Annotated in this window: 48 protein-coding genes, 1 pseudogene and 2 riboswitches (1 of these 51 running past the window's edge); of the genes and pseudogenes, 28 read left to right on the forward strand and 21 right to left on the reverse strand. The window is 62.3% G+C overall.

The genetic code is table 11. From position 1 onward, the window contains the following. Positions 1–171: 171 nt before the first annotated feature. Complete coding sequence (locus CKO36_RS07370) at positions 172–711, reverse strand: zinc ribbon-containing protein (protein ID WP_200282734.1); 540 nt, start codon at positions 709–711, stop codon at positions 172–174. A gap of 162 nt (positions 712–873) precedes the next feature. On the opposite strand from CKO36_RS07370, the gene leuS reads away from it, so the two are divergent. From leuS to CKO36_RS07405, 7 genes are read left to right on the forward strand one after another with little or no spacing between them, the layout of a single operon-like run. Continuing rightward, positions 874–3,462, forward strand: a complete 2,589-nt coding sequence (gene leuS / locus CKO36_RS07375) for a leucine--tRNA ligase (protein WP_200282749.1) — start codon at positions 874–876, stop codon at positions 3,460–3,462. 5 nt (positions 3,463–3,467) lie between these two features. After that, positions 3,468–3,992, forward strand: coding sequence for an LPS-assembly lipoprotein LptE (locus CKO36_RS07380; protein ID WP_200282752.1), 525 nt, complete (start codon positions 3,468–3,470; stop codon positions 3,990–3,992). Further along, entirely contained in the window at positions 3,989–5,005 is a 1,017-nt protein-coding gene (gene holA, locus CKO36_RS07385) for a DNA polymerase III subunit delta (protein ID WP_200282755.1), read from the forward strand. The genes CKO36_RS07380 and holA overlap by 4 nt, the downstream gene beginning before the upstream one ends. Before the next feature lie 50 nt (positions 5,006–5,055). Beyond that, positions 5,056–6,330: a glutamate-5-semialdehyde dehydrogenase gene (locus CKO36_RS07390; protein ID WP_200282758.1), complete on the forward strand. Its 1,275-nt coding sequence runs from the start codon at positions 5,056–5,058 to the stop codon at positions 6,328–6,330. 34 nt (positions 6,331–6,364) lie between these two features. Next, positions 6,365–6,994 (forward strand): nicotinate-nucleotide adenylyltransferase, encoded by a 630-nt coding sequence (gene nadD / locus CKO36_RS07395; RefSeq protein ID WP_200282761.1) that lies wholly within the window; start codon positions 6,365–6,367, stop codon positions 6,992–6,994. Further along, on the forward strand, positions 6,991–8,145 hold the full coding sequence (locus CKO36_RS07400) for an efflux RND transporter periplasmic adaptor subunit (protein ID WP_200282764.1): 1,155 nt from the start codon (positions 6,991–6,993) through the stop codon (positions 8,143–8,145). The genes nadD and CKO36_RS07400 overlap by 4 nt, the downstream gene beginning before the upstream one ends. Next, positions 8,145–11,264, forward strand: a complete 3,120-nt coding sequence (locus CKO36_RS07405; RefSeq protein WP_200282767.1) for an efflux RND transporter permease subunit — start codon at positions 8,145–8,147, stop codon at positions 11,262–11,264. The genes CKO36_RS07400 and CKO36_RS07405 overlap by 1 nt, the downstream gene beginning before the upstream one ends. A gap of 41 nt (positions 11,265–11,305) precedes the next feature. On the opposite strand, the gene CKO36_RS20265 is transcribed toward CKO36_RS07405, so the two are convergent. After that, on the reverse strand, positions 11,306–11,677 hold the full coding sequence (locus tag CKO36_RS20265) for an SMR family transporter (RefSeq protein ID WP_200282770.1): 372 nt from the start codon (positions 11,675–11,677) through the stop codon (positions 11,306–11,308). Between the two features lie 501 nt (positions 11,678–12,178). Between CKO36_RS20265 and mgtE the strand changes: the two genes are divergently transcribed. Further along, positions 12,179–13,534, forward strand: a complete 1,356-nt coding sequence (gene mgtE / locus CKO36_RS07415) for a magnesium transporter (RefSeq protein ID WP_200282773.1) — start codon at positions 12,179–12,181, stop codon at positions 13,532–13,534. Positions 13,535–13,547: 13 nt separating this feature from the next. Here the strand turns inward: mgtE and CKO36_RS07420 are convergent, their stop codons facing one another. Beyond that, positions 13,548–14,402 carry a hypothetical protein gene (locus CKO36_RS07420; RefSeq protein ID WP_200282776.1) on the reverse strand — a complete coding sequence of 285 codons (855 nt, stop codon included), beginning with the start codon at positions 14,400–14,402 and terminating at the stop codon, positions 13,548–13,550. 121 nt (positions 14,403–14,523) lie between these two features. Here CKO36_RS07420 and CKO36_RS07425 point away from each other — a divergent pair, with 121 nt between their 5' ends. From CKO36_RS07425 to CKO36_RS19645, 4 genes are read left to right on the forward strand one after another with little or no spacing between them, the layout of a single operon-like run. Beyond that, entirely contained in the window at positions 14,524–15,573 is a 1,050-nt protein-coding gene (locus CKO36_RS07425; RefSeq protein WP_200282779.1) for a bifunctional UDP-4-keto-pentose/UDP-xylose synthase, read from the forward strand. Between the two features lie 10 nt (positions 15,574–15,583). Next, positions 15,584–16,492 (forward strand): polysaccharide deacetylase family protein, encoded by a 909-nt coding sequence (locus CKO36_RS07430; protein ID WP_200282782.1) that lies wholly within the window; start codon positions 15,584–15,586, stop codon positions 16,490–16,492. A gap of 25 nt (positions 16,493–16,517) precedes the next feature. After that, positions 16,518–17,195, forward strand: coding sequence for a type 1 glutamine amidotransferase (locus CKO36_RS07435; RefSeq protein WP_338053438.1), 678 nt, complete (start codon positions 16,518–16,520; stop codon positions 17,193–17,195). Further along, the gene (locus CKO36_RS19645; RefSeq protein ID WP_242469449.1) at positions 17,182–17,784 is read left to right on the forward strand and encodes a DNA-3-methyladenine glycosylase I; all 603 of its coding nucleotides are present in this window, start codon (positions 17,182–17,184) and stop codon (positions 17,782–17,784) included. The genes CKO36_RS07435 and CKO36_RS19645 overlap by 14 nt, the downstream gene beginning before the upstream one ends. A 421-nt stretch (positions 17,785–18,205) precedes the next feature. On the opposite strand, the pseudogene CKO36_RS07440 reads toward CKO36_RS19645, so the two are convergent. Then, positions 18,206–19,948, reverse strand: a pseudogene (locus tag CKO36_RS07440) (GNAT family N-acetyltransferase); the annotation flags it as partial. Between the two features lie 258 nt (positions 19,949–20,206). Here CKO36_RS07440 and CKO36_RS07445 point away from each other — a divergent pair. From CKO36_RS07445 to CKO36_RS07455, 3 genes are read left to right on the forward strand one after another with little or no spacing between them, the layout of a single operon-like run. Beyond that, positions 20,207–21,982, forward strand: a complete 1,776-nt coding sequence (locus tag CKO36_RS07445) for an N-acetylglutaminylglutamine amidotransferase (protein ID WP_200282791.1) — start codon at positions 20,207–20,209, stop codon at positions 21,980–21,982. A 12-nt stretch (positions 21,983–21,994) separates the two neighbouring features. Then, a complete protein-coding gene (gene ngg, locus CKO36_RS07450) occupies positions 21,995–23,743 on the forward strand; it encodes an N-acetylglutaminylglutamine synthetase (RefSeq protein WP_200282793.1) in 1,749 nt (582 codons plus the stop codon). Continuing rightward, positions 23,740–24,849, forward strand: a complete 1,110-nt coding sequence (locus tag CKO36_RS07455; protein ID WP_200282796.1) for an osmoprotectant NAGGN system M42 family peptidase — start codon at positions 23,740–23,742, stop codon at positions 24,847–24,849. Before ngg ends, CKO36_RS07455 begins: the two co-directional genes overlap by 4 nt. Before the next feature lie 57 nt (positions 24,850–24,906). On the opposite strand, the gene CKO36_RS07460 is transcribed toward CKO36_RS07455, so the two are convergent. Beyond that, positions 24,907–25,905, reverse strand: coding sequence for a hypothetical protein (locus tag CKO36_RS07460; protein ID WP_242469450.1), 999 nt, complete (start codon positions 25,903–25,905; stop codon positions 24,907–24,909). A gap of 211 nt (positions 25,906–26,116) precedes the next feature. On the opposite strand from CKO36_RS07460, the gene CKO36_RS07465 reads away from it, so the two are divergent. Beyond that, the gene (locus CKO36_RS07465; protein ID WP_200282799.1) at positions 26,117–26,962 is read left to right on the forward strand and encodes a lytic transglycosylase domain-containing protein; all 846 of its coding nucleotides are present in this window, start codon (positions 26,117–26,119) and stop codon (positions 26,960–26,962) included. A gap of 191 nt (positions 26,963–27,153) precedes the next feature. Then, a complete protein-coding gene (locus CKO36_RS07470) occupies positions 27,154–28,158 on the forward strand; it encodes a GGDEF domain-containing protein (RefSeq protein ID WP_242469451.1) in 1,005 nt (334 codons plus the stop codon). Here the strand turns inward: CKO36_RS07470 and CKO36_RS07475 are convergent. Then, positions 28,136–28,873 carry a 4'-phosphopantetheinyl transferase family protein gene (locus CKO36_RS07475; RefSeq protein WP_200282801.1) on the reverse strand — a complete coding sequence of 246 codons (738 nt, stop codon included), beginning with the start codon at positions 28,871–28,873 and terminating at the stop codon, positions 28,136–28,138. The genes CKO36_RS07470 and CKO36_RS07475 overlap by 23 nt on opposite strands. Positions 28,874–29,062: 189 nt before the next feature. Here CKO36_RS07475 and CKO36_RS07480 point away from each other — a divergent pair, with 189 nt between their 5' ends. Both CKO36_RS07480 and grxD read left to right on the forward strand, forming a co-directional pair. Further along, entirely contained in the window at positions 29,063–31,462 is a 2,400-nt protein-coding gene (locus CKO36_RS07480) for a Tex family protein (RefSeq protein ID WP_200282870.1), read from the forward strand. Between the two features lie 101 nt (positions 31,463–31,563). Next, a complete protein-coding gene (grxD, locus tag CKO36_RS07485) occupies positions 31,564–31,896 on the forward strand; it encodes a Grx4 family monothiol glutaredoxin (RefSeq protein ID WP_200282804.1) in 333 nt (110 codons plus the stop codon). Between the two features lie 53 nt (positions 31,897–31,949). Here grxD and rnt read toward each other — a convergent pair whose 3' ends face one another. After that, on the reverse strand, positions 31,950–32,576 hold the full coding sequence (rnt, locus tag CKO36_RS07490; protein ID WP_338053439.1) for a ribonuclease T: 627 nt from the start codon (positions 32,574–32,576) through the stop codon (positions 31,950–31,952). A 1-nt stretch (position 32,577) separates the two neighbouring features. Next, positions 32,578–33,123, reverse strand: a complete 546-nt coding sequence (locus CKO36_RS07495; protein WP_200282808.1) for a hypothetical protein — start codon at positions 33,121–33,123, stop codon at positions 32,578–32,580. 278 nt (positions 33,124–33,401) lie between these two features. On the opposite strand from CKO36_RS07495, the gene aroA reads away from it, so the two are divergent. The 5 genes from aroA to CKO36_RS07520 all read left to right on the forward strand — a co-directional run bounded on the left by aroA (position 33,402) and on the right by CKO36_RS07520 (position 38,924). After that, on the forward strand, positions 33,402–34,727 hold the full coding sequence (gene aroA / locus CKO36_RS07500; protein WP_338053440.1) for a 3-phosphoshikimate 1-carboxyvinyltransferase: 1,326 nt from the start codon (positions 33,402–33,404) through the stop codon (positions 34,725–34,727). Between the two features lie 31 nt (positions 34,728–34,758). Beyond that, a complete protein-coding gene (gene cmk, locus CKO36_RS07505; protein WP_200282873.1) occupies positions 34,759–35,460 on the forward strand; it encodes a (d)CMP kinase in 702 nt (233 codons plus the stop codon). Between the two features lie 156 nt (positions 35,461–35,616). Further along, positions 35,617–37,296 (forward strand): 30S ribosomal protein S1, encoded by a 1,680-nt coding sequence (gene rpsA, locus CKO36_RS07510; protein ID WP_200282812.1) that lies wholly within the window; start codon positions 35,617–35,619, stop codon positions 37,294–37,296. A 76-nt stretch (positions 37,297–37,372) separates the two neighbouring features. Next, a complete protein-coding gene (ihfB, locus tag CKO36_RS07515; protein ID WP_200282814.1) occupies positions 37,373–37,729 on the forward strand; it encodes an integration host factor subunit beta in 357 nt (118 codons plus the stop codon). A 58-nt stretch (positions 37,730–37,787) separates the two neighbouring features. Continuing rightward, positions 37,788–38,924: an NAD(P)/FAD-dependent oxidoreductase gene (locus CKO36_RS07520; protein ID WP_200282815.1), complete on the forward strand. Its 1,137-nt coding sequence runs from the start codon at positions 37,788–37,790 to the stop codon at positions 38,922–38,924. On the opposite strand, the gene CKO36_RS07525 is transcribed toward CKO36_RS07520, so the two are convergent. Next, a complete protein-coding gene (locus CKO36_RS07525) occupies positions 38,921–39,460 on the reverse strand; it encodes a hypothetical protein (protein WP_200282816.1) in 540 nt (179 codons plus the stop codon). The two genes, CKO36_RS07520 and CKO36_RS07525, sit on opposite strands and share 4 nt — an antisense overlap. Positions 39,461–39,699: 239 nt before the next feature. Here CKO36_RS07525 and rpsF point away from each other — a divergent pair, with 239 nt between their 5' ends. The 4 genes from rpsF (at position 39,700) to CKO36_RS07545 (ending at position 41,663) form a co-directional block, all read left to right on the forward strand. Further along, positions 39,700–40,101: a 30S ribosomal protein S6 gene (gene rpsF / locus CKO36_RS07530; protein ID WP_200282818.1), complete on the forward strand. Its 402-nt coding sequence runs from the start codon at positions 39,700–39,702 to the stop codon at positions 40,099–40,101. A gap of 82 nt (positions 40,102–40,183) precedes the next feature. Next, a complete protein-coding gene (rpsR, locus tag CKO36_RS07535) occupies positions 40,184–40,408 on the forward strand; it encodes a 30S ribosomal protein S18 (RefSeq protein ID WP_200282820.1) in 225 nt (74 codons plus the stop codon). Positions 40,409–40,457: 49 nt separating this feature from the next. Next, positions 40,458–40,910, forward strand: coding sequence for a 50S ribosomal protein L9 (gene rplI / locus CKO36_RS07540; protein WP_200282822.1), 453 nt, complete (start codon positions 40,458–40,460; stop codon positions 40,908–40,910). 54 nt (positions 40,911–40,964) lie between these two features. Beyond that, complete coding sequence (locus CKO36_RS07545) at positions 40,965–41,663, forward strand: metal-dependent hydrolase (protein WP_200282823.1); 699 nt, start codon at positions 40,965–40,967, stop codon at positions 41,661–41,663. Between the two features lie 17 nt (positions 41,664–41,680). Here the strand turns inward: CKO36_RS07545 and CKO36_RS07550 are convergent, their stop codons facing one another. From CKO36_RS07550 to CKO36_RS07605, 12 genes are all read right to left on the reverse strand, one after another. Further along, on the reverse strand, positions 41,681–41,932 hold the full coding sequence (locus CKO36_RS07550) for a MoaD/ThiS family protein (protein WP_200282825.1): 252 nt from the start codon (positions 41,930–41,932) through the stop codon (positions 41,681–41,683). Beyond that, entirely contained in the window at positions 41,929–43,212 is a 1,284-nt protein-coding gene (locus CKO36_RS07555) for a molybdopterin molybdotransferase MoeA (RefSeq protein WP_200282828.1), read from the reverse strand. Before CKO36_RS07555 ends, CKO36_RS07550 begins: the two co-directional genes overlap by 4 nt. A gap of 4 nt (positions 43,213–43,216) precedes the next feature. Beyond that, complete coding sequence (gene moaB, locus CKO36_RS07560; RefSeq protein WP_200282831.1) at positions 43,217–43,747, reverse strand: molybdenum cofactor biosynthesis protein B; 531 nt, start codon at positions 43,745–43,747, stop codon at positions 43,217–43,219. Between the two features lie 62 nt (positions 43,748–43,809). Further along, positions 43,810–44,268 carry a response regulator gene (locus tag CKO36_RS07565; RefSeq protein WP_200282834.1) on the reverse strand — a complete coding sequence of 153 codons (459 nt, stop codon included), beginning with the start codon at positions 44,266–44,268 and terminating at the stop codon, positions 43,810–43,812. Beyond that, positions 44,261–47,524, reverse strand: coding sequence for a response regulator (locus CKO36_RS07570; RefSeq protein ID WP_200282837.1), 3,264 nt, complete (start codon positions 47,522–47,524; stop codon positions 44,261–44,263). The genes CKO36_RS07565 and CKO36_RS07570 overlap by 8 nt, the downstream gene beginning before the upstream one ends. Before the next feature lie 3 nt (positions 47,525–47,527). Continuing rightward, on the reverse strand, positions 47,528–48,658 hold the full coding sequence (locus tag CKO36_RS07575) for a fused response regulator/phosphatase (RefSeq protein ID WP_200282840.1): 1,131 nt from the start codon (positions 48,656–48,658) through the stop codon (positions 47,528–47,530). A gap of 173 nt (positions 48,659–48,831) precedes the next feature. Then, a complete protein-coding gene (gene gcvPB, locus CKO36_RS07580; protein WP_200282843.1) occupies positions 48,832–50,292 on the reverse strand; it encodes an aminomethyl-transferring glycine dehydrogenase subunit GcvPB in 1,461 nt (486 codons plus the stop codon). Between the two features lie 39 nt (positions 50,293–50,331). Next, entirely contained in the window at positions 50,332–51,702 is a 1,371-nt protein-coding gene (gcvPA, locus tag CKO36_RS07585) for an aminomethyl-transferring glycine dehydrogenase subunit GcvPA (protein WP_200282846.1), read from the reverse strand. A 39-nt stretch (positions 51,703–51,741) separates the two neighbouring features. After that, on the reverse strand, positions 51,742–52,131 hold the full coding sequence (gcvH, locus tag CKO36_RS07590) for a glycine cleavage system protein GcvH (RefSeq protein WP_200282848.1): 390 nt from the start codon (positions 52,129–52,131) through the stop codon (positions 51,742–51,744). 29 nt (positions 52,132–52,160) lie between these two features. Further along, complete coding sequence (gene gcvT / locus CKO36_RS07595) at positions 52,161–53,255, reverse strand: glycine cleavage system aminomethyltransferase GcvT (RefSeq protein WP_200282850.1); 1,095 nt, start codon at positions 53,253–53,255, stop codon at positions 52,161–52,163. An 85-nt stretch (positions 53,256–53,340) separates the two neighbouring features. Then, positions 53,341–53,507: riboswitch (glycine riboswitch) on the reverse strand. Then, a riboswitch (glycine riboswitch) is annotated at positions 53,508–53,614 on the reverse strand. Between the two features lie 62 nt (positions 53,615–53,676). Then, positions 53,677–54,048, reverse strand: coding sequence for a hypothetical protein (locus tag CKO36_RS07600; protein WP_200282852.1), 372 nt, complete (start codon positions 54,046–54,048; stop codon positions 53,677–53,679). 46 nt (positions 54,049–54,094) lie between these two features. Beyond that, on the reverse strand, positions 54,095–57,671 hold the 3' portion of the coding sequence (locus CKO36_RS07605; RefSeq protein ID WP_200282854.1) for a CHAT domain-containing protein. 47 nt of this gene lie beyond the right edge of the window; the window shows 3,577 of its 3,624 coding nt (coding positions 48–3,624); its start codon lies off the right edge, out of view; it ends in the stop codon at positions 54,095–54,097.

The following is a 57,671-nucleotide window of genomic DNA, read 5'->3' on the forward strand; positions in this document are numbered from 1 at the left end:
GGATTGGGGAATGCGTTGGGGGCGGGTACGGTGGTGAAAGTCGGGTGACCGCTGTCTATTTCAACCGAGTTTCGCCCTTCCTGCCAAGGGATTTACCGGATGCCAGGGGCTTTCGGGGCGGTTGCGGCGGGGCAGGGCATCGGAAAGTTGTTCAATTGGATGGAGAAATCATCATCCATCGCGGCGAAAGTGCTGACCACCGCATTCGGGGCAATCGGCGATGCGGGTGGCACGCTGAAAGTGCATTGTGGCCCCGCAATTGACACAGACCAGGGTGCCGGGACCGGTGATTTCACCGCTTTGATAGCGGCGTTCGGCGCGGGCGCGCTCGGCCCACTCGCGCAGTTGCATGCTGGTTTGGTCGGCCACGCTGGTGAAGGCATCCAGCAGGCGGTCCTCGATCAACTTCAGATCAAAGCGCCACCAGGTTTTCAGGTCTTCGCCGGTGTCGGCCAGATAATGCGCGGCATCCTCAATGTCGCGCTCGATGTATTCGGCAATGCGGTTGGCTTCCTCGCGGGTCAGCTCGCCCAGCTCGACCATGTGGTCGCGGGCGGTATTGATCCAGTCGCGCAGCTTGGGCGTGGATTCCTCGGCGGCATCGAGTCGCTCGCGGGTGCGCTTGAGCATGCGCTCATAAGCCTCGACGAGGCGATCAGCGCTGTCGGCTGCCTGTGGCTCGGCTTGGGGGTCGGAACGGTCATCAGACATGAGGATCTCCTGTTGTCTCAGGTGGTTAAGCGCAACGGCTGTGGCTGTGGGGGCGTTTAGCCACGTCGGGCGCGCGGTCGAGGCCGGTTTTGCGTTATCCTGTGCGCCCCAGCTCAATCTTAGGCGAGTTTCGCTCGCCATGCTCCATCATTCGGCCAGTTTATGCACAGCGATTATGACCCTCGGACCATCGAGACCGAGGCCCAGGCGTTTTGGGAAACCCAGCAGTCCTTCCGTGCGGTGGAAGACCCGACGCGTGAGAAATTCTATTGTTTGTCGATGTTTCCCTATCCCAGTGGGCGTTTGCACATGGGACATGTGCGCAATTACACCATCGGCGATGTGATTTCGCGCTATCAGCGCATGCTCGGTAAAAATGTCTTGCAGCCTATGGGCTGGGATGCCTTTGGTCTGCCTGCAGAAAATGCCGCCATTAAACACGGCATTCCGCCCTCGCAATGGACTCGCTCCAATGTCGAGTATATGAAAGCCCAGCTCAAGCAGCTTGGCTTCGGCTACGACTGGACGCGTGAACTGGCCACCTGCGACCCGGACTACTACCGCTGGGAGCAGTGGCTCTTTACCCGATTGGTTGACAAGGGGCTGGCCTATCGCGCCACCGCCATGGTCAACTGGGATCCAATCGATCAGACCGTGCTGGCTAATGAGCAGGTGATCGACGGGCGCGGCTGGCGCTCCGGCGCGCCGATCGAGAAGCGCGAGATCGAGCAATGGTCGGTGCGCATTACTGACTATGCGCAGGAACTGCTCGATTCGCTCGATACGCTCGATGACTGGCCAGAGCAGGTGCGCACGATGCAGCGCAACTGGATCGGGCGCTCCGAGGGCGTGGCCATGACCTTCGGCATTGAGGGGTCTGAGGAGACCCTGGGCATCTATACCACCCGCGCCGATACCCTGATGGGCGTGACCTATGTCGCGGTGGCCGCCGAGCATCCGCTGGCGCGGCGCATGGCCGAGCAGGACAGCGCGCTGGCGGCCTTTATTGAGGAGTGTCGTCAGGGCGGGATCTCCGAGGCCGAGATCGAGACCATGGAGAAGAAGGGTCATCCGCTCGGACTCAATGCGCTGCACCCGGTCAGTGGCGAGTCGGTGCCCATCTATGCGGCGAACTTCGTGCTCATGGGCTATGGCACTGGCGCGGTGATGGCGGTGCCAGGGCATGATCAGCGCGATTGGGAGTTCGCCGAGCGCTATGGCATTCCCAAGCAGCAGGTCATCGTCTCCACCGATGGCACGCCCTGCGGCATTGATCAAGCCGCTTATGTCGAGAAGGGCATTCTGACCAATTCCGGTTCCTTCGATGGTCTGGCCTCGGACGATGCGATTGAGGCCATCGCCGCTTGGCTCGCTGAGCGCGGGCGCGGCGAGAAACGGGTGAATTTTCGCCTGCGCGACTGGGGCGTATCGCGCCAGCGCTACTGGGGCTGTCCGCTGCCGGTTGTGCGCGACGCCGATGGCGCGGTGCGAATCGAAACCGAGTTGCCGGTGCGCCTGCCGGAAGATGTCGTGGTCGATGGCTCGGGCTCGCCGCTGAAAAAAATGCCGGCCTTCTATGAGTTGCCAAACGGCGCGACGCGCGAGACCGATACCTTCGACACCTTCGTTGAGTCGAGCTGGTACTACGCTCGCTACTGCTCGGCCGATTGCGACACTGCCATGCTTGATGAACGCGCCAATTACTGGCTGCCGGTCGATCAGTATGTCGGCGGCATTGAGCATGCGGTGCTGCATCTGCTCTATGCGCGCTTCTTCCATAAGCTGATGCGCGACGAGGGGCTGGTTGCGAGTGATGAGCCGTTCAAGCGGCTGCTTACCCAAGGCATGGTGGTGGCCGAGACCTGGTATCGCGAGGAAGCCGACGGGCGCAAGCACTGGTTTAATCCGGCCGAGGTTCAGGTCACGCGCGATGAGAAGGGCCAGGTCACCAGCGCGGTGCTGGAGGCCGATGGTGAGCCGGTGCATTTCGGCGGCATCGAGAAGATGTCCAAATCCAAGAACAACGGCATCGATCCCGAGCAGCTGATTCAGCGCTACGGGGCCGATACCGTGCGCCTCTATACCATGTTCACCGCCCCGCCCGATCAGTCGCTGGAGTGGAACGATGAGGGCGTGGAGGGCGCAGCGCGCTTTCTCAAACGGCTGTGGACCTTGGCCATGTCCAACGCCGCCGTGCTGCAAGCGATGTCAGCAGAGGCTGGGCCACCTACGGAGCGGCTGGCGGAACCGCTGACGGAGCCGCTGGCTAGCACGCGGCGCGAGCTGCATCGGACGCTGAAAAAGGCGCTGTTCGACTATGAACGCCAGCAGTTCAATACCGTGGTGTCAGGCGGCATGACCATGGTGAATTTGCTGCACAAGCTGGCACTGGACAGCGATGCGGCACGCGCGCTTTTCCGCGAGGGCTTGACCCTGGTGCTGCGTCTGCTGGCGCCCATCGCGCCGCATCTCAGCCATTATCTGTGGCGGGAGTTGGGCTTTGGCGAAGATATTCTCGCCGCCGGCTGGCCCGAGGTGGATGAATCCGCGCTGGAGCAAGACAGCATCGACTATGTGGTGCAGGTCAACGGCAAGGTGCGGGGCAAAATTCAGGTGCCGGCGCAGGCAGAGCGCGACGCGATTCAGGCCGCCGCTCTGGCCAATGAGAACGTCAGCCGCTTTGTGCAGGACAAGACGCTGCGCAAGGTGGTGTTGGTGCCGGGCAAGCTGCTGAATCTGGTGGTTGGCTAGCTGCGATGTTAAGCACTAAGCGCCAATGGCTATGGTCGAGCTTGATCCTGGTGCTCTGGCTCAGTTTCAGTGGCGGCTGCGGCTTTCAGCTGCGCGGCGCTGTGGATATTCCCCAGGAATACACCCCGGTGTTCATTCAGTCCGCTGGTGCGGTCGGCGAGGTGATTGCACAACGCTTGCAGGACAGCGGACTGGCGGTGACCACCTCGCCCCGGCAGGCCGGGCTGGTGCTACGGTTGCTGTCGCAACGGCGTGATTCGCGCATCGTGGCGGTGGATCGTGATGGCAAGGCGCTGGCTTATGAGTTGACCTATACGGTGCGCTTCGATGCGCAGGGGCCAGGCGGGGCCGGGCTGTTGCCAGCGCAATCCCTGCGCGCGGTGCGCACCTTCGACGATAACCCGGATGTGGCGGTGTTGGGCAAGCAGCTCGAATCGGAAATCATCTATCAGGACATGGTCGCCGATGTTGCGGATCGCATTCTGTTGCGTCTGCGTGCCCGACTGGCGCCTTCATCTGCTTCGCAATGAGACTGCGCGCCGATCAGCTTGAGGCTCAGTTGCGCAAAGGGCTGGCGCCGGTCTATCTGGTCTGTGGCGAGGAGCCGCTGCAATTCAAGGAAGCGGTGGATGCGATTCGCGCCCAGGCGCGTGAGCAAGGCTTCAGCGAGCGTCAGGTGCTGGAACATTCCCGCGACTTCGACTGGTCTTCATTGGCCGCCGAGGCTGGCAATCTGTCCCTGTTTGCCGATCGCCGCCTGATCGAATTGCGCCTCGGGGACAAACTTGGCCGCGAGGGGGCCGATGCGATCCGCGCCTATTGCGAGCAGCCGGGCCCGGATGTGCTGTTGCTGATCCAGGCCCCGGGGATGGGCCGCAAGGAACTGAAAACCAAGTGGGCGCAAGTGCTCGATCGCGTCGGAGTCATTCTGGAGCTGCGCCGGCTGCAAGGGCGGGCCTTGGTGACCTGGCTGGATCAGCGTCTGCGCGCTAAGGGCTTTGTGCCTACACCGGAGGTGGCCGTGCTGCTGGCCGAGCGCGTCGAGGGCAATCTGCTGGCGGCTGATCAGGAAGTCAGCAAGCTGGCGCTGTTGCTTGAACCCGGTCCCATCGACCCGGATGCCATGCGCGCGGCGGTGGCCAACAGCGCGCGCTACGATCTGTTCGATCTGACTGGCGCCGCGCTGGCTGGGGATCGTGCCCGTACCCAGCGGATTATTCGTGGTTTGGCCGGGGAGGGCATGGCCGAGCCCCTGGTGCTCTGGGTGCTGACCCGCGAGCTGCGCATGCTCTCTGCGGTCGCCTTTGCGCGCCGGCAACGCCAGGATCTCGGGCCGGTGTTTCAGGCGCATCAGGTCTGGGAGGCGCGCCGCGCGGTGGTCATGCAGGCACTGGAGCGCTATTCGCTGCACTATCTGTGGCGGATGCTGCTGGAATGCGCTGCGGTGGATCTGGCCATTAAGGGGCGCGGTGACGGCGATCCCTGGACCATGCTCGGGCGCATTGCAGATGGCTTGGCGCGCGGGGTGCCACGTCGGAACTGATTTGGCTTCGCTTTACGCAATAGTTTATGGAATTGTATCGGGATAGGCGCATGCAGGAATCCACCATTACTGACATTCAGGCGTACATAAATGAGATCGGCGCAGCGGCGCGTCAGGCGGCGCGGGCGTTGGCGCGGGCGAGTACGGCCGAGAAAAACCAAGCGTTGCTGGCGATGGCCGAGGCGCTGGATGCGGCGCGGGAGCGACTGGCGCAGGCGAATCGGGTTGATCTTGAGGCCGGTGCTGAGAAGGGGTTGGATGCGGCGCTGCTGGACCGTCTGGAGCTGACGCCGGCGCGCATCGACAGCATGATCGAGGGCTTGCGTCAGGTGGCGGCGTTGCCGGATCCCGTGGGGGCTATCACTGATTTGAATTACCGTCCCTCGGGGATTCAGGTTGGGCGCATGCGGGTGCCGCTGGGAGTGGTGGGCATTATTTACGAATCCCGCCCCAATGTGACGGCTGACGCCGCTGCGCTGTGCCTGAAGTCCGGGAATGCCAGTCTGCTGCGCGGTGGCTCCGAGGCGTTTCACTCCAATCAGGCCATTGCCGCCTGCATTCGCGCCGGGTTGGAATCCGCCGGCTTGCCGATGGATGCCGTGCAGGTGATCGCCACCACCGACCGCGCAGCTGTTGGCGCCATGCTCAGCCGGCCGGAATACGTGGATGTCATCATCCCGCGCGGCGGCAAGGGCCTGATCGAGCGCATCAGCCGCGAGGCACGCATGCCGGTGATCAAGCATCTGGACGGCATTTGCCATGTGTATATTGATGAGCAGGCTGATCTTGACAAGGCTGTGGCCATTGCTGTGAATGCCAAGACCCAGCGCTATGGCACCTGCAACACCATGGAGACCTTGCTGGTCGCTGCCAAGGTGGCCGAGTCCATCCTGCCGCGTCTGGCCACCGCCTTGGCCGATCAGGGCGTCGAACTGCGCGGCTGCGCGGACACCTGCCGACTGATCCCCACTGCCAAACCGGCCACCGAAGAAGACTGGGATACCGAATACTTGGCGCCCATCCTGGCGATTCGCATGGTTCCGGACCTGGAGGCTGCCATCGACCACATTGAGCGTCACAGCTCGCGGCATACCGATAGCATTGTCACCGAGGACTACAGCCGCGCGCGGCGGTTCCTGCGCGAGGTAGATTCCAGCTCGGTGATGGTCAATGCCTCGACGCGCTTTGCTGATGGATTCGAGTACGGTCTGGGGGCCGAGATTGGCATCAGCACCGACAAGTTCCACGCGCGCGGCCCGGTGGGGCTCGAAGGGCTGACCAGTCAGAAGTTCATTGTGCTCGGTGATGGCCAGATTCGCCGCTAAATCGCGACTAAATTGCTGCTAACGCCTTGCTTTCATGATCGGCATCTTTGGCGGCACCTTTGATCCCATTCACTTCGGCCATTTACGCCCGGCTTTTGAGGTCTATCAGGCGCTGGGCTTGGATGAGTTGCGGCTGATTCCGCTCAATCAAGCCGTGCATCGTGCGCAGCCGCAAGCCTCCGGTGAGGTGCGGCTGCGGATGCTGGCTGCGGCCCTGGCCGGGCAAGCGGGGTTGGTGGTGGATCGGCGCGAACTGGACCGAGCCGGTCCCTCGCGTACGCTCGACACCCTGCTGTCGCTGCGGGCCGAGTTGGGCGAACAGCGGCCGCTGTGTCTGCTGGTGGGGGGTGATGCTTTCGAGCACTTTGCCGACTGGCATCAGCCGGAGCAGATTCTGAGGCTGGCGCATCTGGTGGTGATGCGCCGTCCTGAGGCCGCCGCGCCCAGCGATCCGCGCGTGCTGGCCATGCTGGCCGAGCGCCAGACCACCGAATCCGCTGCGTTGCACCAAGCGCCCGCCGGTGCGATCTGCTACCAGGATGTGACCCAGCTGGCGATCTCTGCCACCGCGATTCGCGCATCCCTCGCCAGGGGCCAGAGTCCACGCTATTTGTTGCCTGATGCGGTGCTGGAGATTATCCATCTAACCGGGTTGTATACATGAGTAACAGCCCTGCAGAGCCGGGCCTGTTGAAGCGCCCAATGGTGCTGTCGCTGGCCTTGTTGGTGCTGGCGAGCCTGTGGATGCTGTCCGGCATCCTGTCCGCTCCCGTGCCGGATACCCAGGATACCCAGGATACCCAGGATACTCAGGACGCGCAGACAACCGGCGATGCACGGGATTCGCAAGATCCTGCTGCAACACCTCCGGATCTGATGCGCGTACTGGTTCTCGACAGTCAGGCCCAGTCGATTGAGCGTGAACTGGTGGTGCAGGGCCAGCTCGAACCCTGGCGGCAGGTCAGCCTGAGCGCCGAAACCGAGGGGCGGGTGGTTGCATTGCCGGTGGACAAGGGCGCCTGGGTTGAGGCCGGGACACCGCTAGTGCAGCTGGCCGAGGATGACCGGCCGGCGCAACTGGCTCGTGCTCAGGCGGAGGTGGCGGCGCGCGCGCTAGAGCTCTCGGCCGCTGAAACCCTGGGGCTGAAAGGCATGCAGGCGCGCACCCAGATTAAGACCGCCCAAGCAGCATTGGCCAGTGCCCGTGCCGAGCTGGCGCGGCTGGAGCTGGACATTGAGCGACTGGTGCTGCGTGCGCCCTTTGCTGGCGTGGTCGAAAGTCGTGCGGTCGAGCTGGGCAGCCTGGTGCAGCGCGGTGATCGCGTGCTGGAGTTGATCGACAATGCCCGGCTCAAAGCCGTGGCGCAGGTTCCCCAGCAACGCATCGGCGCGCTGGCACTAGATCAACCGGTACGCATCGAATTGCTCGACGGCACTCAGGCCGAGGGGCGACTCAGCTATCTATCCCGGGTCGCCGATCCTCAGACGCGCAGCTTTCGGGTTGAGGCTGAGATCCCCAATCCGGAGCAACAGCTTGTCGGCGGCGTCAGTGCCGAAGTGCGTATTCGCCTCGGTACAGCACACGGCCATTTTCTCTCTCCAGCGGCGTTGACACTCAACGATCAGGGTGACATGGGCGTGCAGAGCGTCGATGCGCAGGATCGCGTGGCCTTTTATCCCATCCAGCTGCTGCGCAGCGAGTTGGATGGGGTTTGGGTGTCCGGTCTGCCCGCCCAGGTGCGCATTATTACCCGTGGTCAGGGCTTTGTCAGCGAGGGCGAGCGGGTCAGCCCGGTGCGCGCCGCGGCCCCCTGATGGATTCGCTGATTGAACTGGCCTTTGCCCGCAGCCGCACGGTGCTGTTGACGCTGGCCTTTATTCTGGCGGCCGGCATGGTCGCCTACCAGGCCATCCCCAAGGAGGCTGAGCCAGACGTCACGGTGCCGATCATTTTTGTCTCCATGACGCACGAAGGGATCGCGCCCGAGGATGCCGAGCGCCTGCTGGCGCGGCCCATGGAAAAGGAATTGCAGCGTATCGAGGGCGTCAAGGAGATGACCAGCACGGCGGCTGAAGGACATGCTTCGGTGATGCTTGAATTTCTGGCGGGCTTCGACAGTCGCAAGGCGCTGGCCGATGTGCGCGAGCGGGTGGACATTGCCAGGACGGAGCTGCCGGCATCCAGTGATGAGCCCCGCGTGCAGGAGGTCAATGTCGCCCTGTTCCCGGTGTTGACGGTGGCGCTGTCAGGCCCCTTGCCGGAACGCGGGCTGCTGCGCATTGCGCGCGATCTGAAAGACCGCATCGAAGCCCTGACCGGGGTGCTGGAGGTCGAGATCGGCGGCGACCGCGAAGAACTGCTGGAGTTGATTGTCGATCCCGGCGTGATGCAGACCTATCACGTCAGCTATGCCGAGCTGTTTGATCTGATCAGCAGCAATAATCGCCTGGTCGCCGCTGGCGCGGTGGAGACGGGCGCCGGGCGTCTGGTGCTCAAGGTGCCGGGGGTGGTGGAGGATTTCACCGATATGCTGGCGATGCCAGTCAAGGTGACGGATGGCCGGGTGGTGACCTTCGGCGATGTGGCTGAGGTGCGACGCGGTTTCAAAGACCCGCAGGGCTTTGCGCGGGTGGGTGGTCAGCCGGCGGTGACCCTGGAGGTCAAGAAGCGGGTGGGCGCCAATATTATCGACACCATCGCGGCGGTGCGCGCCATCGTGGCCGAAGAAGGCACCAACTGGCCGCCGAGTCTTCAAGTCGCCTTTATGCAGGATAAGTCGGATCGCATCCGCGACATGTTGGGCGATCTGCAAAATAATGTGCTCTCGGCCATCCTGCTGGTGATGATTGTCATCATTGCCGCTCTGGGGCCGCGCTCGGCGCTGTTGGTGGGGCTGGCCATTCCGGCTTCCTTTCTGGCGACCCTGTTGGTGCTGCATGCCATGGGCTACACGCTCAATATTGTGGTGCTGTTCAGCCTGATCCTGGTAGTCGGCATGCTGGTCGATGGTGCCATTGTGATCACCGAGCTGGCCGACCGGCGCCTGGCCGAGGGGCAGGCGCCACGCGACGCCTATGCGGGGGCCGCCAAGCGCATGGCCTGGCCGGTCACCGCCTCGACGCTGACCACGCTGGCGGTCTTTTTCCCGCTGCTGTTCTGGCCCGGTCTGGTGGGCGAGTTCATGAAGTACCTGCCGATCACGGTGCTGATTGCACTCTCGGCCTCCCTGGCCATGGCGCTGCTGTTTTTGCCCGTGCTCGGCTGGGTGCTCAGTGGTCAAGGCGCGCGCGGCGTGGTGCACACTTCCGCCACCACGCCTGGCGTGCGCATCTATCTGCACCTGCTTGAGCGCCTGCTGCATCATCCTGGCAAGACCTTGTTGCTGGCGGTTGTGGGGCTGGTGGCTTCCTATGTCGCCTATGCTAGCTTGGGTCAGGGGGTTGAGTTCTTCCCCGAGGTTGAGCCGGAATTCGCTCTGGTGCAGGTGCATGCCCGGGGCGATCTGTCCATTCAGGAGAAAGATCACATCCTGCGTCAGGTCGAAACCCGCATTCTCGACCGCCCGGAGTTTGCGGCCGTCTATGCGCGCTCCTATCACCGCAGCGGTGGCGGCATGACTTCGGCGGCTGAGGATGTAATCGGCACCATACAGCTTGAGTTCATCGACTGGTTTCGACGCCGCCCGGCAGATGAGATTCTGGCTGACATCCGCACGCGTACTGCGAGCCTGCCCGGCGTTCGGATCGAAACCCGCAAGGCTGAAGGTGGCCCGTCCGAGGGTAAGCCCATACAGATCGAACTGAGTGCGCGCGACAATGCCCTGATCGCCCCGGCGGTGGTGCGGGTGCGCGCGCTCATGGAGCAGCTGGGTGGCTTTGCCGATGTCGAGGATGATCGCCCGCTGCCGGGCATTGAATGGCGGCTGATGGTCAATCGCGAACGCGCCGCCCGCTATGGTGCCAATATCGCAGTGCTCGGTAACGCGGTGCAACTGCTGACTCAGGGGATTCTGCTCTCCGAATACCGCCCGGATGATACGGATGAGGAAATCGACATCCGGGTGCGCTTTCCGGATCAGGATCGCACACTTGATCAACTCGACACCCTGACGGTGCCGAGCGTTGCTGGTCCGGTGCCCATTAGCCATTTCGTGACCCTGACCCCGGCGCCCAAGGTCGGCACTCTGCATCGGGTCGATGCCCGTCGGGCGCTGACCATTCAGGCCGATGTCGCGCCCGGATTTCTGGTGGACAGTCAGTTGCAACGCCTGCGCGAAGCTCTGAGCGACATCGATCCGCCAGCCGGCCTGGAGATTCGCTTCAAAGGGGAGGATGCCGATCAGCGCGAGGCAGCGACCTTCCTGACCCGGGCCTTTATCAGCGCCATTTTTCTGATGGCATTGATTCTGGTCACGCAGTTCAACAGTCTGTATCAGGCGCTGTTGGTGCTCTCGGCGATTGTGTTCTCAACCGCCGGAGTGCTGCTGGGATTGCTGATCACAGCCCGCCCCTTCGGCATTGTCATGGTGGGGTTGGGGTTGATTGCCCTGGCCGGCATTGTGGTTAACAACAATATCGTGCTGATCGATACCTACAACCGCCTGCGTCGCGAGTATTCTGACCCGATCAGCGCCGCGCTCGAAACCGGCCGCCGCCGGTTGCGCCCGGTGTTTCTCACCGCCTTCACCACCTTGCTCGGCCTGATGCCCATGGTGCTGGCGATGAACATCGACCTGATCGGTCGCAGTATTCGATTTGGCGCACCATCAACGCAATGGTGGACACAACTGGCCAGCGCCATCGTCGGTGGCCTGAGTGTTGCAACCCTGCTGACCTTGATTCTGACTCCCTGCCTGCTGGTGTTGGGTGATAATATTACACAGCATATTCGGCAGCGCTGGCCGAAGGGCTTGCTTCATCATGCGTCATCATAACGATCGGTGGCGGGCGACTCTGGAAACCGCACTATGCGACTTCAGGCGCGGGCCAGTACATACACACCAACAATAATAATCCCGACCCCGGCGACTTTCCCAACATTCATTGATTCTCCCAGCCAGGCCCAGGCGGCCAGGGCGTTGACCACATAGCCAAGGGATAACATCGGATAGGCGATGCTGACGTCCACTCTTGAGAGCGCCAGCAGCCAGACCACTACACTGATGCCGTAGCAGATCAGTCCAAACCACAACCAGGGCTGCGCGGCCAGTTGCAGCGCGGCCGGCAGGGCATTGGAGAGTTCCAGCGCGATCTCGCCGCCATTGCGCACGCTGGCTTTGAGCGCCAGTTGTGCGATGGCATTGAGCAGAACGCCGGTTAAAACAAGGATAAAGGCTGTTAGGTTCACGCGGATCGCTGAGGATGAGAAACCGGAAAGTCATCCATCATAGCAGCCCGCCCGCAGTCCAGCCTATTTGTCTAACCTATCTTGAGCACCTATTCAAAGCGCGGCAAAAACCCGGATAATCATAGCCTGATAGACTGACGACTGTTCCTAAAAATCTGAACAAAATTGCTTATGCAGCTTTTAGGCACTTCGCTCTCCGTTGATAACACCCTTGCGGGCGAGCAACTGGAGTCCTGGTTAAGCAGTCCCAACCGAACGGCCGGTCCACACCGGCAACATAGGCGGTTTCAGCCGTCGAAACCCAGCTTAAGCCGTAAAAATTGCCTCGGCGTTCATCCTGAACAGAGAACAACTTTGCGATTCGACTTCGATCTCGACCATGGAACGCGAAACCTTCGCGCTTGTAGATAACCTATCTACTGTAGGAAACTTTGATGAAAAACGAAGAAAAAATCAAGAACTGTTTTTTGCTCCTGCCCAGCAAGAAGGAAACCTATCTGCATGGAACCCGACAGCCGCCCAGAAATCAATCGTATCGAAGCTCTGCATGCCGTGCTCGAATCCGGCTCGGTCAAAAAAGCCCAGCGCATGCTCAATGCCCTGCATCCGGCCGAGATCGCGCATGTGATCGAATCTCTGCCGCCGCCGCAACGGCAGATTATTTGGGAACTGGTGGATCCGAACATCGAGGGCGAGGCGCTGCTCTATCTGCACGACGATGTGCGCGACGACATTCTGAGTCGCATGAGTTCGGATCGCATTTTGGCCGCCGCCGAGGGACTCGACTCCGATGACCTGGCGGCGCTGATTCGTGATCTGCCCAGCACCATCACCTGGGAAGTGCTCAACAGCCTGGATCAGCAGCGCCGGGACCGCCTGGAAAGCACCCTGGCCTATCCGGAAGACAGTGCCGGCGCCCTGGTCAACAGTGACACTGTCAGCGTGCGCCCCGAGGTGACCCTGGATGTGGTGATGCGCTTTTTGCGCCGCTACAAGGACGGACTGCCGAATCTGACCGACAATCTCATCGTGGTCAACCGGGCCGGCAACTATCTCGGGGTGATCTATTTAAGCGACCTGCTCACCAATGATCTCGATGATTCGGTGGCCGAGGTGATGACCCTGGATGTGCAGCCGATTCTGGCCACGCTCAGCGCGCGTGAAGTGGCCAAACGCTTCGAGGCGCATGATCTGGTCTCGGCGCCGGTTATTGACGAAAACGGTCAGGTACTCGGGCGCATCACCGTGGACGATGTGATGGACCTGATCCGCGAGGAGGCCGAGCATCAGTTCATGGGGCAGGCGGGTTTGAGTGAAACCGCCGATATGTTTGCGCCGGTACTGCTCAGCGCGCGGCGCCGGGCGCTGTGGCTGGGGGTGAACCTGCTCACCGCTTTTCTGGCCGCCTGGGTCATCGGGCGCTTCGAGGCCACCATTCAGCAGGTGGTGGCTCTGGCGGTGCTGATGCCAGTGGTAGCCAGTATGGGCGGGATTGCCGGCACCCAGACCTTGACCTTGGCCATTCGTGGCATCGCATTGGGTCAGCTGTCGGTGAAAAACATCCGCTGGCTGCTGGGGAAGGAAATGGCGGTGGCGGTGCTCAACAGCCTGGTGTGGTCGCTGGTGGTGGGTGTGATTGCCCTGCTGTGGTTCGGCAATCGCGACATTGCCTATATTATCGCCACAGCCATCGCCATCAATCTGCTCGCCGCCACCTTCACCGGCGCGCTGCTGCCACTGCTGTTAAACCGCTTGGGGATCGATCCGGCGCTGGCTGGCGGGGTTATTCTGACTACGGTCACCGATGTGGTGGGCTTTATGGCCTTTCTTGGTCTGGCGACTGTCTTTCTGCTGTGATGCTGCGGCTCGATCAACCGCTGCTCAGCTCAATGTGCTCGGTGCCAAGATAGTGGCGCAGGGTTTCGATGACGCGCGATAACAGGGGGGCGATCGGGTCTGCGCGCAAGGCTTGGTGGGACAGACCTTCACAGCGGCCGAAAATGGAGTGACGCAGATGGTCTTCATCCACCACCCGCAGTTGCAAATCATCCAGAATCCGCGCCAGCTCACTGCGGGTGGGCGCGGCATTGAGGGCGCTGAACAGATCGATCAGAGCGCCCAGCAGCGGCGCGGCATCGGAGCCCAAGCCGAAGTCGCCGGGGCGAAAGTCGATGCGCCGCTCCGAGACTCGGCTGATCCAGACGCGAAAGCAATAGCGCTTTAGCGAGTGGTACAGAGGCTCGTCGCTGATCAAAAACAGCAGCAGATTGGATGGTTTGGCGTAGAAGGGGGCATCGTTAATGGTCCAGCGCCGTTCCTTGACCAGCCGGTGGATGCGAATATGCTCGCGAAAGTCCGCCGCTTGGAGCTGATCGAGAATCAGCACGGTTTTTTCCGCCTCGCTCAGCGCGCAGGCCTTGCTGGCAATATCATCAAGCGGGGCAATCGGCGGCTCCTCGCGACCGAGTTCATCCTTGCTGGGCGGCAGAATGATCTCGGGCGGTGGCGGATCCTGCTCGGTGAAGTCATAGTAGAGCAGATGCGGGAATTCCAGTGCCTGGGCGAGTGCATGGGCAAAGGCCGTTTTGCGTCGGTCGCTGTCGCCCTCAATGCTCAGGGTGCGAATGTGGCGGGTCGGCTCCTCCAGCAGGCAGCGCACCTGAAACTCATAGTCATCATTGGACTCGAAGCCATGCTCCGTCATGGCGCGACGCAGGTTGGTCATCCAACGGTCTCCCCAGGGTTACGAAGCAGAATACGCGCCTGCCGCTTGCCGCCTGCGGTCGCGATGCCTAGACTGCATCCTTCTGACTCACTCACTTCAGCTCCGGCCCCCTGACGATGCGATGAATGTTCTGATCCTTGGTGTCAATGGCTTTATCGGCCACCATCTCTCACGACGTATTCTTGAGACCACCGACTGGTGTGTCTTTGGCATGGATATGCATTCGGATCGGGTGAGCGAGTGGCTGCATCATCCCAGGTTTCATTTCTTTGAGGGCGACATTACCATCAATCGCGAGTGGGTGGAATATCACGTCAAAAAGTGCGATCTGGTGTTGCCGCTGGTTGCGATCGCCACGCCGGCGACCTATGTAACCGATCCGCTGTCGGTGTTTGAACTCGATTTCGAGGCCAATCTACCGATTGTCCGCTCATGTGTTCGCTACCGCAAACGGGTGCTCTTCCCCTCCACCTCGGAGGTCTATGGTATGAGCGCCGACGCGGAGTTTCACCCCTTCGCCTCCAATCTGGTGCTCGGCCCGGTGGCCAAACCACGCTGGATTTATTCCTGCGCCAAGCAGTTGCTCGATCGGGTCATTGCCGCCTATGGGCAGCAGCAGGGACTGGACTACACCCTGTTTCGCCCCTTCAACTGGATCGGCTCCGGACTTGACAGCCTGCACACCCCCAAGGAGGGTAGCTCGCGGGTGGTCACCCAGTTTCTTGGCCATATCGCGCGTGGCGAGCCGATTAAACTGGTCGATGGTGGCGCGCAGCGGCGCAGCTTTACCGATATTAGCGACGGCATCAGCGCCCTGATGCGCATTATGGAAAATCCCGGCGGGCGCGCCTCGGGGCAGATCTATAACATCGGCAATCCTGGCAATGATCTCTCGGTGCGCGAGTTGGCCAGCCTGATGCTCGAGCTGGCTGGCGAGTTTCCGGAATATCAGGCCGGAGCCGCCCGGGTGCGGCTGGAAGAGGTGCGATCAGCCGATTACTACGGTCCGGGCTATCAGGATATCCAAACCCGAGTACCCTGGATTGGCAATACGCGCGAAGATCTCGACTGGGCGCCGCAGGTGGATATTCGCGCGGCGCTGCGCAATATCTTCGCTGCCTATCGCACCGAGGTGGCGCAAGCCTGCGCGCTGATTGACGAGCATAGTTGAGCGGACGCTGATGCGTATTGGGCTTAAGGTTGATGTTGATACATTGCGTGGCACCCTGGAAGGGGTGCCGAATTTAGTGCGTCTGTTTGATCGCCGCGATGTGCAGGCCACCTTCCTGTTCAGCCTGGGACCGGACAATACCGGGCGCGCCCTGAGGCGGGTGTTTCGTCCCGGCTTCTTTGCTAAGGTGCGCCGTACCTCAGTGCTCAGTCACTACGGGCTGCGCACCCTGCTCAATGGTACTCTGTTGCCAGCCCCAGACATTGGCCGGCGCGGGGCCGAGATTATGCGCGAGGTGCGCGCCGCCGGTCATGAGGTGGGCATTCACTGCTATGACCATGTGCGCTGGCAGGATTTTGTCGCCCCAGCGGATCGGGCCTGGACCCGCGCGGAGCTGAGCCTGGCGGTCGAGGCCTTTCAACGCATTTTCGCCACCCCGGCGCGGGTGCATGGCGCCGCTGGCTGGCAGATGAATGCCCACCTGCCCATGCTTGAAGCTCAGTTTGGCTTCCATTACGCCAGTGACACCCGGGGGCATGGCCCCTTTTTGCCGGTCTTTGATGGCCTGTCCGGTTCCTGTCCGCAGATTCCAACTACGCTGCCCACCCTGGATGAGGTGATGGGGGATCCGGAGGTGCCGGACTATGAGTTGCATCAGTATCTCTACAAGCGCTCACGCGCCCTGACGCCCAATGGTCATGTGATGACCCTGCACGCCGAGCTGGAGGGCATGAAATTGCAGCCCGTCCTGGAGCGGCTGCTGATCATGTGGCAAAGCGCGGGCGATGAGGTGGTCGCACTGCGTGACCTGGCTGCCGGTTTGGATCGCCTGCGCCTGCCGCGCCACCGTATCGTCTGGGGCGACGTCCCGGGGCGCTCCGGGGTGCTGGCGTGCCAAGGCCCAGTGGTGGTTAACTGAGGGAGACAGTCCTATGCGATGGCAGGTGTTACAACATGTTCCTTTTGAAGGCCCGGCGCAGATCGCCCACTGGGCCAAGCGCCACGGACATGAGATGCGGGTGACGCATCTTTATGCCGGTGATCCGCCCCCGGGGCTGGATGACTTCGATGGGTTGGTGGTCATGGGCGGCCCCATGGGTGTGAATGATGAAGATGAACACAGCTGGCTGCGCCCGGAGAAAGTCTGTATTGAAGCCGCCCTCGCGGCCGGGCGTCGGCTGGTGGGGGTCTGTTTGGGGGCGCAGCTGATTGCGCAGGCACTCGGGGCGCGGGTGAGTCGCAATGATCAGCCTGAGATCGGCTGGTTCCCGATTGAACTCACTGCAGAGGCTGCCGCTGCTCCCTGCTGTGCCGGGTTGCCGAGCCGTTTCGACGCCTTGCACTGGCATGGTGATCGCTTCGAGCTGCCGGCCGGAGCCCTGCATCTGGCGCGCAGTGCCGCCTGTGACTCCCAGGGCTTTCTCTACCAGGGGCGGGTGCTGGGTTTGCAATGCCATCTGGAAGCCGTGCCCGGATCGGTCGCCAGCCTGTGCGAGGCCTGTGCCGACGAACTCATCCCCGGTCCCTTTGTGCAACGCGCTGAGACGATCATGGCCGCGCCCGACACCGCTTACACGCTTATCCATCGCGTGCTGGAACACTGGCTGGATGCCGTCGTCTGAGTTCGAGCCGGTGCGTTGCGCCTGGTGCGGTGATGATCCCCTGTATCAGGCCTATCACGACCAGGAATGGGGGGTGCCCCAGCATGACGAACGCCGCCTGCTGGAGTTTTTACTGCTGGAGGGCGCTCAGGCCGGGCTGAGCTGGATCACCATTCTGCGCAAGCGCGAAGGGTATCGGCAGGCTTTTGCTGAATTCGACCCTGAGCGCATCGCGCGCTTTACTGCCGCAGATATCCAGCGCTTGCTGACCAATCCCGGCATTGTGCGCAATCGCCGCAAGATTGAAGCCGCCATCCGTAACGCCCAGGCCGTCTTGCGGCTCTACGACGCCGGCGATTCCCTGCATGATTTGCTATGGCGCCAGGTGGACGGACAGCCGGTGCAAAACCACTGGCCCACGCTTGAGCAGGTGCCGGCTACCACGCCGCAATCCGAGGCCCTGAGTCGCGACTTGCGCGCGCGCGGGTTTACCTTTGTCGGGCCGACCATCTGCTATGCCCTGATGCAGGCGGTTGGTCTGGTGAATGATCATGTGCTGAGCTGTTTCCGCCATGCCGAACTGGGTGGCACTCCAATACCGCCGCTGTGATCTGGCGCAGGACTCGGATCAGTTCCGCCCGGCCGGAATAACCCCAGCGGGGCGCAATCTCCTCCGGGGTTTGCTGTTGTAACACCAGGGCGATGAAGCATTCGGCCTGCTCGTGGCCGATGGCGTGCCGCTCCAGAGCATCGATCAACGGCTGTGGAGCGAGCTGAATCAGCACCGGCCAAGCCGCCTCCAGGCTGCGCTGCTGATAGGCGAAGGCATAGAGCTCCGGTCGCAGACGGGCGGGAATCTGCATGGGGGGCGCAGCGCACGGCGGCTCCAGTTCGGGTTGGCGCAGCAACTCAAGCACCAGTGCTGGTTCCAGTGCGCGCAGATGCCCCGGCAGCCGCGCGAGCAGGCGCTCGGGAAAGCGGGCCCGGGCCTCGGCAAGCAGCGCCTGGCCGCTTGGGCGCAGTGCGCGCAGGACCACCGCCGCATGCGCGCCGGTAGCTGCGTTGCGTCGGCTGCCCAGTTGCACCGGCGTGAATCCACAGGCCCGCCAGAAGGGCAGCAGGCTGGCGGTAGCACCAAAGCTGGCACCGATCAGCTCAACACCGCTGTCAGCTGCGTGTGTCAGCACGGCTGCGAGCAACCGGCGCCCCAGCCCCTGACGCTGGGCCAGCGGATGCGTGGCAATACGCACAATGCGCGCATAGTGCCGAACGGGTGCCTGCGCCAGCCCCGCGTGCGCCGACAGGGTTTGTGGCAGCAGATGCCCGCGCGGGCGACGCTCGCCGGCGAAGATGGCCGCGCTGAGCGTCTCATCCAGTGCGCCTTCGCGGGCGATCAGGGCCGTGGCCAACAGCGTCTGGCCCCGGCTCAGCGTCATTAGGCTCAGATTCGGCCCATCGAGCAGATCACGCAGATCGCTGGGGCGGGTTTGATAATGCGCGAGCCGCAGTAGGCCAAAGAGTTGGCGCAGGCGCTCGTCCTGCTGACTCAACGCCCAGCGTTCACACACCTCAATCTGCACCGGCTGCGCCGCGTTGGCACTCAGCTGTGCGGCTGTCGCCGGTTCGGCATCGAGCAGCAGCAGCTGATGGATCAGGGCTTCCAGCGGGTCATGTGCCGCAAAGCGCACCGGCGTTTGTAACTCAAGCTGCTGCCAGCCGGGCTTGAGCTGTTCGAGCAGCGGAAAAAACCGCAATGCAAAGCCGCTGCCGGTGCCTTCGTAACCCTGGGTGGTGGTGGCAAAAACGATGCGCGGATAGTTGTCCAGCAGGGTGCGGAGGAGAGGCGCTGGGATGCCGGCGGCCTCATCAACCAGCAGCAGATCGGTCGCCGGTTGCGCACGCGCTAGTTGATCGGGTGGCAGGAAGCGAAGGCGCTGCGGCGCGGCTTCAAGCCGGGTGCGCGCAGCTTCAAGCAAGGTGCGCGCGGCTTCAAAGCGCGGCGCGGTGACCAAAACCGCACGCGCCGGATCATTGCACCACTCAGCCGCTGCCAGACCCAGTGCAGTAGATTTACCGCGCCCGCGCCCAGCGGTGACCACCAGAGGGTACGGATGAGCGGCGGTCATCAACTGCCGTATCTGAACCAATACCTGGTGCTGTGCAGTGGTGAGGGTGAAGCCAGGCCGCAATGTTCCCTGATTCGTTGCCTGATCCGCTGCCGGCTCTGCTGCCCCATTAGCTGCCTCAGTCAGCACGCTGGCCATGCGCATGAGAAAGCGCCGGCCAACATCGGCGGCACGATAGGGATAGGTTGCGATGCGCGCGGCGGCTGGATCATCAAAGTGCGCCCATTGCTCCAGCGGCGGGCCGAGCAATATCAGCAGTCCGCCGCCACGCAGCGTCCCGGTTGCTACCGCCAACGCATCGACCTCCAGGCCGCTGAACAGATCATAGACCAGCAGATCACGCTCGCAGCCCAGCAGCCGGTTCGTTTGGCTTGCGGGTTGCGCCTGACCGGCCGGACCCCGGCCAATCCATTCCACTGGCCAGTCGCCTGCCCGCTCATGGTGCAACGCAGCCACCAGGCGCTGTGCCATCGCCAGGGTCTGTGCCGCCTCACCTTCCAGCAGCAGCAGCCGGCGTTGCCAGGTGTTGCGGGCCTGCGCGCGCAGCGCCAGGGCGCGGTCGATTGCCAGCTGTGGCGTATTGGCATTGATGCGGGCGACAGCGCAGCCCTGTGGGCCCCCTGCCGGGGCTGAGCTTTTGTCAGTCATGGCGTGAAATATGCATAATTATGGCCCGTTTGATCTGTGTTAGAATTCTTCGGGTACAGCATTAACCTCGTTTCGCGTGCTTTTTTATCCGGGCGTCGCCGTCCGGGTGAGGGCGCTGCGATCACAATACAGCAGTCGTGCCGCGCTGGCGGCCGTCTTGCAGATGGTTTCTCGCAGTTGTTCGCGGCGCTTGCACAGGGTGTCGGGCGCGACAGCGGCCCTCGGCACGAGCGCGACACCAACAGGGAGTAATACCTGATGTGTGGACTCTGCGGAGAAATCCGCTTTGACGATCAGCCGATTGATCTGGCCGCGCTGGCGGCAATCAATGACCAGATGGCGCCACGCGGTCCGGACGGGCGTGGGCTGGTTCAGCAGGGGGCGCTGGCGCTCGCGCACCGCCGCTTGAGTATCATTGATCTCAGCACCCATGCCGGGCAGCCGATGGTCGATAATGCCCTGGGATTGAGCGTCGCCTTCAATGGTTGCATCTATAACTACCAGGAATTGCGCACTGAGCTGAGCGCCAAGGGCTATCAGTTTTTCTCCCATGGCGATACCGAGGTGGTGCTCAAGGCTTTTCATGCCTGGGGCGAGCGTTGCGTCGAGCATTTTCACGGCATGTTCGCCTTTGCGGTCGCCGAGCGCGACAGCGGGCGCCTCACCCTGGTGCGCGATCGCTTGGGGATCAAGCCACTCTATCTGGCCGAGATTCGCGGCGGGCTGCGCTTTGCCTCCTCGCTGCCGGCGCTGCTGGCCGGTGGCGGTCTCGACACCGACATCGATCCGGTCGCGCTGCACTATTACATGCACTTTCATGCCGTGGTGCCGGCGCCCCATACGATTTTGCGCGGGGTGCGCAAATTACCACCGGCCACCATTCGCGTCATTGAGCCGGACGGGCGCACGCGCGAGCGCTGCTACTGGGAGCCGCGCTTCGAGGCTCAGCCGGAAGATGCCACGCGCAGCGAGCAGGACTGGCAGGCGTTGGTGCTGCAAGCTCTGCGCACCGCCGTGGATCGCCGCCTGGTGGCTGATGTTGATGTGGGCGTGCTGCTCTCCGGCGGGCTGGATTCCAGCCTGATTGTCGGGCTGCTCGCCGAGCAGGGCCAGCGCGGGCTGAATACCTTTTCGGTCGGCTTTGAGTCGGTTGGCAGCGAGGTAGGGGATGAGTTCCAGTACTCGGACATTATCGCCCGTCACTATGGCACCCGGCACCATAAAATCCAGGTCGATTCCAACGCCCGGCTGCTGCCTAATCTGCCCGGCTGCGTGCGCGCCATGGCTGAGCCCATGGTCAGTCACGATGTGATCGGTTTCTATCTGCTGTCGCAGGAAGTCGCCAAGCATGTCAAGGTGGTGCAAAGCGGGCAGGGCGCCGATGAAGTCTTCGGTGGCTACCATTGGTATCCGCCGATGGTCGGCAGCCGCGATCCGCTGGGTGATTACGCACGCGCTTTCTGCGACCGCGAGCATGCCGAGTTCTGCCAGGCCGTGCACCCGCGCTTGCATGGCGAGGATTACAGCCGCGCCTTCATTCGCGAGCACTTTGCCCGCGCTGGCGCCGAGGCGCCGGTGGACAAGGCGCTGCGCCTGGATCAGACCATTATGCTGGTCGATGATCCGGTCAAGCGGGTCGATAACATGACCATGGCTTGGGGGCTGGAGGCACGGGTACCCTTCCTTGATCACGAGCTGGTTGAGCTGGCGGCGCGGGTGCCGGATCGGCTCAAGCTGGCCGATGATGGCAAGGGGATTCTCAAGGCGATTGGTCGTCGGGTGATTCCCGCCGAGGTAATCGACCGGCCCAAGGGCTATTTCCCGGTGCCGGCGCTCAAGTATCTGCGCGGCGAGGTGCTGGCGATGGTGCGCGAGGTGGCGACCTCCCAGCGCGCTCGGGAGCGCGAGCTGTTTCAGCCCGACTATGTCGAGCAACTGCTGGCCGCCCCAGATGATCACATTACGCCCTTGCGCGGCTCGAAGCTGTGGCAGGTGGCGCTCTTGCAACTCTGGTTTAACGAACACGGAATTTAGCGGGGAGCTGTTATGGCCATCAAAGACCGAATCCATCATCGGCTGGCCCGTAAGCATGCGCCAACCCTGACCAACTGGCGGCAGGGGTTGCATGAGCGCCATGCCCCGGCGACCGACAAGGTGGTGGACTGCGGCTGGGGGCGACTAATTTTCGGCCAGACCTTCTCCGATCTGGCGCAACTGGCCAGAACGCTGCAGGAAGAACGTCCCGGCCGGCGCGATGTGGCGCTCTATTTGCGCGATCCGCATGTGGTGCTGTCTTTCGCGCCCCAGGATTTGTTTCTGGATCCTTCGCATACTTTTCGGCTGTGGCTGGAGCGCTATCACTCCTCGCACCGCCGGCCCAAGGGCTTTGTGGTGCGCTTATTGAACAGCCGTCACGATGCCGAGGCCATTCATCGCTTGTATTGCGCGCGCAAAATGGTGCCGCCGCCGCCAGAGTTTATCTGGGAACATCATGCCTCGAAGATTTTGCATTTTTGGGTGGCCGAGGATGAACAGGATGGCGCCATTTTGGGTGCGGTGAACGGTGTCGATCATGTCGAGGCCTTCGGTGATCAGGAAAACGGCGCCAGTCTGTGGGCGCTAGCGGTGGATGCCCAAGCGCCTTATCCGGGCATCGGCGAGACGCTGGTGCGCCAGGTGGCGGAGTTCTTTCAGGCGCGCGGGCGATCCTTTCTGGATCTGTCAGTGATGCACGACAACAAGCAGGCTATTCGCCTGTACGAAAAGCTCGGCTTCGAGCGGGTGCCGGTGTTCGCGCTCAAGAACAAGAACGCCTTCAACGAGCCGCTGTTCATCGGCAAGCAGCCCGCCGCTGATCTCAATCCCTATGCCGCCATTATCGTCAACGAGGCGCGCCGCCGGGGTATTGGCACCGAGGTGATCGACGCCGAGGGCGGTTATTTCGCGCTCTGTTTGGGCGGCCGACGCATCGTCTGTCGGGAGTCGCTCAGCGAGCTGACCACCGCCGTGGCCATGAGTCGCTGCGATGACAAGGCGGTGACCCACCGGTTGCTGAATCGAGTGGGACTGCGGGTGCCGGAGCAGATCAAGGTTGAGGCGCTTGATCAGGCCGAGGCGTTTTTATCCAAACAGGGCAGTGTGGTGGTCAAGCCGACCCGTGGTGAACAGGGCGCCGGCATCAGTGTCGATGTGCGCGACGCTGCCGAGCTGGAACGCGCGATTAAGCGTGCGCGGCGCATTGCCGATACGGTGATTCTGGAGGAATTTGTCAGCGGCGATGATCTGCGGGTGATTGTGATCGACTTTGAGGTGGTGGCCGCTGCCATCCGCAAGCCGGCGCAGGTGGTCGGCACCGGACGCCATAAGGTTGGCGAACTGATTCATCTGCAAAGCCGTCGCCGCCGCGCTGCGACCGGTGGCGAGAGTTCCATTCCGCTCGATGATGAAACTGAACGCTGTATCACGCAGGCTGGTTACCGCATGGATGATATGCTGCCCTATGGGGAAGTGCTCCAGGTGCGCAAGACCGCCAATCTTCACACCGGTGGCACTATTCATGATGTCACCATGAAACTGCATGATGACCTGAAAAAAGCCGCCAAGGCCGCCGCGCGTACCCTGGATATTCCGGTCACCGGGCTGGATTTTATTGTCCCTTCGGTCAGTGGCCCAGAGTATGTCATTATTGAGGCTAACGAGCGCCCCGGGCTGGCGAATCATGAGCCCCAGCCCACCGCTGAGCGCTTTGTTGATTTGCTGTTTCCACAAACCATTCCGCGTGAGGTTCCCGTTTGAAGCAACTGCCGATTGATCTTGAGTACTTGCAGGACATTCTGCTCAAGCTGCTGTTCACGCCCAGTCCGGCTGGCTATACCGACCGCGTGGTGCATCTGGTCTGCGAGGAGTTGGAGCGGCTGGGTGTGCCCTTTGAGCTAACCCGGCGCGGCGCCATTCGCGCTACTCTCAAGGGCGTAACGGAACGCCCCAACAAGGCGGTGGTGGCCCACATCGACACCCTGGGCGCCATGGTCAAGGCACTCAAACCCAATGGTCGCCTGGAGCTGGTAGCGGTGGGCCACTGGAATTCGCGCTTCGCCGAAGGCGCGCGTTGCACGCTCTTTACCGACATCGGCCAGCATCGCGGCACCATCCTGCCGCTCAAGGCCTCGGGGCATACCTTCGGTCCGGAGATCGATAATCAGCCGGGTGGCTGGCAAAACGTCGAATTTCGCATTGACGAGCGGGTGTCCAGTCTGGGCGATTTGCTGCAACTGGGGGTGCATGTCGGGGACTTTGTCGCTATCGACACCCAGCCCGAGATCACCCCCACCGGCTTTATCAATTCACGCCATCTCGATGACAAGGCCGGAGCGGCGGTGCTGCTGGCCGCGACCAAGGCCATTCTGGATCATGAGGCGCGCCTGCCGGTTAACTGCCATCCGCTGTTTACCATCTCGGAAGAGGTTGGCTCGGGTGCCTCGGCGGCCTTGCATCAGGATGTCGCCGAGATGCTCACCATCGACAATGGCACCACAGCGCCGGGGCAGAATTCCAGTGAATTTGGCGTCACCATCTGCATGGCCGATATGGGTGGGCCGTTCGATTATCACCTGACGCATCGCATTATTCAGATCTGCCAGGAGTTTCACATTCCCCATCAGCGCGATATTTTCCGCTACTACCGCTCCGACAGCGCTGCCGCGCTTGAGGCCGGCAACGATGTGCGCACCGCCCTGATCACCTTTGGCATTGATGCCTCGCATGGCTACGAGCGGATTCACCAGGATGCGCTCGAATCGCTTGCCGAGCTGGTGGCCATCTATATGCAAAGCCCGCCGCTCTATGCCCGCGATCGCTACGAGATGGGACCGCGCGCCGGCTTCCCGACCGTGCCGGGTTAAATCCGGCTGCTCTTAACGTGCTCAGGTCTGTTCACGTCTGTTCAGATCTGGGAGCACTTAACCGTTTTGGCTCCAACGCTGGTCATAGGTGGCGTGATCGGGGCGCTGCTCATTGGTATGGTGCGTGCGCTCCGCGTCCTCCAGGTAATTGGATGGGTCCAGAAAGGTGCGGCGAAACTGGTCACACTTGCCGAGCAGTTCGCGCGCGCTCTTGGGCATGGGCACGCGGGCGCGCACAATATTGGTGACCAGCGCGGTGCCGGCGGTGATGAGGCGGTGCCCCGCCTGGGCCTCGTGGATTTCCTTGAGTGAGGGCGAGAGAGGCAGCTGGGGCTGAATGTTCTGCAAGTGATCGCGCGCCACCACGAAGGCCGGCCAGACTTTAAAGATGACCGGATCGGTGCGCAAAATCTCCGCCTTGCGCTTGGCTGCTTCGGCAAAATCGAGCAACAAAGGCTTGATGTCGGGGATCTGGGTACTGCCCTCGAAGGTGGTGATGAGGGCACCCGTGATGCGATCCACATCGCGCATGGTTTGTGCGATCTTCACATAGCGGCTTTCGTAAAAGGCCGCGATGGGCTGACTGAAGGCCTTGAACGGCTCGCCCCAGAGTTCGTCAATGCCCTCGTCACCGCCGCGATGGCGCACCATCTGCCCCAGGTCAAGCGCTTCGAGCAGATAATCGCCGCATTCGCGCATCAGGGCATCGTCGGGTTCGATCTCCACCCCGTCGGCCTGTAATTCGACCAGCTTGGTAAAAATTGCCGTGGCGCGGTTGAACAGGGCACCGGCCAGCATGGCACCATTGACGCGCTTGCGCTCCGGGTCGGTTTCGCGCTGATAGGCTTCGCGGGCTTCGGCGAGGCGGATACCGGGGATGTTCACGCCATGCTCGACATGATTGAACAGGCGGCGCGTCAGCGCCTCGATCAGCGCCTTTTTCGCTTCCAGGCTCTCCTGGGGCGGATCGTAGTGCTTGACCCAGTAACCATCGCAATAAATGCAGATGCGGCCGTTGATTTCCGCGATGGTTCCGTTGCTGATAACCTGATTCATGATCGGGCAAATAACCTTCAGGTACGCGGCGATCGATTGAACTGGATCGATTGAACTGGATGAATGGAGCGACAAGAGAGCGAAGACTGTTTGGTATTGTCTGCGCGTTGCGCCACTTAATGCAAGCGGGTTCTGAGTCAGCGATCCAGGGCCAGCTATGATGCGGCCTAATGCTTTGCTTGCTAATGAAATAACAGCCTGAGGTGAAAGGATGACCAACATGAGAGGTCAACCGTTGATCGGCCACTTGGTGCCGGTACTGCTTTATTTATTCTTCAGTGTAACAGCGGTGCTTCCGGTTCGACCCGCGCTGGCGGAGCTGAAGACCGAACCGGTGCCCGCGACCAACACCGCTGACACCGCAGCGCCGGCACGGCCGACACCACCGGATCAGCCGGTGCCCAGCCGCGCCGAGCTGGTGAAGCTGATCGACACCACGGCAACCAAGTTTTCCCTTGATCCCGCGCTGGTGCATGCCATCGTGCGGGCCGAGTCCAATTACAACCCTCATGCGGTTTCCAGTGCCGGGGCGATTGGGCTAATGCAGGTAATGCCCGAGACAGCGGCCGACTATGGGATTACTTCCGCCGAGGCACTCTTTGATCCAGTGACCAATGCCCGCACCGGCGCGCGCCATCTCAAGCGGCTGTTGGGCAAATACAGCATCGGCAAAGCTGTGATGGCCTACAACGCCGGGGAAGGTGCGCTCGAGCGCAGCAATGGCTTTGTCACTTATCCGGAAACCCAGGTCTACACTCATCGAGTGCTCAGTCGCTATCTGCGCAGCAAGGGCGTCGAACCCTATTCACCCGAAGGGCGCCAGCTAACTGGCATCCAGCTCACCCCGGCCATGGCCAGAGCCTTGGCTGTGGCACGCGCCAGCCCCGGCGGGCTGACGGTGCTGGGCAAAAGGCTTTCGCGGCTTAAGTTGCGCGTCAAACCCACCTGGCTCGACAGTCCACTGTCGAAAAGTGCGTTGGATCCGCGCATGCATCGTGCCGGTCCGGAGAGCAAACCGATGTTTGTGCTCGAGAAACCAACCCAGTTGCAGCGTTGATGGCTGGCTTGCTATTCGCCAGTTTCCCGACGCCAAAGCTGCGCGTCAGGGTAGGTTGTATCCGACGTAATTTCGACACTTTCTCCAGCGCAGACTGGACAAATATTTGATTATTAAATCAAAATATAAATTGGCATAATTTTCGCTTTTCCTTAAACTGGGCACCTACCGCCCCAGTTATTTGAGGATGCATGATGCGCGACGCCAATTTAGCCGAAAGTCCCACTTTAACACTGGTGGGCGCAAAGACGGCACGGCGGGTGTCTCCATCCGCCAGCCTTGATGTGGTCGAATACCTGCAAGCGGTTAATGAATCCATTGAGCTTGAACAGGTGGTGCGCACCGCTATGCACTATCTTGATGTGCTGGTCGCACCGCGTTCGTGGGAATACCACTTCCAGCCTGCCGAGGATGATGCACCGGCGTGCCATCTGAGCGCGGGCCATGTCGAGTCGCATTGTCTGGAATACACGCTGGGGTTGGCCGATCAGGCCATGGGGCATCTAACCTTGACGCGCGATTGGCACTTCACGGCGCCGGAGCAGAAAAGCATCGACAGCCTGCTGGGGCTGACAGCGCCGGCGTTGCGCAATGCGCTGCGGTTTCGCGAACTGAGCTTGCAGATCGAAACCGACCCCATGACCGGCCTGGGCAATCGCCGTGCCTTGCAGCGTCAGGGCGAACGCTGGCTGGCGGATGCCGTGCGCCAGGGCCGTGCGCTCAGTATGATGGCGCTGGATCTGGATTACTTTAAGCCGATCAACGACCAATTCGGTCATCCGCAAGGCGACCGCCTGCTGTGTGCCGTTGCCCGAGTGTTGCAAGCACTGGTGCGTCCCTCGGATGTCTGCGTGCGCATGGGGGGCGATGAGTTCGTCGTGCTGCTGCCGGGCACCGACCTGACCAGCGCCATGGACTGCGCCGAGCGGGTTCGCTCCACCGTAGGTCAGATTCGCCTCCCCGCGCTTGACGCCGCCGACGTGCGCGTTAGCGCCAGCGTGGGCCTGGCCATGCATCATGCCGGCATGACAATCGATCAGCTCTATGATCAGGCTGACAATGCTCTTTATGCCGCCAAGCGCGCCGGTCGCGACCGGGTGCTGGCCGGTGGTCCCAGCTCCCTGAGCAAGTGCGAGCGGTCCGGGCGGCGTTTTTCCATGCCTCAAGCATCACTCACTCCTGCCACCGCCATGTGAGCCACGCCTGCGGTGGTGGCAGACAGCGGCTGGCAATGGCGCAGATGGCATCCGCGCGCGGCCGCGCCAGCGCCACCCTGACATTCGCCGCCTCTGGCTGCCGGTGTCCGGCCAGTCCCCGTCCATCGCGCTTCACCCGCGCCTCCAGTGTCGTCCAGGCCGCATAAAAGGCTAGCCACAGCGCTGGCCCCTGCAAGCGGCTCAGGTGTTCAACCTCAGCGGCGCTGAACATACGTTGGGCAATGGCCAGCGGATCGATGCGCTGGCGCAGGATCTCAGCATCGACGCCGACCGGCTCGTGCCGACGCACCGCCAGCAGGGTTAAATCCGCTGTGGTGCTGAGATTAAATTCAAGCCACCCATCTGGTGCGCACAAGCGTGGCTTGCCAGTCTCTGAATAGGCGAAGTAGATAGCCTGGGGTGCGCAGTCCAGATAAGCGCCTAAAATCCGACGGCTGGCTAGATGGCTGCACAAAAAGCGCTGCCGTAAATCCGACAGTCGCAATCGAGCCGCGCGCTGGAGTTCCGCTGTGCTGAGTGTCTGCTGACAGCGTGCCTCCAGATCCATGCACGCGGTATCGGCATCAATGCGCCACAGGTGCAGCGCGCCGTCATCCAGTGCGGGCGGCCTTTCGGCCGGGCGCCAGTGCAGCAGCGGTGGATCGGCACCACCGGGCAGGGGCGTTGATGGGATAGCTGGTATGAAGGCTGACATGACGGCTGGGATGACGGCTGGGAAAACGACTGGGATGATTGGTGAAACAAGAAGGATGCGCGTAGCGCCTGCGCTCGGCGATAATAGGCGCTACTTAACCGCCGCATCGATCATGAGCGGCACGCTATGAATGCTCCCGGTTCGTACCGGGTTTCACGTCTCTACACCAGTTATCCCCAAAGATTGCGTATGCACTCCATTATTGATCGGCTCGCCGAAGAACTGGCCGCCCATTCGTCTCAGGTTGAGGCCGCCGTGGCCCTGCTTGATGAGGGCGCCACCGTGCCCTTTATTGCCCGTTACCGCAAGGAGGTGACCGGCGGACTGGATGATATTCAGCTGCGTCAGCTGGAAGAGCGCCTGGGCTATCTGCGCGAGCTGGAGGACCGGCGTGGGATTATTCTGCGCAGCGTCGATGAGCAGGGCAAGCTCAGCGATGAGTTGCGGGCGCAACTCGAAACCGCAACCACCAAGCAGCAGCTCGAAGACCTCTATCTGCCCTACAAGCCCAAGCGGCGCACTAAGGCGCAGATCGCACGCGAGGCCGGGCTGGAACCCTTGGCCGATCTGTTGCTCGCCGAGCCAGAGCGCGATCCGAGCGCTGAGGCCGCCGCCTTTGTGGATACCGAAAAAGGCGTGGCGGATGCCGCTGCGGCGCTGGAAGGTGCGCGCCAGATCCTGATGGAGCGCTTCGCTGAAGAGCCGGATCTTGCCGGGCGGCTGCGTGAACGGCTGTGGGAGCAGGGCGTGCTGGTGGCTCACGTCATGGAAGGCAAGGAAGCCGAGGGCGCTAAGTTCTCCGATTACTTCGACTATCGCGAACCCATTGCCAAGGTGCCTTCGCACCGCGCGCTGGCGCTGTTTCGTGGTCGCAATCAGGGGATTTTGAGTCTGGAACTGCTGCCAGGAGAGGGCGAGGATCCCGATGCCGACTGTCGCCATCAGATTGCCGCGCGCTTTGGCATCGCGGATCGCGGTCGCGCGGCCGATGCCTGGCTGCTGGAGACGGTGCGTAAGGCCTGGCGGGTTAAGCTGCTGGTGCGCCTGGAGCTGGACCTGAAAGGTCAGCTGCTCGAAGCCGCCGAGGCCGAGGCAATTCGCGTCTTTGCAATGAACCTCAAAGATCTGCTGTTGGCGGCGCCGGCCGGACGCCTGACCACCATCGGGCTGGACCCCGGTCTGCGCACCGGCGTGAAGGTCGCCGTCATCGACACCACCGGGCGGGTGGCCGCCACTGGCACTATTTACCCGCATGCGCCGCGCCAGCAATGGGATCAGTCCATCGCCACCCTGGCCGAACTGGCGAAGAAATTTCAGGTCACGCTGGTCAGCATTGGTAATGGCACTGCCTCGCGCGAGACCGACCGCCTGGTGCGGGATCTCATCAAGCGCCATCCGGAACTGGGCCTGCGCTCCATGGTGGTCAGCGAGGCCGGTGCCTCGGTCTATTCGGCCTCGGAATTTGCCTCGCGTGAGCTGCCCGAGATGGATGTTTCCCTGCGTGGGGCGGTGTCCATCGCCCGGCGCCTGCAAGATCCGCTGGCCGAATTGGTCAAAATCGACCCCAAAGCCATTGGCGTCGGTCAGTATCAGCATGATGTCAATCAAAGCGGCCTGGCGCGCAGTCTGGAGGCGGTGGTCGAGGACTGCGTCAATGCTGTGGGTGTGGAACTCAATACCGCCTCGGCTCCCTTGCTATCACGAGTGTCCGGGCTGAACAACAGTCTGGCCGAGAACATCATTCGCTACCGCGAGGAGGCCGGCGCCTTTGCCAGCCGCAAGCAACTGCTCAAGGTGCCGCGTCTGGGGCCCAAAGCGTTCGAGCAGTGCGCCGGCTTTTTGCGCATCAAAGACAGCGAGGAGGCGCTCGATGGCTCAGCGGTGCATCCCGAGGCCTATCCGCTCGCGCGACGTATCGCCGAACAGGCCGGCAAGCCGATTCGCGCCCTGATTGGCGACAGTGCCACCCTGCGGCGGCTGAAGCCGCAAGACTTTGTCGATGAGCGTTTCGGCGAGCCCACGGTGCGCGACATCCTGCTGGAGCTGGAAAAACCCGGTCGCGACCCGCGCCCGGAGTTTCGTGCTGCAAGCTTCATGGAAGGGGTCGAAACCCTGGCCGATCTCAAGCCCGGTATGCAGCTGGAAGGCACGGTGACCAATGTAACCAACTTCGGTGCCTTCGTGGATGTTGGTGTGCATCAGGACGGCCTGGTGCATGTTTCCATGCTCGCCGACCGCTTCGTGCGCGATCCCCATGAAGTGGTGCATTCCGGGCAGTTGGTGAAGGTGCGGGTGCTGGAGGTGGATCTGGAACGCAAGCGCATCGCGCTCAGCATGCGCCAGGACAACGCAGAGGCTGGTGTTGGGCGTGGTGCCGGGGCCAGTAACAGAGCCGGAGGCGGAGCTAAAGTGGGAGCCAAAGCTGGAGCTGGAAACCGTCGTGACGCGACTTCAGAGCGGGCGCCCCGGGGTACTCAGAACAGGAGTGCTCAGAACAAAAGACCCACGCCCGCAGCTGTTAAGCCCGGCGCCCCACCAGCCGCCGGCGGCACCATGGCCGATGCCTTTGCCAAAGCGCGCAAAGGCTAGTAGCGCCGGATCAATTATCCACAGGGGGGCGTGATGCTTGATTTGAACGCATAGGGGCCCGACCTGTAGCTCCAGTGATAATTCTCAATGAGGTAAGCAGGATGGACGTTCTTGAGCGTATTGATCAACAGGTGAAGGGGCATCCGGTGGTGATCTATATGAAGGGCACACCGCAGTTTCCGCAATGCGGTTTTTCCATGCGCGCGGCTCAGGCTCTAACGGAAAGCGGCGTTCCCTTTGCCCATGTCAACGTACTGCAAGATCCGGAGATTTTCGAGCATCTGCCGCGCTATGCAGACTGGCCGACCTTTCCGCAGATTTATGTTGATGGCGAGTTGATCGGGGGCTGTGACATTACCCTGGAACTGCATGCTTCCGGTGAGCTGAAAACTATGTTGGAAGCGGCGGTGGCCAAAGCGGCCGAAGCTGGCTGAGTCCAGGATGCTGCGATGCCGAAGACGTTTGACTGCTTCGGGCTGCTCGCTCTCTATGCGGACAGACTCGGTGCGGGCAGGTTCAGCGCCTGACACCGATTGACAATGCGGCAAAACAATTGCGCGGTCTGCTCGGCGTCGTAGATGGCCGAGTGGGCGGCGCTGTCGTCCCAGTCGAGCCCGGCTGCGCGGGCGGCTTTGGCCAGTACCGTCTGGCCATAGACCAGGCCGGCGAGGGAGACGGTATCGAAGACACTGAAGGCGTGGAAGGGATTGCGCTTGAAACGGGTGCGTTCGACGGCGGCTTTGACAAAGCCGAGGTCGAAGTGGGCATTGTGACCAACCAAAATGGCGCGATTGCAGGCACTGGCTTTAACCGCCTGGCGCACCGGCGTGAGAATCTGCTTGAGGGCGTCGCTTTCGCTGCGCGCGTCGCGAAACGGGTGGTAGGGATCGATCTTGTTGAAAGCCAGCGCCTGGGGGTCGAGTTCGGCATCGCGGAAGGGCAGCACATGACAGGCGATGGTCGGTTGTGGCTCCAGCTGGCCCTGATCATTCATGTCGATGATCACGGCGGCGATTTCCAGCAATGCGTGGCGGTGGGGATCGAAACCGGCGGTTTCCACATCCACGACTACGGGAAGAAAACCACGAAACCGCCGGGCGATGGGACTGGACACTTTAGGGTTTGGAGGTTTCGTTTGTAGGGCCGCTGGCGGGATTGCTGGCAGGGGCGGCACTCGGCAGCTGTTCGCAGTCGAAGCGACGAAAAGTTGCGTTGCCATTGGCCATGGCTTGGGTGAAGAAAAGCTGGTGCTTAATCAGATCGATATGCAACAGGCCGTTGGCGGCGCTGATTTGTCCCCCGCGTGTCCATACCGCCTGGGTATCCTTGAGCCAGTCAGTTGAGCTGTCGATGTGTGCCGGCTCGATGCTGTAGTCCGGTTCCGGCTGGGTGTCCGGGCCTGAACCGAGCTTAACCACTGTCAGGGTGATTGGCTCAGGGTCGGATGCCGGCACTTCGGTATAGCTCACCTGGCCCGATGCGCCAAAACTGACCTGTCGGGACGGCTGCTCGACGCAGCGTAGCTGAATACGGTCCGGCTGTGGCGGCGGGGGCTTGGCTGCCAGGAGAGGGGCGGCGAAGCCCAGGGAGAGGGCGGTAGCGGCAAGCAACGGGATTGCTGGTGGCCAGGGGATACGTCTGCGGAGCGTTGCGCGTCTCATGTCGGGCTGTTGATGGCTGTTCAGGATAAACTCTGGGGGTGACAGGGATGACCAGAGAGCATCTTAGCAGGCACGGGCGCTCCTTGCTGCGCGCGATTGGTTGGTCTTGGCGTGCGAGTCGTACGCATGCGTTTACAGATGGCGGATATTCCGCTATTTTTGCATGAAAATAACCAGCGGCTGCCACTGATGATCGCCGACGGTCAATGTCTTTCTCGCCGACCTGCGTTTCTCAGGCCGGGTTTTTTGCCTTCATTTACATAAGGAGCGGGATCTCAGTGACGGCTCAGCATGAACTGCGCTTCGATCTGACCCCGGGCGGGACGCTCGGCGGTTGTTTGACCGTGCCGGGGGATAAGTCAATTTCTCACCGGGCGGTGATGTTGAGTGCCATCGCCGATGGCGCCAGCGAGATTAGCGGCTTTCTGGAAGGCGCCGACAGTCTGGCGACCTTGCGGGCGTTTCGTCAGCTTGGGGTGGAGATCGAGGGACCCGAGCAGGGACGCGTGCGGGTGCATGGTGTGGGGCTGCATGGCTTGCAACCGGCAGCAGCCCCGCTGGAGATGGGCAATTCCGGTACCTCCATGCGCTTGCTGACCGGCTTGTTGAGCGGTCAGTCGTTTGCGACCGAGCTGGTCGGGGATGCGTCGCTGAGCAAGCGTCCGATGGGGCGGGTGGTTGAACCCCTGAGCACCATGGGCGCGCGCATCACGGCCAGCGCCCAGGGCACCGCACCGCTGCTGATTCAGCCGGCAGGGGAGGGGTTGCGTGGTATTGAGTATGCGCTGCCGGTGGCCAGTGCTCAGGTCAAATCCAGCCTGTTGCTGGCAGGTCTCTATGCCCAAGGCGAGACCTGCGTGATCGAGCCGGTGCCGACGCGCGATCACACTGAGCGCATGCTCCAGGCCTTTGGCTGTCAGGTGCAGCAGCAGGGAACCCGTCGCTGTCTCAGCGGTGGCCAACGCCTGAGCGGAGCGCCCATTGCGGTGCCGGGTGATATTTCCTCGGCCGCGTTTTTCCTGGTCGGGGCCAGCATTGCCACCGGGAGCGACCTGACCCTGACTGGTGTGGGCATCAACCCCACCCGCACTGGAGTGATCAGCATTCTGCAGGCCATGGGGGCCAATATCGAGTTGCTCAATCCCCGGGATCAGGGCGGCGAGCCGGTGGCGGATCTGCGGGTGCGGGCCGCTGAGCTGACCGGCATTCGCATTCCGCTCGATCAAGTACCGCTGGCGATTGATGAATTTCCCGCGCTCTTCATTGCCGCCGCCTGTGCTCAAGGCGAGACGCTGCTGCAGGGGGCTGAGGAATTGCGGGTGAAAGAGAGCGACCGGATCCAAACCATGGCTGATGGCTTACAGGCGCTGGGCATTGAGGCCGAGCCTTTACCCGATGGTCTGCGCATTCAGGGCGGCGTCTTGCAGGGGGGGAGCGTTGACAGTCATGGTGATCACCGGGTGGCGATGTCCTTTGCCATCGCCGCCTTGCGCGCCCGCGAGGCGATAGAGGTGCGCAACTGTGACAATGTGAATACCTCTTTTCCGCATTTTGCCACCCTGGCGGCAGCGGCTGGCCTGGGCATTGTTGAGCGCTATGACTGATGCTGGAGCCACACCTATGACTTCTGAACCGATGGCACCGGAGCCGATCACCACGGATCAGGCGGCGGCGCCGACTGCGCCGGTCATTACCATTGATGGCCCGTCCGGCTGTGGCAAGGGCACCATCGCCGCTCGGCTGGCTGAGTGGCTGGGTTGGCATTTACTCGATAGCGGAGCGCTGTATCGTGGCCTCGGCTATGCCGCAGCCAATGCCGGTTTGGATCTCGACGACGGAGAGGCACTGGGCGCGCTGGCGCAACAGCTGGATTTGCACTGTGTCGGGTCGCAATTGCTGCTGGCGGGGACGGATATCTCGGCGGATATTCGCACCGAAGTCGCGGCGGCGGCAGCTTCGCGTGTCGCCTGCCACGCTCAGGTGCGCCAAGCCATGCTAGGCTGGCAGCGCAATGCGGCCCAGCCTCCGGGCTTGGTGGCGGACGGGCGCGACATGGGCACTGTGGTCTTTACCGCAGCGCTGGTGAAGTTCTATCTGGACGCCAGTGCTGAGGAGCGCGCCAAACGGCGCTATAAACAGTTGAAAGATAAAGGTGCGGATGCTAATCTTGCGACCCTGATTGATGACTTGCGCCAGCGCGATGCGCGGGATCGGCAACGGGCCTTGAGTCCGCTGTTGCCCGCATCTGATGCTGTTGTCATCGATACGACGACGATGTCCGTTGATGCGGTCTTCGCCGAGGTCATCCGCGCCCTGCCGGCTTCCGTGCGGCGCTGAGCGGTTGAAGCGAGGCCACGAGATTGCCGGGGGAGCCCGTCCGCCGGCTTGTTTTTTTAACTAACCCTCCGCGATTGTGTTGCCCGCATCCGAGCTGGATCGGAGGTGCGACAACCGCCGGAGCTAGGCGCTGTGACGCCAGGAATTTCCACGCTCATGACCGAAAGCTTTGCCGATCTCTTTGAAGAGAGCTTGTCCAATACCCAACTCCAGCCCGGCACCATTATTACCGGGCAGGTCGTCGATATCACCAACGATTCGGTGATTGTGAACGCCGGCCTCAAGTCCGAAGGGATCATTCCCCGCAACCAGTTCATGTCACCGGAGGGCCAGCTTGAGGTGGCCGTCGGTGACGATGTCCAGGTGGCCCTCGACGCCGTCGAGGATGGCTTCGGCGTGACCCGTTTGTCGCGCGAAAAGGCCAAGCGTTTTGCCGCCTGGGATTCGCTCGAAACCGCCTTCGAGGACGGCGCCACCGTCACCGGCATGATCAATGGCAAGGTCAAGGGCGGCTTTACAGTCGAACTTGGCAGTGTGCGCGCTTTCCTGCCCGGCTCCCTGGTGGATGTGCGGCCGGTGCGTGAGACCACCTATCTTGAAGGCAAGGACCTTGAATTCAAGGTGATTAAACTCGACCGGCGCCGCAACAATGTGGTGGTTTCGCGCCGCGCTGTGGTTGAGGAAGAATACAGTGCCGAGCGCGAGGCGCTGCTGGAGAAGTTGGAGGAAGGGGTCGAATTGATGGGCGTGGTCAAGAACCTGACCGACTACGGCGCCTTCCTGGATCTTGGCGGCATCGACGGTCTGCTGCACATCACCGACATGGCCTGGCGACGCGTCAAGCATCCCTCCGAGGTGGTCGAGATTGGCCAGGAAGTTATGGTCAAGGTGCTCAAGTTCGACCGCGACCGTCAACGTGTCTCCCTGGGCCTGAAGCAGATGGGCGAGGATCCCTGGGCCAATATCGGGCGTCGCTACCCTGAAAGCACCCGGGTGTTTGGTAAGGTCACCAACATTGCCGACTACGGCTGCTTCGTCGAGATCGAAGAGGGCGTCGAGGGTCTGGTGCACGTCTCTGAGATGGATTGGACCAACAAGAACATTCACCCAAGCAAGGTGGTGTCGCTTGGCGACGAAGTCGAGGTCATGGTGCTCGATATCGACGAGGAACGTCGGCGCATCTCCCTCGGCGTCAAGCAGTGCCAGGCCAATCCTTGGGACGAGTTTTCTGCCACCCACAAGAAGGGCGACCACGTCAGCGGTCAGATCAAGTCGATTACCGATTTTGGCATTTTCATCGGCCTTGATGGCGGTATCGACGGTCTGGTGCATCTATCGGATATTTCCTGGGACGAAAACGGCGAGGATTCGCTGCGCAACTTCAAGAAAGGCGATGTGCTCGAAACCGTGGTGCTATCGGTCGATCCGGAGCGCGAGCGGATTTCACTTGGCGTCAAACAGCTTGACAAGGATCCCTTCTCCAGCTTCGTAGCGCTGCATGAAAAGGGCAGCATTGTCACTGGCACCGTCACCGATATTGATGCCAAGGGCGCAACCATTGCGCTGGCTGAGGGGGTTGAAGGCTATCTGCGCGCCTCTGAGATTGCGCGGGATCGTGTCGAGGATGCTCGGGCCGCGCTCAAGCCGGGTGAGGAAGTCGAGGCCAAGTTTGTTGGCGTTGACCGCAAGAACCGCACCATTTCGCTGTCGATCAAGGCTAAGGATGCTGCTGATGAGCAGGCCGCCATCAAGGGCTATGCAAGCGAGGCCCAGGCTGGCACCGCAACCTTGGGCGACATCCTCAAACAGCAGATGGAGGAAGCGCAACGGGATTGAACGCCTTCGGTTTAATCCCTGTGTTACTTGACGGTGGCGGGGCTGGTCCCCGCCAAAGATGGGAAATCTACCCTCTATGATGAAATCCGAGCTGATTGATGCCTTGTCCGCCGGGCAGGGGCATCTGGCCTACAAGGATGTGGAGCTGGCGGTACGCTGCATTGTCGAGCGCATGAGCGGCGCTCTGGCCTCGGGCGAGCGGATTGAAATCCGCGGTTTCGGCAGCTTCTCTCTGCACTATCGCCCGCCACGCGTGGGCCGCAATCCCAAAACGGGTGATTCCGTGGCGCTGTCGGGCAAGCATGTGCCGCACTTCAAACCGGGCAAGGAGTTGCGTGACCGCGTCAACCAAGCCTATGCCCTTGAGCTGCAACAGCAGGCCACTGCCGAAGTCAAAGCTGACATGGACGCTGAGGTCGGTGCCGAAGCCTAGGCTGCAGCCACAGCATCAGGTGTTTTCGTAACCACAAACGACGAATGTAGGAATCTTTATGGCTGGCAAGCAGCGCATCACCATTGTAGGTTCGGGCTTTGGTGCATTAACAGCGACCCAGTGGCTGCGCAAATCCACTGCGGAGGCCGACATTACGCTGGTGAGCCCCAAGCCCGAGTTTATCTATCTGCCGGGTCTGATCTGGATTCCGTCCGGATTGCGCACGGCAGAGCAGCTGCGCATTAATCTGCGGCCGTTTTTTAAGCGGATGCGCGTGCAGCATCACGCCGCCGAGGCGACCGGGCTGAGCGAAAGTGGCCGAGTTCTGGAGACTTCGGCCGGCCCGATCGAGAACGACGGTCTGATTATTGCCAGCGGTGGGCGCTTCCTTAAGAAGCTGCCGGGGATTGAGCATGCCATTACGCCCTGCGAAGGCATTGCGGCGGCGGAAAAACTCCGTGACCGGATTAAATCCATGGATGGCGGCACCATTGCGATGGGCTTTGCCAGCAATCCCAAAGAGCCGTCTTCCATGCGCGGCGGCCCTATTTTTGAGTTCCTGTTCGGGCTCGATCGTCAGCTGCGTGCCGAAGGTCGGCGTGAGCGCTTCAAGCTGGTGTTTTTCACGCCCGCACCCCGGCCCGGTAACCGCCTGGGACCCAAAGCCGTGGATGGGGTGCTGGCAGAAATGGCGCGAGTCGGAATCGAAACCCATCTAGGGCACAAACTCAAGGAATTCAGCGCGCATCAAGTAACCACGGAAGGCGGCTCCTTCGAGGCCAATCTGATTGTCTTCATGCCGGGCATGACCGGCAATGCCTGGTTCGATCAAACGTCGCTGCCTCGCTCTCCGGGCGGTCTGCTCAAAGCCGATGCCCAATGTCGGGTGCCGGGTCTGAAGCGGGTCTATGTCGCCGGCGATTCAGGCAGCTTCCCAGGGCCGGACTGGATGCCCAAGCAGGCGCATATGGCTGATTTGCAGGCGCGGGCGGCGGCGAAAAATCTCGCCGCTGAGCTGCGCGGCGATGTGCCGCAGGCCGGTTTTAAGGTTGAGCTGATGTGCATTCTCGATGCCAATGATCATGCGATGCTGGTGGTCCGCGACGAGAAACGCAATTTCGTGTTGCCTCGCTCACGCGCCTTCCACTGGATGAAACGACTCTACGAGTGGTACTACTTGCGGCAATATCGCTAATGGTGGCGAAACTGCTGCTGTAGATCACGGCTGATGGCCGTGCTCAGGGCCTGCACCGCTTGCGGATCCACAATACCCTGCCCGCATTGGGGACAGGGCACCCGATAGTCGCGATCCAACGCAATAGTCCCGTTGGTTTTCTTGCGCACTCTCAGATGTATCGCCAGCTCGGCTTGATCGGAATGGCGCTCCGGCAGGCTTGTCTGTTGCAAAAAGCTCGGTTCGATGAGGATTTCGGCTTCGTTCGGTGCCGTGGCGGAGGTGAGTTCCTGCACCGAGGCAAAGATTTGTGAGGCACGAATGCGTTTGGCCAGATGGTCTTCGAGTTCGTGACGCAACATCCAGCCAGTAAGCTGATCGACTTCGCCGTTCATAGGCAGGATGGCGGCGTTCAAAGCACCGCGGTAGGACTCATTGGCATCAATTGAGGGCGAGCTGGCCAGGCAGCCGCCAAGCAGCAAGGCCAAGGGGGCCGGGATCAGGGCCAGGGGCGCCAGGAGCAGGGTTCGGGTGGTTGGCTTCAGCAGCTTGAGCATAGTCGCATGGGTCTTGATGCGGTCGTGTGGTCGCCAATGAGTTCTTGAGCGAATGATACCCTGAGACAGCACTGCGCGCTGATGTGCAAAGCGCTGGCCATGGCGGCGCGTTGATAATGATTTACAGACCCGACAAAAGCCGCCATAATAGGCGGCTTCGTTGATTTTCTATTTCCACTCCTTGCCTCACCGCTTGCACTCGTTGGAGCCGGGAGGCTTTTGATCCGTGAGGAGCCTGCATGCGACATTATGAAGTAGTGTTTCTGGTGCATCCAAGCCAGAGCGAACAGGTACCGGGGATGATTGAGCGCTATCGGAGCGGGCTTGAGAGCCGCGGCGGTCAGATTCACCGGCTTGAGGACTGGGGGCGGCGTCAGCTGGCCTATCCGATCAATAAAGTCCATAAAGCACATTATGTGCTGATGAATATCGAGTGCGATCAGGAAGCCCTGGATGAGCTCGTGACGGCCTTCCGCTTCAACGATGTCATTCTGCGTAACATGGTCATCAAACGTGATGCAGCCGTGACTGAGTTGTCACCGCTCGCGAAAGGCAATGAGGACTCAGCCGAGTCGCAGGGTGGCGAGGATCGCTCCGAGCGCCGCCCACGCCGTCGCGACGATGAGGATGAAGACGAGTAAGCGCGCCGGGTAAGTACCCCAAGTAAGCACACAGCTGTGCTCGCTCAACGTCAAGATCACCAGATTTCACCAGGATTGCATTATGTCTCGTTTTTTTCGCCGTAAGCGCTATTGTCGTTTCACTGCTGAGGGCATTACCGAAATCGACTACAAGGACTTGAATCTGCTCAAGTCTTTTGTAAGCGAATCAGGCAAGATTGTTCCCAGCCGCATCACCGGAACCTCGGCTCGCTATCAGCGCCAACTCGCCACGGCTGTCAAGCGCGCGCGTTATCTGGCCCTGCTGCCCTATACCGATGGCCATTGATCAGGCCAGCTGGGGCGAACGCAGCCTGTTCATTTAAGAGGATTCTGTTGTGGATGTCATTTTGCTCAAAAAAGTCGCCGGCCTGGGTTCGCTGGGCGACAAAGTTTCAGTGCGCCCCGGTTATGGGCGCAATTATCTGATGCCTGGCGGCTTTGCAGTTGCCGCTACGGCAGAGAACCTGAAAGCCTTTGAGGAACGGCGTGCCGAGTTGGAGCGCGAAGCCGCTGAGGTGCTGGCCGCTGCCGAGGCACGCAAAGCCAAGCTCGAAGGAATGCGGATTACCATCGGCCGCAAGGCTGGGGAAGAGGGCCGCTTGTTCGGTTCCGTGGGAACCGCCGATATCGCCGAGGCTATCAGCCAAACGGCTGCAACCGAGGTCCAGCGCAGCGAAGTACGGCTACCCGATGGCCCGCTGCGCCATGTGGGTGAGTTCAACATCAGTTTGCGCCTGCACGCCGATCTTGAGTGCGAAGTGATACTGGATGTGGTTGCAGCGGACTGAGACGGACTGGGATTGCCGCGCGCGGCTGAAGCCACCGCGCGCTGGCTTCTAGGGATGGCTAATTTTCAGGCGCATTTGACTGTCGGTGCTACGGTGGCCGGCATTGCTGCACTTGCCGTCAATTATCACGAACTGGCTAATTTTAACCAGGCACAAGGGCTGTTCGTGCTGGGAGTTGCCGGTAGTCTGTTCCCCGATATTGATGTCGATGACTCCAAGCCGGTGCGGGGTTTTTTTGCGCTCCTCGGCTTGGGTCTGGGCTTGGCGGCGGCCAGTGCGCTGCGCCAGCGCTTTCTGATTTTTGAGTTAGCGCTGATTTGGGTCGGCATTTGGTTGGTGGTTTATTTTCCACTGCGGATGCTGTTCGCCCGCCTCACAGTACATCGCGGAATCTATCACTCCCTGCTGATGGCGGCCACGGTGGCGATCTTTGCGGTGGTTGCTGCAGATCGCTGGCTGGACTTTGATCCCCTGCTAACTTGGTTGGTCGGTGGCTTTGTGCTGCTCGGCTATCTGACCCATCTGGTGCTCGATGAGATCGCCAGCATTGATTTGGCGGGCAAGCGCATCAAAAGATCCTTTGGCACCGCGCTAAAACCTCTGAGCCTCAACGCTTGGCCAGTGTCGTTGCTGTGTCTGGGCCTGCTGGGTGTAGGGCTGTGGTTGGCTCCCGACCCGGCACCATTGTTCCACTGGCTGCGTAACCTCGGATTACCCCAGCTCCCCCAAACGCTGCCGGCGTTTTTCAGTTAGTCAGTAACCCTTTTGCCTCAGCCCCCGGTCACCGGCGGGAAGAAGGCAACTTCGTCACCTGGATGAATGCGGGCCTCGGCGGAAACGACCTGTTGGTTGATGGCCGCCAGCAGCGGTTGTTCAGGAGCCAGGGCGTCACACCAGGGCTGATCCCGGCTGGCCAGCTGGACGCGCAGCTCGGCCAGGCTGACAGGGGTCTCCAGTGGATAGTCTTCACCGTCGCAGCCCAGGGCTTCGCGCAGGCTGGCAAAATACAGCAGGCGGATCATATTAGCAGCTCGCTGAAGGGCAGGAAGTCGATCGGATCGCCGGGCTGAATCTGACACTGCTCGGGAATCACAGCCAGACCGTTGGCCCAGGTCAGTGAGCTGATGGCAGCCGAGGAGCGGCTCGGGAACACCTGGACCCGGGATTGGCCCTCAGCGTCCTGAGTCAGGCGGGCGCGCTGGTATTCGCGGCGCTTGTCGGCCTTGTTGCTGGAGAAATCGGCGTAGGCGCGCTGGGAACGTGGATAGAGATCGCCACCGACGCCTTGCAACTTTAGGATCAGCGGTCGCGCGAACAGCACAAAGGTCACAAACAGCGACACCGGATTGCCGGGGCTGCCGAGGAACGCCGCTGAGCCGATCTGTCCCACGGCAACCGGCTTGCCGGGGCGCATGGCCACCTGAGCAATATCCAGCTGCCCCAGCTGTTCGACCGCTGGGCGGACGTGATCTTCCTCCCCCACCGAGACGCCACCACTAGCAATAACCAGATCGGCTGCGGCGGCGGCCTGGCTGAGCGCTTGCAGCGTCGGCTCGAAGCGATCCGGGATCATGCCCAGGTTGTACACTTCACAGCCCAGCGCGCGCAGCAGGGCGTTGAGCATGAAGTGGTTGGAATTGTAAATCTGCCCCGGTTGCAACGGCATGCCAGGCATGACCAGTTCATCGCCACTGCTAAGGACAGCGACGCGCAAGCGCCGATAGACCGGCAGTTGGGCCAGGCCGACCGAGGCCGCCAGTGCCAGATGCTGCGGACCCAGCCGGGTGCCGGCCCCAAGGATGGCATCACCAACGGTGATGTCCTCACCGCGCTGGCGGACGTTGGCACCGGGCTTGATGCGTGCGACTTCCTCGGCGGCGATGCGCAGGTGCTCACCGTCCTGGGTGCAGACTTCCTGGATGACCACGGTATCGGCGCCCTCGGGCAGCAGGGCGCCGGTAAAAATGCGCGCGGCCGTGCCGGGGGTCAGGGGCTCCTGTGGCGGATGGCCGGCCGCAATGCGCTGGCTAATCGGCCAGCCAGGCGGATCGCGGATCAGATCCGCCTGGCGCAGTGCGTAGCCATCCATGGCGCTGTGATTCCAGTGGGGCTGATCGAGCGGGCTGGTCAGGGTTTCCGCCAGGACGCGGTCCTGGGCCTGGTCAAGGGGCAGATACTCGATCTCCGGCAGCGCGTGCTCGCTGGCCAGAATGCGCGTAATGGCTTCTTCGACGGTGCGCTTGTTGTGAGCAGCCCGGTTGGCGCTGGATGAGCGGGCTTGGGAGGCGGCGGTAGTCGTCATGTTTTCAACGCTCATTGAAGCGCGTGATCAGTTGCGCGAAATTGCAGGGATGGGTGCGGCGGTCGAGCTGCTCGGCCAGGATACCATCCCAGGCAGTGCGGCAGGCGCCGGTGGAGCCGGGTAGGCAGAACAGCAGGGTGGCATTGGCGATGCCGGCCAGGGCACGTGACTGAATGGTCGAGGTGCCGATCTCCACGAACGACAGCGAGCGAAACAGCTCACCGAAGCCATCAAGGCGCTTGTCAAGCAGACACTCCAGCGCCTCGGGGGTGTTGTCGCGACCGGTGATGCCGGTGCCGCCGGTGCTAAGAATGACCTGGATCTCGGCATCGGCAATCCAGTGGGAAAAGACGGCGCGCAGCAGATAGCGATCATCGGTGCAGATTTCACGCGCGATCACCTGATGACCCGCCGCAGTGGCCCGCTCGGCGAGTAGCTCCCCAGAGCTGTCGTTCGCGGAGGTGCGACTGTCGGAGACGGTCAGAATGGCGAGCTTCAGCGGCAGGAAGTCGAGGGCTTGAGCGGTTTGGGACATGGCGAGTGTGTTGGTGGCTGTGTGAATCGGTGGCGCTTATTCTAACGGTTGATTCAATTTCGTTAAACAAACCTAACTACATCAGGGCGAAACCGTTCTACTGTCAAGTCTGAATGTGGCGCAGATTGGCTTCGAGGGAGAGAAATAGCCTCGCCAGTTGCGGGTCGAAGTGTTGCCCGGCTTCCTGGCGGATCAGCGCAAAGGCCTCTCCAGTTGCCGGGTGCGCTGATCGGTTTGGTGAGGTAATTGGCCGCACCCAGTGAAAGACCGTGCGCTTCGTCGTCGGTCTGCTTGCGGGCGGTGACGAAAATCACTGGAATTTCGTGGGTGGAAGCCATCCCGGGCATCACGATGTCGAGCAGGATGAGATCCGGGCGTGGGTCGCGATCTGCGATTTTCAGCGCCAGGGGGCCATTGGTGGCGACCTTAACGCCATGGTGAGGCATTAAGATGTTTTTCAGCAGATCAATGTTGGCCGCTGTATCATCCACAATCAGCAGGGTATGCTGATGGTCAAGCATCCGGTTCGACTTCCGTGTTGATGTCGAGCGCAGCGGCTAACTGGGTCAATCGCTCCAGCGCGGTTTCGAAATCGTAGCCTGCGACGGCTTGCAGCAACTGATGTGCCTGAGCCTCTTGGGCGCCGCCCATGAGACTGGCGCACAGGCGCTTGACCGGGATTTCCGCCTCGGCATCAAAGGCTGCCAGCAAGCACTTGGCCTGGATGAAGAGGTCGCCTAGCACCGGGCGATCCTCCGGGCTGGCGGCTTTTTGGCTGGAACCGGCTGGTTCGGTATCAAGCTTGGCGATGCTGGTCATGACTACCTGTGTTGCAGCGTCCAGACGCTGTAACAATGGGAGGCTCTCCGTCAGAGGCCGCTCGGCGCTGAGCGCCTGTTCCAGCGCGGCTGCAGCGGCGGCCATAGCCTCGGCACCGATACTGCCGGCCAGCCCCTTGAGCGTATGCGCCTGACGCTCGGCATAGGTGCGTTTAGTGTCCAGAGGCAAGCACTCATGGAGCTGAGTTAATGCGGTGGCGAAGTGTTCGCGACACTGTGACAGGGTGTTGAGGTACGCCGCACGGTTGCCGCTTAAGCGGCGCAGGCCGATACCGGTGTCCAGCCCCGGCAGGGATGGCAGCTCCGGGTCGTTGCTGGCATTGGGTGACGCGGTTGTGAAGCTGGGAGCCTCGGCCACACCGCCGGGCAGATGCTGTGCCAGTACAGCATAGAGCTGATTCGGATCGATCGGTTTGGCCACATAGTCGTTCATGCCGGCTTCGAGACAGCGTTGGCGATCATCCACTAGGGCGTTGGCGGTCATGGCGATAATGGGCAGATGGCGATAACGCGGCTGTTGGCGGATGGCGCGCGTCGCCGCGAGGCCGTCCATCACCGGCATTTGCACATCCATCAAGATGGCATCGACTGGCACGGCGGCCAAGCGCTCAAGACCGGCCTGTCCATGGTTCGCGGTGCTGACCTGAAGACCGAACTGGCGCAACAGCGCCTGGGCAAGTTGCTGATTGATTTGATTGTCTTCCACCAAAAGCACATGATACTCATGCAGTGGCGGGTGATCGGAGGGCGCTGGATAGGTGGATGTCCGCGCCGACAAGACGCGACCCTGGGGTGAAAAGGCGTTAATGATGGCATCAAACAATCCACTGGGCTGAAAGGGCTTGGCCAGTACGCCATCGACGCCTTGATGATGCAGGTGACGACGCATTTCTGCGGTGCCAAAGGAGGACATCAGCAAAATCCGCAGCTTGGGATCAAGGTGCTGCAGCGCTCGTACCTGGCGGATCAGCTCGATGCCATCCATGCCGGGCATTTTCCAGTCGGTGATCAGCAGGTTCCAGGCCGCTGGCGATTGCAACAGGCGCAAGGCTTCGGCGCCGTCGGTTGTTGTTTGCACCTCAAAACCGAAGGATTGCAGATAGCGGGCCAGGATTCGCACCGTGCGCGGGTTATCATCGACCGCCAGCACCCGCAGGTGGCGCAAGTCGGGGCTGGGCATCTCAAAGCGTTGCGGTTGCACCTTGGGCTTGCCAAAGCGCGCGCTGAAGGAAAACTGCGTACCCGCGCCGGGCTGGCTCTCTACCTGGATCTCTCCGCCCATCATCTGCACCAGACGGCGGCTGATGCTCAGCCCCAGTCCAGTGCCACCAAAACGGCGCGTGATGGTGGCATCGGCCTGGGTGAAGGGGTGAAACAGCGTGGCGATTTGCTCCGCGCTCAGGCCAATGCCGGTATCCTGTACCGTGAAACGCAAGGTGACCTCGGTTGGGCTGTCTTGCAGCCGTTCAACATACAGATGAACTTCACCGTGCTCAGTGAACTTGATGGCATTGCCCACCAGATTGATCAGCACCTGTCCCAGACGCAAGGCATCGCCGATCAAATGCGGTGGCACATCCAGGTGGGTTTCCATGGCCAGCTCCAGCCCTTTTTCCTCGGCCTTGATGGCGGTGAGCGTGGCCAGCTTGCCAAGCACGGTTTCCAGCTCAAAGGGTGCGGCTTCCAATTCCAGACGCCCGGCGTCGATTTTGGAGAAATCCAGAATGTCGTTGATGATGGCCAGCAGGCTATTGGCCGAGAGCAGCACCTTGTCAAGATAATCCTGTTGCTCGTCATTCAGTGGCGTTTGCAGTGCCAGACGCGAAAACCCGATGATGGCATTCATCGGGGTGCGGATTTCGTGGGACACATTGGCCAAAAACTCGCCTTTGGCCCGGTTGGCGGCTTCGGCGGCGAATGTCGATGCTTTCAGTTCCTCTTCGCGCTGGTGGCGCAGCAGCGCAATGGCCACCAGGTGCGCCGCCCAGTTAAGGCGTTTGAGTGCGGCGGCATCGGGGGCTTTGGGGGTGGAAAAATAGAGCGTTACCGTTGCGATGACGTGTTGGTGTTCATTGTTCACCGGCATTGACCAACACGCGCGCCGCCCGGCGATGGCGGCGCGCAAGAGTTCCGAGTTGGGCTGGGTGGCCAGATCCTCGACGATGACCAGCTGGCCGGTGGCGGCGGCGGTGGCACAGCAACAGGTGACGTCCCGGTCATCGTTCAGTCTGTCGATGAACTGGTGGTACGCATCGGGCAGGTGGGGCGCGGCTCCGTGATGCAGGTGGTGGGTCTCGGTATCGACCAGCAGAATGGCACCGCAACTGCCCGGCACCAGCATTTCGACTGTGGCAACAATGCTGGCCAAGACCTCATGCAGGGCTTCGCCAGCGGCGATCTCTTCCAATACCCGGCTGTTTTCAGCCAGAGCGCGTTCTTCCTGGCGTCGGGCCGAGATGTCGCGCACCACGCCGATGAAGGTGGTGCGGGTCTCGTCCTGCATGTCGATAATCGACAGCTCAAGCGGAAGCGACTGGCCGTTTTGGTGTCGGCCCAGTGCCTCGCGCCAGTGGTGTGGCGTGGCATCCTGGCAGTGCGGATCGTGCGGATCGCGCGGATCGAGACATTGAATCGGCGGCGTGGCTTCGGTGGCCAGAAAATCCGGGATCAGCTCGTTGACCTGTCGCCCCAGCAGCGCCGATTCGGGATAGCCAAACAGCCGTTCCACTGCCTCGTTGACCATAAAGATCCGGCCCTGGGGATCGGTTTGAATCAAACCGTCTTGCATGGAGTGCAGAATGGCCTGGGTGCGCCGCATCACCCGTTGTTCCACATTCTGGAATGGCTGGGTCAAGCGTCCCATCAGCAGCCAAAGCAGGCAACCACAGCCTAGCAAACACAGCCCGCCAGAGGTATACAATTCCTGCGATGACAGCATGGCTCAAAGACTGATCTCGACCAGGGTGATGTCGTCATGGAAGGATCGCGCGCCGCGAAAAGCCTTGAGCACGCCCAGTAAGTCCGTCAGCGGCCGGCTGGTCTCACACGTCTTGAGGAATGCCAGTAGCCGGGGCACACCAAACAGCTCGTCACTGGCATTGTCAACCTCAACCGCTCCGTCGGAAAACAGATACAACCGCGAACCCGGTGTCAGCATCAGCTGCGCACCGGCCCCGGCGATGTCAATGTCTTCCAGAATGCCCAGTGGCAGCAGGCTGGGTGCAGTCAGCGTCTCCCACTGATCATTGCAGGCATCAAGCAGCACAGATTCCGGCATGCCACCGCTCCACCACCATAGCTGATCGCGCGCAGGCGCCAGTTCGACCGCACTGAAAGCCATGAAAAAGCCGGTGGGCAACTGACGGCAGAGGATGACATTGATCGCAGCGATGGTCGCGACCATGGAGTCGCCGGCCGCAGCCTGACTGTAGAACACCTGGGCGACCAGGGGCGCGGCCACTGCCGCACGCAGGCCATGGCCAACAAAATCGCCCACCAGCACCCAGTGTCGCCCATCCGGAGTGAAGGCCGACAATAGAATGTCGCCATTGGCGCGATCTGCCGGTGCGGTCAGAAAGCGCAGAAAACGCTCATCAAACTGGCGGTGGGTGCGCATGCGGATGATGATGTCCTCAATGACCTGCTTTTCATCGCGCAGTTTCTCGTTATGCTGTGTCAGCTGCTGGCGTGCCTGACGTAACGCCAGATGAGTGGCCACCCGTGCCCGCACCACCACCGGATTGAAAGGTTTGGTGATATAGTCCACCGCTCCGTACTGAAAGCCACGCACCTCGCTGGTCTCATCGGCGCGCGAGGTGATAAAAATGACCGGGATGTCGCGCGTACTGGGATCCTGTTGCAGCTGAGCCAGTACCTCAAAGCCATCGATCCCAGGCATCAGAATATCCAGCAGGATCAGATCAGGCGGCGGAGACGCGCGGGCGATCTTGAGAGCGGTGGCGCCATTGAGCGCCGGAAGCAGACGATAATCCTTTTTCAGTGCTTCTTTGAGAATGTCAATGTTTAGAGCAGCGTCGTCAACGATTGCGATAGAACAGCGATTATCGCACATCCAGTGTATCCTTTGGGTTCGATGAAAACTTACGTTGTTGTAAGGTTAAGGATACGTGACGAATGTTACTTTCACTTGAAGATCAACACATCAACATTCCGATTGTTGAACCAAATCCGGCGGGCGCTGGGTTTTGCCCGCCTGGGCGCTCTGTGCTGAGCGCTCTGTGAATTTTATCTCTCTGCAGCCGGTTTCCAGGCCAGATCCAGATGCCGCGCGGCGCGCACATCATCGAGCCGCTTGACTGGCAACTGGTGCGGGGCGGTGCGCAGGGTCTCGGGTTCCTGTTCAGCCTCGGCACGAATGGCGATCATGGCCTCGACAAAGGCATCAAGCGCTTCCTTGCTCTCAGTCTCGGTCGGTTCGATCAGCAGACACTCGGGCACCAGCAGCGGGAAGTAGGTGGTGGGGGCGTGAAAGCCGTAGTCGAGCAGGCGCTTGGCGAAATCCATGGTGCTGATGCCATAGTTCTTGGCCTCGCGCTTGAGCGTGAGGATGAACTCATGGCTGGCGCGGCGCTGCGGATAAGCGAGTTGAAAGCCGGCCTCGCTCAGGCGTTTGAGCAAATAGTTGGCATTCAGGGTGGCATAGTCGGCGACCCGCTTCATACCCGCGCCGCCGAGCAGCCGGGCGTAGATATAGGCGCGCAACAGAATACCGATGTTGCCACCAAAGGCGGTCAGGCGGCCAATGCTGTCGTGATGGCTGTGCTCGTCCTGCCACACAAAGGTGTCATCGCTCGCGCGTGCCACCAACGGAATCGGCAGATAGGGTTCCAGATGTTTGGCCACTCCGACCGGACCGGCCCCCGGACCGCCGCCACCATGCGGGGTGGAGAAGGTCTTGTGCAGGTTCATGTGAATCACATCGAACCCCATATCACCAGGGCGCACCTGCCCCAGGATGGCATTCAGATTGGCACCGTCGTAATACAGCAGCCCACCGGCGGCGTGCACACGCTCAGCAATGATCTGGATGTTGCGGTCAAAGACCCCGACGGTGCTGGGATTGGTCAGCATAATACCGGCGGTCTGCGGCCCCAAGGCGCGGCTCAGCGCCTCGACATCGACATCACCATCAGCGCCGGTGGGAATCTCGCGCACCTCGAAGCCGGCCATGATAGCCGAGGCCGGGTTGGTGCCATGCGCGGCATCGGGCACCAGAATCTCGCGGCGGGCGTGGTCGCCACGGGCGTCATGATAGGCGCGAATCATCAGCACTCCGGCCAGCTCACCCTGGGCGCCGGCGGCTGGGGCCAATGAGACGGCGTGCATCCCGGTGACGGCCTTGAGAATCTCTTGCAGATCGAACAGACAGGCCATGACGCCCTGGCTGTGGGTCTCGGGGGCCGCTGGATGGCGCGCCAGAAAGCCGGGCAGGGAGGCCAGGCTGTTGCAGGCGCGCGGGTTGTACTTCATGGTACAGGAGCCGAGCGGATAGAAATGGGTGTCGATGGAGAAGTTCTGCTGCGACAAGCGCGTGTAGTGGCGCACTGTGTCCAGTTCGGAGACTTCCGGCAGGGCCGGGCGCCGCTGGCGGCGCAGCGCAGTGGGCAGGTCAGCGCAATCCGGAGTGGTGAGCGGAGCCTGCGCGGCGGCGCGGCGACCGGGGTGGGAGTGGTCGTGAATCAGCATGGTGAATCCGGGGTCGGGTGAGTCCGAGGCGGGCGCCCCTTACAGGAGGCGCTGCAGGGCGTCATGGTAGCGGTCGATGTCCGCTGCGGTGCGCACTTCGGTGGCGCATACCAGCAGGCCGGGGTCCAGCTCGGGATAGGCGCGCCCAAGATCAAAGCCGCCGAGAATGTCGGTCTCCGCCAATGCGGCCAGCACCTCAGGCGTCGGGCGCGGCAAACGCAGCGCCTGCTCATGGAACACCGGGCGCTCGAACAGAGGCTCAACCCCTGGCAGCTCGGTCAGGCGGGCGCTCAGGGTGCGCGTATTGGCATGGCAGTTCGCCGCCACTCGCTCCAGCCCCTCAGCGCCGAGCAGCGCCAGGTGAATGGTGGCGGCGGTGACCAGCAGGCCCTGATTAGTGCAGATATTGGAGGTCGCCTTGGAGCGGCGAATATGCTGCTCGCGCGCCTGGAGGGTCAGGGTGTAGCCGGGCCGGCCGTCGAGATCCTGCGTCTTGCCGGCGATGCGGCCCGGCAGTTGTCTGACCAGCGCCTGGGTGCAGCACAGGAAGCCCAGATAGGGGCCGCCGGACGCCAGCGGCATACCGAGCGGCTGACCTTCGCCACAGGCGATGTCAGCGCCCTTGTCGCCCCAGTCGCCGGGCGGGCTGAGCAACGCCAGGGCGATGGGATTGACCAGCCCGATGGCCAGAGCATTGTGGGCATGTGCCCAGTCGGTGAGGGCATCGACCTCTTCGAGCACGCCAAAGAGGTTTGGCTGCGGGATCACCAGTGCCGCGCAGGCCTGCCCGGCAGCGGCCTGCTCCAGCGCCTCAATGGTCGTATGGCCGCCGGTGCGGTCATAGGGGACTTCGATCAGCTCCACCCCTTGATGACGCACAATGCTGCGCACCGTCTGGCGGTAGAAGGGATGTACGCTGGCTGGCATCAGCACGCGCTTGTCCTTTACCTTGCGATTGGCGCGCACTGCCATGAGCACCGCTTCGGCCAGCGCCGAGGCGCCGTCGTAGAGCGAGGCATTAGAGACATCCAGGCCGGTCAGGGCGGTCATCATCGACTGGAATTCATACAGCACTTGCAGTGTGCCCTGACTGGCCTCGGCCTGATAGGGGGTGTAGGCGCTGTAGAATTCGCCGCGCGTGGTGAGCTGCCAGACGGCGGCCGGGATGTGATGCTCATAGGCGCCGGCGCCGATGAAGCATACAGGCTCGCCATCGGCGCGCGCGCGCGCCTGCATCAGGCGCGTGACATCCATTTCCGGCGCGGGACTGAGCATGGAATCCGGCAGGCCGGCGATCTCGCCGGCGCGCAGCTCAGCTGGGATTTCATCGAACAAATCCTCAATGCTGGCCGCGCCAATGGCGGCGAGCATCGCCGCAGTGTCTTCCGAGGTGTGGGGGATAAAAGGCATGCTGGTAAGCTTTTTGGCGTTTGGCGGCGTTTGGCGACGTTAGTCGTCGGCGATCTGCTCGCCATAGGCGTCGGCGTCGAGCAGGGCTTCGATCTCCGAGGGATCGGCGATTTTGAGACGGAAGATCCAGCCCTCGCCATAGGCGTCGCCATTGATCAGCTCGGGACTGTCACTGAGCTGTTCGTTGATTTCGACCACTTCGCCACTGATGGGGCTGTAGACATCGGACGCGGCCTTGACCGATTCGACCACGGCGCACGCCTGCTTGGCGCTGAGTTCATCGCCGATCTTGGGTGGCTCGACGAACACCAGATCGCCGAGGGCTTCCTGGGCATGTTCGCTGATGCCGACGGTCGCAGTGCCGTCGCCATTGTCCATCAGCCACTCGTGGCTGTCGTTGTAAACTCGATCTGTGGGTACCTGACTCATAAGGGGATTCTCCGAGTAAGCTGTCTCTATCACGAGAGCGGAATTTTAACCTGACCCTGGCGCACAAAGGGCGGTTTAACCACGCGCGCCGCCAGGCGTTTGCCGCGGATCTCAACTGTGCAATCGTCTGTAACCTCGGCACGCACCCGCGCCAGCCCGATGGAGCGCTCCAGGGTGGGCGAAAAGCCGCCCGAGGTCAGTTCACCGGCGGGCTGATCCTTCCACAGCACCGGCTGTCCGGGTCGCAGCACGCCACGCTCCAGTAGCAGAAGGCCGACCAGGCGTTCGGTGGGCGGCACCTGGCGCAGCGGTTCCAACGCGGCGCGACCTATGAAATCGCGCTCGGTCGGTTCCCAGGCGATGGTCCAGCCCAGGCCGCTGACCAGGGGGGAGACGTCTGGGGTCATGTCCTGACCGGACAGATTCATACCCGCCTCAAGGCGCAGGGTATCGCGTGCGCCCAGCCCGCAGGGCCTCACGCCAGCCTCCAGCAGGCGCTGCCACAGGGCTTCAACCTGGGCGTTGGGCAAAATGATCTCAAACCCATCCTCGCCGGTGTAGCCGGTGCGCGCCACAAAGAGATCATCCTGTTGGCAACAGTGGAAGGGTTTAAGCTGTTCGAGTGTCGCGCTCAGGGCGGTGGGCAGCAGGGGAATGGTTTTGGCCCGGGCCTCGGGACCCTGAACGGCCAGCATGGCCAGATCGTCGCGACGTGCGATCACAGGGGCGAAAGGCGCGGCCTGCTGATGGATCCAGTCAAGATCGCTGTCAGTGGTGGCGGCGTTCAGCACCAGACGGTAGTGATCGGGCGCGCACTGATAGAGAATCAAGTCATCAATGACGCCGCCGGCCGCATTTAGCATGCAGCTGTAGAGTGCTGTGCCGGGGGTGTGCAGCCGCGCTACATCATTGGCTAGCAGGTAGCGCAGGAACTCAGTCGCGCGCGGGCCGGACAGATCGACAGCGCGCATGTGGGAGACATCGAAGACGCCAGCGGCGCGGCGCACGACATGATGCTCGTCGAGCTGGGAGCCATAATGCAGCGGCATGTCCCAACCGCCGAACGGCACCATGCGGGCGCCAGCGCTCTGATGCGCGGCAAACAGTGGAGTGCGATGAGCCATAGGCGCGGCCTCTGGGAAGGAGTGGCAGGATACCAGCGGTCGTGATCACCGGGGCTACCGGGCAAACACGAAACCTCTGATTGGCAACCGCCCCTCTGTCCTGAACCTGAGAGTTTGCCCGGCAGGCGGCGTGCGTGTCAGCACAGCCAATCCCGAGCTGCCCCTTCGGTGGGTTGATGCGCCGATCAGGTCGCCAGCCCGACTGGGGATGGATGGCCTGCCCGCACGAATCAACCGCTCTCCAGAGTCGGAGCTTGGTTCGCGGTCCTTGATGCCTGAGCGATTCCGGGCGGAGTTGCGCCTTCGGCGTCGGCCCACAGAGCAATCGCAATGGGGCCGATCTCTCCCGCGACGAGCATTCCGAGCCGGCACTATAACTCCGCTGGCACCGGCTTGCAAAGCTGTGGTCCTCACCACCTACTCACTGCTGCTCGATCAAGTCGAGCACCGCATCTGGATCCATATCCGCGAGCGCGCGCGGCCCTTCGAGGGTGACAGTGAGGATCTCGACGCGTCGCTCAATACGCAGTCGCCCAGCGGTGGCAATCAAGTCCTTGGCACGCCGCCGCTTGGCGATGCGCTCTGCCATATCCCGGACCGCAAGCACGGCACCAGGAATCGAGACCACCAGGGTGGCCACCGCGACCGGATCGATGGCCTTGTCTGGCAGACTGTCGCCGTCGGTCACCGGCGTTGAGGTCAGTGTTGCCTCCATGTCCGCAAGCACCGCCTTGAGGGCCGCCAAAGCCTCTTCTGTATCAGGGCCTTTCAGGATCAGTTCCAAGTCTTGCATCGGGCTTTACCTCTCGAAATACGCTGAAGCCGCTTGAGCAACATCGTCAATCGATATCAGCGTCAGCGGCGCCATTGGTTTGGAGTGGCGACCCGCCACAATCCATCTCGAAGTGATTCAGGAGCTGTTCGATCTGACCGGCCTCCGGGAGCCCCAGACGTTGCGCCTCGGTCAGGGCGAGACAGAGCAGTGTATTCGCCGGTTGGCGGTCATCTGAGTCGTTTCTCGCAAGAAGATTCAGCGCGATCATGGCTCGACACACCAGCAATGAGCGCACGTCGCCGAGGCGCTCATAGACCGGCAGCTGCTCCTCGGTGCGGATGCGCAGCGCCTCCTCGAGCTGCCCGCGCGCCTGCAGGATGTCGGCGATCTGACCCTGCGTCACCGCCTTCTCGCGCACGTCGCCGAGGCGCTCATAGACCGGCAGCTCCTCCTCGGTGCGGATGCGCAGCGCCTCCTCGAGCTGCCCGCGCGCCCCCAGGATGTCGGCGATCTTCCCCTGCGTCACCGCCTTCGCGTGCACGTCGCCGAGGCGCTCATAGACCGGCAGCTCCTCCTCGGTGCGGATGCGCAGCGCTTCGTCGAGCTGCCCGCGCGCCTGCAGGATGTCGGCGATCTGACCCTGCGTCACCGCCTTCAAGCGCACGTCGCCGAGGCGCTCATAGACCGGCAGCTCCTCCTCGGTGCGGATGCGCAGCGCCTCCTCGAGCTGCCCGCGCGCCTGCAGGATGTCGGCGATCTGACCCTGCGTCACCGCCTTCGAGCGCACGTCGCCGAGGCGCTCATAGACCGGCAGCTGCTCCTCGGTGCGGATGCGCAGCGCTTCGTCGAGCTGCCCGCGCGCCTGCAGGATGTCGGCGATGCGTCCGCGAGCGATAGCGGCGCTAATAGGATTGTCGGCCCGTTCGGCACAGACGGCCGCTTGCTGAAAGAGCGTTTCGGCCCGTGCAAGCTCACCCTTGGTCCGCGCGCGGTCCGCCTGCTCCATGAGCAGATGTCCGGCATCCATCGGGTCGAGCGTTTCCAAGCCCGCGTCCAAAACCGCCGAGCCGCTTGAGAGCAGGCGTTCGGCCGCCTCGCCATCTCCGCTGTTTCGCAGCGCGCGCGCAGCACTGGCCAGCAGCCGTGGTGGGAACGGCGTCTGGGTGTCCTCCAGCAAATCGACGAGGGTCGACCCGAGCCTGGCCGCCTCTGGATAGCTCTCGGCCTCCAGCGCTCGAATCGCATTGTCGCCACAGTGCGCCGCGAGCGCGACGTCCTTGGCCGCGAGTGCCAGGCGGGTCAATTGCAGCTCGGCAACGGCAGGGCGTCCGCCGGCTTCACCGCCCCAGGTGGCGAACAGGGGCTGAGCGACGAGGGGTGCGAGCGCGGCGGCCTCGGTGTCCGTGAGCGGCTCGAACCGCGCAGCGGCGAGCGGACTGAGGCGCACGCCGGTCTCGCCGGGCAGAACCGGGTCGGCCCCCGGCTCGAGGAGCGCCAGATCGCGCAGCACCTCAAGGTCGCCCCCGAGCTCCGTGGCGAGGCCCGTGGCGATCGCGCTCGGGACCGGCAGTGCGAAGAGCGTCAAGGCACGCAGCAGGGCGCGCCCGTCCGAGCCGGCCAGGTCGAGCAGGCTCTGCACCGCGATCGCCTCAAGCTGCGCGCGCAACTCCTCGCTCGTGGGCAGGTCGCCGCCCGCGAGATAGGACTCCATCTGCTCGAGCGCGGCGGTGGCCGTGGCCAGGGGGACCTTGGGATTGAGCACGAGCCGGGCGCTCAGCAGATCGAGCAGCCCAGGATTGCCGCGCGCGGCCGCTCGGGCGCGGGGGATCAGCGCCTCGCGAGCCTCCAGATCGGGGAGCGTCTGCAAACGGGCGAGGGTCTGCTGCCGCAGGGTGAGCTTGCGCTCGGCGGTGTCGTTGAAGCTCGCCAGCTCCAGACGGGCGAGCCGCTCGGCCGGATCGGCCCCGGGCGGGCCGAGGCGGAAGGGGAAGCGGCTGGTGACGAGCAACCGGCTGGTGGTGCGCAGCGGATCGAAGGCGCGCATCAGGGTGGTGATGAGTCCGACCGAGCGCGCTTGCACCGTTCGTACCCCGGCACGCTCATCGAGCAGCTGCTCGAAGTCGTCGAGCACGAGCAGAAGCGCCGGTCCGGACGCGTCGTGCTGGCGACAGGGGCCGGACAGGAGGTCGGTCAGGAGATCGCCGAGCGCCTGCAGGGCGGCGTCCTCGCCGCGCGCTCTGGCCGCCCGCACCTGCGTCTGGCCCTGGCGGATCAGCTCACGCGCCGCCGGATAGGGTGCCAGGGTGTCGTCCAGGCGCTCGAGTAGGTCCTCGAGACCGAAGCGCCCGTGGAGCACGGCGAGGGCCAGGTCGTCGCGGCAGCGGTTGGCCAGGCGCGCTGCCAGGCTCGACTTGCCGAGGCGACCCATGCCGGTGATGAGCACACCCGCATGATGCTGGCCTTTCAGGTCGCGCAGGGCGCGCAGCGCGCGTTGCAGCTCGCGGCGACGCCCGACGAAGAGTGCATGCGAGGCGACCGGGACGGCATTGCCGAACAGATCCTTTTTGCCCAGCAGCTCTCCGGGTACATAGTCGGCCGGGAGCAGCGAACGCGCACGGGTGCCGGCGACCAAGGGGGCAGCCTCATCGCCCTGGGGACCGAGCCAGAGCCGCGCGAGGTGCCAATCGCGGCGAAGGCTGTCGGACTCCGACTCCAGCAGACGGCGGCGGGCCTCGGCGACGGCAAGGGCCAGAACTTCGCTGCAGGCGAGCCGGGCATAGAGCTCGGCGGCGAACTGGGTCGCGGCGCTGTCGGCCACCGGACCGTCCCAACCGATGATGGCCGGCAATCCCGCCCCGATGAGGGCGCTGGTGAGGGAGTGCGCGGGGCTAGATGGTGCCGCCGCGCTCGAGCAGGCCGACAGGAAGAGCAGTCGCGGCAAGGCGGGGCGCAGCGCACGCAGCAGCTCGGGCGCCGAGGTCGGGTGGGCAGCGCCCGCATCATCCTCAAGCAACAGGACGGGCTGCGGCGTGGCGTCCTGCTGCACCCGCCAGGCCGCATGGCCATGGCAAGACAGGTGCAGGACCGGCAGTCCGCCCGCTTCGGCGAGGCGCCGACCGAGCGTCTGCGCCTCGCCGCTCTCCTCGACCAGCAGATCGAGCTGGGTGTTTCCCACTGCGGAGAGAATGGCGGCCTCCTCGGCCTCGTAGTCGAGCTCGGAGACGCCATCGGGGGCGGCGGCCATGAAGGCCAGGGCGAGGCGGTAGTCGTCGGGTGCCGGCGCGGTCTGGATCGGGCCGAGGCGACGGACCAGGGCGAACTGCAGGAGCGGATCCGCCGCCAGGTGCCCCTCGGCGTTGGCGAGCAGCTCCCAGGGGGCCTGGAGTGCTGCCCATTCGGCGGCAGTGGGGTGGCGGCTTGGACAGTGCAGGGTCAGCAGCAGGGTGCCCACGCTGCCTTCGAGCAGGCGGCTGAGCCCCTGCTGCTCGCCGTCGAGCCAACGGTAGAGCTCCTGACCGAGAGCCCGTGCGGCCCGAGGATCGCGATGGTGCTCGAGCAGGGTATAGCGACGCGCGAAGCCCGCGAGCTGCGCGCACGCGTCGTCGCTCAGCGGCCGGCGCGATCCGATCGGGATGCCGTCG

This window comes from Rhabdochromatium marinum (assembly GCF_016583795.1).
Lineage (GTDB): Bacteria > Pseudomonadota > Gammaproteobacteria > Chromatiales > Chromatiaceae > Rhabdochromatium > Rhabdochromatium marinum.

Coding starts and splice junctions, on each gene's coding strand:
- CKO36_RS07465 (WP_200282799.1), top strand. CDS start 26,117: ATGACCAACATGAGAGGTCAACCGTTGATCGGCCACTTGGTGCCGGTA.
- CKO36_RS07460 (WP_242469450.1), bottom strand. CDS start 25,905: ATGAATCAGGTTATCAGCAACGGAACCATCGCGGAAATCAACGGCCGC.
- gcvH (WP_200282848.1), bottom strand. CDS start 52,131: ATGAGTCAGGTACCCACAGATCGAGTTTACAACGACAGCCACGAGTGG.
- CKO36_RS07570 (WP_200282837.1), bottom strand. CDS start 47,524: ATGCTGTCATCGCAGGAATTGTATACCTCTGGCGGGCTGTGTTTGCTA.
- CKO36_RS07520 (WP_200282815.1), top strand. CDS start 37,788: ATGGCTGGCAAGCAGCGCATCACCATTGTAGGTTCGGGCTTTGGTGCA.
- CKO36_RS07425 (WP_200282779.1), top strand. CDS start 14,524: ATGAATGTTCTGATCCTTGGTGTCAATGGCTTTATCGGCCACCATCTC.
- leuS (WP_200282749.1), top strand. CDS start 874: ATGCACAGCGATTATGACCCTCGGACCATCGAGACCGAGGCCCAGGCG.
- CKO36_RS07380 (WP_200282752.1), top strand. CDS start 3,468: ATGTTAAGCACTAAGCGCCAATGGCTATGGTCGAGCTTGATCCTGGTG.
- CKO36_RS07405 (WP_200282767.1), top strand. CDS start 8,145: ATGGATTCGCTGATTGAACTGGCCTTTGCCCGCAGCCGCACGGTGCTG.
- CKO36_RS07480 (WP_200282870.1), top strand. CDS start 29,063: ATGCACTCCATTATTGATCGGCTCGCCGAAGAACTGGCCGCCCATTCG.
- rpsF (WP_200282818.1), top strand. CDS start 39,700: ATGCGACATTATGAAGTAGTGTTTCTGGTGCATCCAAGCCAGAGCGAA.
- CKO36_RS07370 (WP_200282734.1), bottom strand. CDS start 711: ATGTCTGATGACCGTTCCGACCCCCAAGCCGAGCCACAGGCAGCCGAC.
- holA (WP_200282755.1), top strand. CDS start 3,989: ATGAGACTGCGCGCCGATCAGCTTGAGGCTCAGTTGCGCAAAGGGCTG.
- gcvPB (WP_200282843.1), bottom strand. CDS start 50,292: ATGCTGATTCACGACCACTCCCACCCCGGTCGCCGCGCCGCCGCGCAG.
- CKO36_RS07555 (WP_200282828.1), bottom strand. CDS start 43,212: ATGACGACTACCGCCGCCTCCCAAGCCCGCTCATCCAGCGCCAACCGG.
- CKO36_RS07525 (WP_200282816.1), bottom strand. CDS start 39,460: ATGCTCAAGCTGCTGAAGCCAACCACCCGAACCCTGCTCCTGGCGCCC.
- rpsA (WP_200282812.1), top strand. CDS start 35,617: ATGACCGAAAGCTTTGCCGATCTCTTTGAAGAGAGCTTGTCCAATACC.
- CKO36_RS07420 (WP_200282776.1), bottom strand. CDS start 14,402: ATGACCAACCTGCGTCGCGCCATGACGGAGCATGGCTTCGAGTCCAAT.
- gcvT (WP_200282850.1), bottom strand. CDS start 53,255: ATGGCTCATCGCACTCCACTGTTTGCCGCGCATCAGAGCGCTGGCGCC.
- CKO36_RS07495 (WP_200282808.1), bottom strand. CDS start 33,123: ATGAGACGCGCAACGCTCCGCAGACGTATCCCCTGGCCACCAGCAATC.
- CKO36_RS07600 (WP_200282852.1), bottom strand. CDS start 54,048: ATGCAAGACTTGGAACTGATCCTGAAAGGCCCTGATACAGAAGAGGCT.
- cmk (WP_200282873.1), top strand. CDS start 34,759: ATGGCACCGGAGCCGATCACCACGGATCAGGCGGCGGCGCCGACTGCG.
- mgtE (WP_200282773.1), top strand. CDS start 12,179: ATGGAACCCGACAGCCGCCCAGAAATCAATCGTATCGAAGCTCTGCAT.
- CKO36_RS07390 (WP_200282758.1), top strand. CDS start 5,056: ATGCAGGAATCCACCATTACTGACATTCAGGCGTACATAAATGAGATC.
- CKO36_RS07470 (WP_242469451.1), top strand. CDS start 27,154: ATGATGCGCGACGCCAATTTAGCCGAAAGTCCCACTTTAACACTGGTG.
- CKO36_RS07545 (WP_200282823.1), top strand. CDS start 40,965: ATGGCTAATTTTCAGGCGCATTTGACTGTCGGTGCTACGGTGGCCGGC.
- gcvPA (WP_200282846.1), bottom strand. CDS start 51,702: ATGCCTTTTATCCCCCACACCTCGGAAGACACTGCGGCGATGCTCGCC.
- CKO36_RS07400 (WP_200282764.1), top strand. CDS start 6,991: ATGAGTAACAGCCCTGCAGAGCCGGGCCTGTTGAAGCGCCCAATGGTG.
- CKO36_RS07565 (WP_200282834.1), bottom strand. CDS start 44,268: ATGCTTGACCATCAGCATACCCTGCTGATTGTGGATGATACAGCGGCC.
- CKO36_RS19645 (WP_242469449.1), top strand. CDS start 17,182: ATGCCGTCGTCTGAGTTCGAGCCGGTGCGTTGCGCCTGGTGCGGTGAT.
- CKO36_RS07575 (WP_200282840.1), bottom strand. CDS start 48,658: ATGTGCGATAATCGCTGTTCTATCGCAATCGTTGACGACGCTGCTCTA.
- ngg (WP_200282793.1), top strand. CDS start 21,995: ATGGCCATCAAAGACCGAATCCATCATCGGCTGGCCCGTAAGCATGCG.
- CKO36_RS07445 (WP_200282791.1), top strand. CDS start 20,207: ATGTGTGGACTCTGCGGAGAAATCCGCTTTGACGATCAGCCGATTGAT.
- CKO36_RS07550 (WP_200282825.1), bottom strand. CDS start 41,932: ATGATCCGCCTGCTGTATTTTGCCAGCCTGCGCGAAGCCCTGGGCTGC.
- ihfB (WP_200282814.1), top strand. CDS start 37,373: ATGATGAAATCCGAGCTGATTGATGCCTTGTCCGCCGGGCAGGGGCAT.
- CKO36_RS07475 (WP_200282801.1), bottom strand. CDS start 28,873: ATGTCAGCCTTCATACCAGCTATCCCATCAACGCCCCTGCCCGGTGGT.
- nadD (WP_200282761.1), top strand. CDS start 6,365: ATGATCGGCATCTTTGGCGGCACCTTTGATCCCATTCACTTCGGCCAT.
- rpsR (WP_200282820.1), top strand. CDS start 40,184: ATGTCTCGTTTTTTTCGCCGTAAGCGCTATTGTCGTTTCACTGCTGAG.
- CKO36_RS07430 (WP_200282782.1), top strand. CDS start 15,584: ATGCGTATTGGGCTTAAGGTTGATGTTGATACATTGCGTGGCACCCTG.
- grxD (WP_200282804.1), top strand. CDS start 31,564: ATGGACGTTCTTGAGCGTATTGATCAACAGGTGAAGGGGCATCCGGTG.
- moaB (WP_200282831.1), bottom strand. CDS start 43,747: ATGTCCCAAACCGCTCAAGCCCTCGACTTCCTGCCGCTGAAGCTCGCC.